This is a genomic window from Bradyrhizobium sp. GCM10028915 (assembly GCF_042666195.1).
GTDB lineage: Bacteria > Pseudomonadota > Alphaproteobacteria > Rhizobiales > Xanthobacteraceae > Bradyrhizobium > Bradyrhizobium canariense_D.
Genome location: NZ_JBHTFN010000040.1, coordinates 113,701 through 165,913, shown reverse-complemented (window position 1 = coordinate 165,913; position 52,213 = coordinate 113,701). Strand labels below are relative to the sequence as shown.

Below are 52,213 nucleotides of genomic sequence, written 5' to 3'. Positions count from 1 at the left end.
GACTCGCCCTCCTTGTTTGAGGCTCTACCCGGTCCATCCGGGCAACCCTCGTCGCAACATCGAGGGTGAGTCGCCTCATTTTGTGGGGGGACATACAGTCTAGCATCACTCCTTAGCTTGCCTGGATTGTCGCGTTTGGCGCATGTCGACAGCTGCAAACATTCTCACCATGGTCTCGGCTAAGACGCTGTCATTCCTCCCCAGGTACGCGCATCGCTCATATGCATGCGCATACGCCCCTTTGCAGGAAGGACCGCTAGCTCGCTCCGGAGCTGCACAGTGACCTCCTCAGTATCAGATCAACCAGGGCTTTAGCGAAACAGAGAAGTTCTAGACATGATCTCCCGCAATGTGCTGGCAAATCGTTCCTCGAATGCTCCCAGCGTGTACCTTTGCAGATAACGATGCCGCGCCACCTGGCCCAGTTTAGTCCGGAGCGATTTGTCCTCGATCAGCCGCTCTAAATGCGCCGTCAACTGCGAGATATCGCGCGGAGCGCAGATGAGGCCTGCTCCATCCTCAAGCAACTCTGGAATCGCTCCTTCCGAAGAAGCAACGATCGCCAATCCATGTCCCATGGCCTCCATCACCACGAGCGGCTGCGCCTCAAAATGATAGTAGCTTGGAAAAGCAAAGATATCACAATCGGCGAATACCAAATCTTTCGCACTTCCGTATTGGGGCCCTAAAAGGATGACCCGTTCACCATTGACGCGCTGAGCTTCAGTAAGCGCCACTAAGACTTTTTCGTCAGAAGGCGCGCCGGCAAAAACGATCTTGTGTCTTGCACCTTTCTTGGCGAGTCGATTGCTTGCCTCTAGTAGATCGAGCGGTCCCTTTTCCTCCAACAAATTCGAAAAGAACAAAATGGTCGGAATTCGCTCCCTGTGCAGCGAACCTACGCTATCGATCGCTCTACTTTCCCCGACATTGACCCCATTTGGCACGGGATAGAAGCGTACCGGCGCAACTGCGCAAGCCACGTCGTCGTAGAAGACCTGAGACAGATGGATTACGTCCGAGTTGCTAAAGAGCCATCGGTAAGCGAGCCTGTAACGGAATGATCTATTGAAATTGATCTTCACGCCTTTTGTGTGCAGATGCAAAATTAGCCTAGAGCCCATCATTTTGCAGGTGCACGCAATAATTAGGTCCCGCCACAACGAGAAGCCGCTAATGCCGGCCGTCAAATAGATCGCCTTGGGCTTCAGCTTTCTTGTCCGCGAGAAGACCTCGTACCAGAGCTTTAGGGACCGCAAGATTTTGAAGAACCCAAACTTGCGCAAATCGTCCAGCTTTTTTGTCATCTGTATTGGCACGACAGATATTTCAAAGCATTCGGCAATCAACTTAGATCCCGCAACGGCGCTCCCCATGACTGCCGCTCCGTGGAATGGTGGCGGAAGATGACATACGACGAGTAACTTAGGTTTCATGCCGTTGATCATGGGACTCCGATGAACACAAGCTCTTAGCCTGACGAAAGCGCTCAGTTCTTTTCAAAACGGTACAGTGCCTGCTTATTGTGCTTGCGAGCACGCCCTCCGGGTTGCCGCCGCACTCTTATTGCTTAGCCGTTGTGGCACGTATCAACTTCGTGCCGAAGAGCGTTTTTGCAGAGCTGCAAGAATGCCGTGGCCGAATCGCCATATCATTCGCTCCATAGAGTAATTCTCCTTTGAAGCGCGGCAACCCTGCCGAAGAGTGGCCAACTTGACGGGGTCATTAAGCGCTTGGACGATCGCATCAGAAAATGCAATGGTATCGTCCGCTGACGACACCATGATGCCATTCACACCGTCGACCAAGTAGTCGATCTCTGGACTGTGCAAGGGGAAGGCCGTGGTGACGATCGGAACTTCCGCCGCAAAACCATCAATGATCGCAAGCCCCACCAATCCGGGCATCAGAAGTAACTTTGATGTCTTGAGAGCCAGGGCCTTGTCGCGATCGAAAGCTGGTCCAAACGCTACCGCCCAGCTGTTCCTCTTGGCAAACTCGTCCACAATTGCCCTATCCTCTCCTCCACCGAGAAAAAGAATCTCAAAGTCTTCAACTTGACTACGAACAGCCTCGCAACATTCAAGCAAGAATGGCAGCCGCTTCTCCTTATACATTCCACCAATGAACACGCACGTATTCCGCCCTCGAATGCCCAGCTTGCGCCGATACTGATCGAGCGCTTCGGCATCAATGGAAGCCAAGTCGTCCTCCAAGTTCCTCGCCTCGATCGTGTTCATTACGCTCGTAGTACGCTCATTTGAGAATCCCCTAGCCTTCACGATTGCTGCGCTCAACTCATTGTATGCGAACCACCAGTGGACACGAGTTAAGAGAACGCTCTTGATCACGCGCGATATGGCGCCGTCAGTTGCCTGAAAATTCTTTCCGTGCCCCCAGTATGCCAATCGCACTAAGCCAAACGCGTTTAGTAACAAAAGTATTGGGTTTAGGAGCAGCTTATTAGCTTGTTCAACGATCACAAGGTCGCTGGAAAGGGCTAACCACAACCCGGGCTGGTAAACAAGAAATCGCCCGCCGAGCTTCACGTAGTGGTTCGGCTTGTACTTGGCCCAACTTACCTCAGCCGCATCCGATTTTGCGCGAGCACTGGGAGGAGGATCGCCATAGAGCAGATCCAGCTGAATGCCCTGTTCACCTAGAAACGACCTCAGTCCATCAAAGAATGGCTTTCGGTAATGAGGAACATAAGTCTGGATGATGAGAGCGCGTCGTGCTCTGCTCTGCGTTCCGTTGATTTGCATGGCTCGGTCCTTAAGGGCATGTCTCATCTATTCTCTTCTGGTCCTCAGAATTCGATGAGTGGAGTTTTACTTCGCTCGTCGAAACGACGTAACGCGAGAATGAATTGCCATACGCTAAACCATAAATTAGTTACGGCACCGCCGATCGCTTGGCTCGCCGCGGCGCCAGCAAGGCCATATCTCGGAACGAGAATCACTAAAAGGCACACCGTAACGAGAGCTGTGAGCGCGACCATTTTATGAAAAGGATTTCGGCCCGTAGCGATAACCATTTGGGTCAACGACCCGGAAACGCACATCGCTATAAGATCCAGCCCAATGATGACGAACGGTACGTGAGTGACATCACGCGACCCCATCGCCAATCGGAATAGATGGGGCAGGCCACTGCTGACAAAGATACCAGCGACAATCGCGCCCAGCGTAACTTTGATTCCAACTCCAACCATTATCTTGCGGGCGTCATTGAATTTGCCTGCGCCGATCGCTCTTGATAACTTCGCTCTTTCAGAAACCGCCAATATAGCGACCGCTTGATCTATCGTCGCTGAAATGCGCGACACAAAGAGGTAGCTACCCAAATACTTCAACTCGACAAAGTGCGCGACGACCGGATACTGCAAATACTTTGTAACGACTGCGCCGGCCTGGAGCACACCGATGCTAAAAGAACTCTTCAAAGCTAAAACTAAATTACGAAAACGGGGCACTCCTCGGAATTTTAGCTTCGGGAAGCTACGATTCGCAGCGATTCCTTTAGCCACGAGAGCCAGCGTGAACGCCGAGTACCATGCCATGAAAACAAAGTTCGGCTCCCTAGCGAAATATGCCGCGATAGAGATAAACGCTAATGAGCCCAGCGCGGCGGCCGCCGAGACGTAGCGTTCGATGTAGTACAGCCCGCCGCCTTCCAGAACAGATTGATAGAGATAGCCGAGCAGAGCAATCGCACCGGCCACCATTGCCAAGAGGAGGCTTACTATGTTGGCGCTTCCGCTAATTGCCGGAATGCAAGCGAATGCTACGAGGAAAATTCCCCAAGCACAAAATAACCCCAATAGAATAAATGCCCTGGCATCGCGATAGATCGCAAAGGTTGTCAAAAACGTTTGATGGTTGGGCTGCTCAACGCCAACGGCATCGTCCCTTCCATGCGCAAACGCTAACTCGCGAGTAGCCGTTAGTAAGAGACCGCAATCAAACAGCATTATGAATGCGACTTGCGCCTGACAAAGCAGAAAGAAGCCTGCATCTTCCGGTGAAAGGAACGTGAGAACTGCCAGTGAAGAGCCGAAACCGGATACTCCGGCCACCCCGAGATAAACAATTCCCGAAAGCCAATTATTTTTAAGTGAGATGCGCATCTTTTTCGGACAGACAGCGAACCAAAACGCTTTCCACAGTCATCCTAAATGCCTCGACTCCGTGGTTCGCAACCAGTACCGCCCGGTAAGCGGCTGCGCGACTTTGTCTCGTCGTGGCGATCATTCGGAGGGTCTCAACCAAGTTGTTGAAATTAGTGGTCACGAACTCCAGCAGGTTCTCTTCAAAATACTTAACGGCGATGCATTCCGCCGGACCGTGAACCAGTATACATCTGGCTTGGGCGACATAATCGATTAGTTTCGAAGGAAACGAAGTCAAGGCTAATTCAGGCAGATCGGGCGAGATGGGGCACACCGCCGCCAAGCTGTCGGCAATTTCCTTGAGATACTCGTTTCGGTTGTCAATCCGGCCACAGACGACCCATTTCGGCACATGGCCGAGCACACGTTCAACATCGGCCCGGGGTACGGTGGCGCGCAGCACCACTTCGTGGCCGCTGCGACGCACGAGTCCGAGCGCGTCGACGACTTCGCGAAAGCCTGCGGAATAGAGGTAATTTAGGTTGCCGACGTAAATGATCTGATTCTTAGTCTGCGCATGCGCAAGAGGCGTTTCGCAGTAGGGAAGTGGGAGTTCACTACAGTCACACCCCAGTCGCGCTCTAAAGCGTTCCGCAAGAGGTGGCGTGATTGCAAAGCAGCCCTCTGCCGCTTGAAACGTATAAGTTAGGTCCGAACGCACCTGAGCATCAGCCGCGCCGACAATCCCTGATGGGCTTTCCCATTGGAACGGATCGTCGACAGCGTAGACGAAATGAGCGAGCCCCGCTGATTTGGCGAGTCGGCCGGCCCTTATATAGGAGGCCGGATCACCACCTAAGACCGAAAGCAGAGCCTCACATTTTTCTCCCCGAAGGTGTGCCTCTAGGTATGCGTCCGCAATCGAGTGCCTTCGCTTGTGGCCGAAGACTCGGTCCTCTAGCCTTTCGATGAGCCGCAGTTGAGGCGGAGCAAAATGGGCAAAGGGGCGAACGGTCGGATGCAACTCGCCGAGCGAGGATCGAAAGCGGCGTGGCGCCAGGAACAATCTTGGCTCCAAAGGCGCCAGCGCTGCGACAATAGGTATTAGTGCTCGATCAAGACCTGTCGAGGCCTTTCGCTCGTGCGGAGGCCAATTTTCTGCGTAGATCGCAAGCGATCTTCTCGGGAAACGTGGTTTCAGCATTAATTGACTATTCCGTGGCGAAGCAACACAGGGTCACAAAAGTGGCGCACCTACTACTTCGTGCCCTCGAAGAAGATCGAGCCGGGCCGATTATCCAAGACTTTCACATCCGGGCATGAACCTATCTGATAGCTCAACGCCTCGGCCTTCGAAAAACCGGCGACTTTAAACATCTTGACAAGGGAAGCCTTGGTGAACCCGCAATGGTGCGAGTTTTTTACCGCCTCACGCTTTGAGACTTCGTATATATCCTGGATGAACTGATCCGGGCTGTCCGCGTCGAACGCTGCCACGATCTTCTCCAAATCCGGGACGACAACGCGGCACACCCCGCTCGGTGCGAGAACGCGTTGGATCTCATTCACGAGCCTGTAGACCTCATCGATGAAAAGGTGCTCGAACACGTGGCTGCTAAAGACGGCCGCGACCGATGCGTCTTTGAAGGGCAGCGGCTTGGTAATATCCAAATATCTCAACCGACGAAAGATGCCTTGCTCGTGCTCCGATAGCCGCTCCTTAGTCATCTTTCCAGCGCTGTACAACAGTCTGGCTGCAAACGGAATTTTTGAGATCATAATATGAGGTGTGATATCCGTGTTTAACCACCCATCAACCGGGCAGTTGAAGGCACCAATATGAAGCTTAATCAAACTATTCGATTCCGGCTGCGACATTGCGTCCCTCTTCCTATTGAAGCTCGGCCTGGGCTTCGACGCAGGCATTGAGCCGAGATTGATAACTGTCATGACTTATGCCCGGTCACCAAGCTCGATACCGGAACAACTTCTTTGCGCTCGTTGGGTTTTACGGCTGCTCGCTGCTGGCGTCAGCAGCCCGATTGGGCGCCTTGACCGTACTCTTGGGCGTTCGATTCGGGGCGGTCGCGGCCCAGCCGCGGTGTTCGCGCTTTCGCCTCTGTACGGCGGAGGCGTGCCCAATACACAAAGCATAGACTGCGGGCAACAGCAGCAGCTGCTGACTAAAAAGAATCATAAAAAACGCGAGTGCGCTCATTGTCCCCGCGAACCTTCCACCCGATAGCGCAAATAAGCTTAGCGAAAAGTAAGCGTATATGGCCAGCACAACCGGGATACCAAATTTGACGAAGGTCCCGGTGAGCCCATTGCCGAAGCCAATATTGCCCTCTCCGACATACTGAGACTGTATCCGCGTGTCCCACAAGATCGGCCGCCCAGTCTCCGCAAATCCATATCCGACGAGAGGTCTAGCCATGACGGCGATGTAATCGACATAAGCATTGCCAAATCGGCTTTGGTACCAAGTATTACTGCGCATCTCTGTCGCTTGAAGCTGACGATCGATTTTTTCAATAGGATTGGAATCGCTCAGGACGAAGAAAACTGAGATGACTACGGCGGCACCAACGAGCAGGTATGTGATTGTGGCGGCACTAGGCAGCCGACCAAGTATGATGGCCCCCACTGGGACCATAGCCAGCAAGCCCATCGTTGAGCCTGTCGTGACTAACGCCGCCCCAAAAACTAGGAAGCGGGTCGTCCGCTCTGAGCGACTGTAGTCTGCTCTGCGCGCAAGCAGAAGAACCATGCTGATCACGAGATTTGCTGCAAAAATACCGGGTTCCCGAAACGGCCCGCTGTTGCGGTATGTATCTTCCGCCGTATGAAAGTTGAAAATGATGATGCTCCGTTCGCTTGTTTCTCCTGTCAACGAGTACATGGGCGTGAAATAGTCCGCGAGATCCATGCCAGCCAGCAAGAGAAGGTGACGCAGAGCAAAGATGAGTAGAGCGACCTTGCATATGATCAGCATCGACTCAACCAGCGCCTCAATCGGCTTGGGCGCGGCGGCGAAAAGCACGGCAACCATTCCAATCTTCAGCAGCTGTCCAAGCAGGCCGACGATCTGATCGGACATCCCGCCCACCACTGACAATGCAAACCACACCACGTACAGCATGCAAATTACAAAAAACGGACGTAGGCGGTCGAAATATCTTAATCGCGGAAAGCAAATAACGAGCTCCACCAAAAACCCGATAATTTGAAATGCAACATAGTTGGCTGTGGACGTAAGCGTCGGATTCCCGGAGAACATCCAAACGAGGAGTGCGATTCCCACCAGCGGAACGCCGCTCTTCGAACGCATGCGGAGCGCCTGAGAGGAACCGACCGCGCGGATGCTTTGATGAACAGGTGCCATTACTCACTATTCCCAAGATATCAGCGCAGATCCGCTGGTTATCGGCTGCTCTTACTCAACACTCTCGAGTGCTGCGTCCGTTAGTCGCTCTTTATACCTGCGTGACTTCGTAAACGCTTGGCGATAGATCTCCAGGTAACGACTGGCTCCAACCTCGGGCGTAAACCGTCGGCGCATCGCGTGGGCTAGCTGCTGCCCGTCCGCCGATCGGCTCTCCCGGGGCCGCCGGGCCACCTGCCTTAGCGCTTCTGCGATCGACTGCGGCGAGGGGTCGACGAAAACCACGTTCTTCAAGCCTTCGAAGTCAACTGCACAGCCAACACGGGTGGTTATACAAACGGCCCCACTCGCCGCTGCTTCCATCAAGACAATCGGCCCTCCCTCGTAGAAGGACGGGCTAACAAACGCATCACAGGCGGCAAGGTAGAGGCCGATATCGTCAACCGTCCCCATGAGCGAGACGGCGCCTTTCGGTACCCGGTCGGCCGTCGCCTTTAGCTCCTCGCCATGGGCTCCGCAATGAAGAAGCCGGATTGACATATCATTGTTGCACAATTCGATGGCTTTAATCAGCGCCTCTAGATTCTTGGACGGACCTTCGTTCGCGATCGCAACCGCTACGAACGATTCCTCGTCCAAGCCTAGGCAATTACGGGCGAGCAACCGGCGCTCTTTTGTAGTTTCTTGGATCCTCGTGGGATCGTACCAATTCTCCGCTAAGAGGGTATCGCACCCAAACTGAGATTTCTCATTCCGAGCAACACGCGATGAAACCGCAACGTGAACGGTTCCAGAAAGCCGAGCCAATTGCCGCCAGATCAACCGCCGCAGACGCAGAATTCCTGCAAACTGGAATTCGTTGTGGATTGTGCGAACACAACCAATTCCAACTAGAGCGGCGACAACGGAATAGTACGGGGACGCCCGTTCGGTATGAACGTGAAGCACATCCGCCGATTCTTCGCGCAGCATTCTGAAAATACGAAGCCAGAATAGTGGCGACCGAGCGTAGGGGATATGAATGACCTTATATCCAGCGCGTTTCAGTCTCTCGGCATAGCTGCCAATCTCAGCCCCTGTCGAAACCACAATGGCTGGCGCCTTGCCCATTAGAAAGGTCGCGGCACTTGCGAGCATAGTCTCAGCGCCACTATGCCGAATTTCGTTCAGGACATGAACAACTTTCATTAACCGCAGTTCTTTCCTGTTCGACGGGTTCTCAAGAATTCAAGCAAGCTGTCGGGTTCTATTTCGGTGCTCGCAATCCGAGTGCCTTAAGATATTCTGACTTCATGAAATTTGTACTCTCGTCATAAGCATAGCTTGTTTTGCGAGGGAAGGTCCAAAAAGCAGATAAGAAACCGAAACGCTCAATTGCCGAATGAACATCGGTGAGCCAGCGAATTTCGCTGGCGCGCACCGCGGGCGAGCCAGCGCCCGTTCCAATGCCGATCGCCGCCGCATACTCACCCACAAAGACGCGCGACGGCTGTAACCGATGATCGCGAGCCCAATCGGCTACCTCCCTTAGGCGGTTTAGAATCCTAGTTTCCCCATAGTCGGAGTTGATATAGCTGCGAGCTGCCCTATCTATCTGCGCTGTACTTTCGAGCGATAGCGCTGCCGCAGCAATTCTTGCTCGTGCCTTCTGGATGGCATTTTCCCGGTCTGCTCGCTGCGGCGGGTACTCGATATTGTCGATCTTTGTGTCGCCCCAAACATACTGGTGCGTAAAAACGAAGGGCTCATAAAAGTGGAACGAAAAAATCAGTTTGTTGTCCAGGAAAAGATAAGGCTGCACCAAGTTCATCATCTGGTCCAACGCTCCGCTACAGCCGGTTACGACCAATGGCAGCATCGGCGCCACCTTTCGCAGTTGCATGATCAAATCTTCCTGGAGCCTAGGCCAGTCGTATTCAACTGCGTTGTTTAGTTTGCAGGGCGGCTCGTTGAAGGGCTCAAGAGCTACGCTATCCTGCGGTCTTCGCTTCAGTTCAATGGCGAGTTGGACCAATCCTGTCCGCAGTGCGCTGAACTGGACTGGATCACTAAGAACTGCGACTTGGTTTTGCCCTACGTTGGGAGACCAAAAGTGCACGTCGACAATGACCGCAATACCGTATGAAAGCAGCCTGTCCGCGCACTCCATGACATGGCCGATCGCGTCAGCGCGCTGATCCTCAGTGACGTTCATCAGCGGGAAGGGATTCGTAACGAGACGCACCATCTGGACGCCGGCGGATTGAAGATCCTGAGCTCGTTCCGGAGTACAAAAAATCTGTGCCGGAACGTAAACAACTCCAGTTCCGCTCGGCCCGGGCTCCCCCTTGGCTCCAACAAATTCCGTGAGCGATACACCCCTTTTGGCATCAAAAAGGCTACCCGAAGCCGTGCCGGCGATCACGGAGTCTCCTCCACCGAGGACGCGTCCCGCTGCGATCAATACCGCGGCGGCGGCAGAAACATATAGCCTCGTTCTTCCATTCATCTTCTGAACGCTGATTTGACGTCCGAAAGCGCAGCCCGAATCAAACCGAGATACGGCGCCGCGACCACGATCGGCGCCCATCCCTTGAAATGTCGGCTATAGGCTAGATTGGGCCGGAGTGGAAATCCAAGCGGATGCTCCATCCTCTTGAAGCGTTCTGATATTGATAGCCCAGGCGCAGTCCAGTCCTTTCGGCCTGACACGTTTAACTCGCAGACGCCGACAAATCCTGGAAGTATCCAATTCCTCGCACCATTGCGACGAGCCAGTATACCCAAGGCAAGGTCAGCATGCATTTGAATGTAGGCGGGATCAATATTGCCGATCTTGTGCGCGATTTCGGATGGAATAAGTACAAAATTTCCATTCAGCGTAAAACATTCCCTCGGACGGTCCGGGAGCGGAGGAAGCTTCCGCAGCTTCCACGGGAAGAGCCGTGATGGCTGCGAGTAGCCGCTGTAGGTGGGCCCCTGCCGCTCGCGGTCGCACATCGCCCCTACAATGACATGTTCGCCGCCGTGGACACTACGCAAATTCTCAAGAGTCGAAAGTGCGCGCACCATCGCATCCGAGAACAACTCCACATCATCATTTAGCCAAACATAGTAGTCGTGACCTTCCGCTAGAGCCGCCGCGTATGCGATACGCATCCCCCCTGCCCAGTAATGAGCGCCATCGCCGTGATGCAGCTGAACTTGCGGAAACGCTACAGCAACGGCGTCAGCGGTCCCATCGCTACTCGCGTCATCTAATAGGTGCACCCTTAAACTAGTGCCGCCGGGCAATTCCAAGCCGTAGATTCGCCTGAGACACGCAAGCGTCCGGCTTCTGCGATTGAAACTCGTTATGCAAATAGCAATCGACTGCATCTGACCTTGGTGCATTTGGTGGCGACCACCTGCTTAATCCACCCCTCGGCGCTCGCCGCAGCGCATCAATACCTCAACTTCTCACTAACTCCTAGCACGCGGATACTATGCGACGAATAAACCTTAATCTGACAACCCATCTCCGGTAGAAAGTGCAAACTCACGCTGAGCAGCCGGTTGTTCTACAGGTTCACGTTAATTGTTCAGCTGCTCATCCGGGTTGAATTCTGTACTTAAAAAAAGTGATACCTTTCATTGAGCCCAAGATGGTGTCGACCCTCTTGTAACCTCCTAGATCAACAGGGCTACACCGATCGGAGCTCTGGTAGCAGACCTTCAGTTTGAACGGTCTTGGGCAGGTATTCTTGATACTGACCACATGATCCAACATGTTAGAGTTCATCGCCTGAACTCGGGCTGCCGCTTCTACATTTAGACAACGCAGCACATCCTGAGCGATGGGTGAGGTGGCGAGCTCCGCTGGCCCCTGCATCGTTATCTTCGGGATTGAGGACGCTGCTTGAGCGCTGCTCTCGATCAGCGGGGGACAGCCGAAAAATAGCGCCGTCGCCGTTAGGGCATTGATCCGCCTGCTCGCGTTCATTCTCTATCTCCACGGCCTGTCGTGCTGAACGATGCCCGGAATTGGGACTTTGTATCCCTGACCTGAAAGAGCACGCGCGAAGCTTTGCCTGCTGGCTAAAGTGATCTGCTCTAGTTTTGGCAATAATCGCGCTCGATAGGCCCAACCGACAGTGGTCAGGTTCTTCGCTGCATCCGCCAAAAAGTCGGCATCGACCATTTCGGCAAACTCTGAAATGACCGCCTCTTGAGTAATGTTGGTAAGCGTCGGAAATATCGCAAGCGCTAGCCCATTGCGGCGAAGCATTAGCCAGCCTTCATAAGGACCACAGCGATAGGACTGATCGAGATAGCGAACATATTGCGGATCGACACCACCGCGGCTCGTCTCGACAGAATAGATCAACAGCCACAGCAAAGAGTCGGTTGGGGTCACGGCAAGCGCTGATCTCACTTTGGTCAATGCGGCTTCTACGGCGCGGTCCGCCTCTTCCGAATTTTTCCGCCGAATTGCCTCTTCTGCCGCGCGAAGGTGGATGAGCGCCTCAGCTTGCGCACGTGCAGGCTCTAGCATCCACAGCTCCGCAGATAAGGCCCCACCGCGTGCGAGCTCCGTAAACGTTCCAACTTTGAAGGTTTCGTCTGCAATAATTTGCGCTGACCAGTCACGTAGCGGCGCGGTCGCCAAGAATGATGGAAGAACATTCAACGACCAGAGTACGCCTGCGACACCTAACGGCAATAACCAAATCCGACTCGATGCCGCCGTAAGCAAGTGAGCCTCCAGATGCAAACAACTAATCCACATACCCGTAACGTGCGTAGTATTTCTGGTAGTAGTAGCGGCCGTGATAAGACTCGTAACGTGACAGCAGTTTTGTGTCTGCCTTATTGAGCACGACGCCGAGCAACTTGTCTTGGATCTCCGGCGCGTTGCGCAGATTGTGCCGCACGACGTCGATCTTCGTCTTGCCCCACTCGACGACGAATACGAACGAGTCTACGAAGGGGGAGGTCACTCGAACGTCGACAACCGGCGCCATCGGCGGCATGTCGATTACGACATAGTCATACTTCGAGCGGAGTAGCGCGACGAGATCTCGCATCGGCTTCGACGCCAGCACCTCGTTGGTATGCAGCAGCTTGGAGGTGGCACCGGTGGGGAGGATCGCAAGCATGGTCTGCGGATCGACGCTGACGACGTCCTCCAGCTGCGCCTTGTGAGCAATGACCTCGACAAGGCCGGCCTGAGCGTCCGGCCGCAAGGCGCGCGACAATGAAGGATTGCGCAGGTCGGCGTCGATCAGGATGACGCGTGCGCCGCCATGAGCGATGAGCTGCGCGAGGTTCGCTGAGAGCGTGCTTTTGCCCTCGTTAGGCAATGTCGAGGTCACCGCCAGCACGCGATTCTCACGCACGATGGAATTGAGATCGACCGCTACTTTCAGCGAGCGCACCGCCTCGGAGAAACGCGACAGAGGATTATCGACGACATAGCGCAAAAGGTCCTGCTGAGGGTTGCTCGCCTTCGGGCCGAACTTGCTAGCCAATCCCGTTGCGGACGCAGCTCCGCCGAGCGCCGGCAGGATCGCCACGCAATTTGTGCCCAGCTCTTCCTCGACTTGGCCGGTGGTACGGAACACTTTGTCGCTTAGCTCGCGCGCCATCGCGGCACCAAAACTCAGCATCAGGCCGCCTAGCAGCGCTGCAGCTAGAACGAGCAGGCTTTTCGGGGAACTCTTACCTAGGGGGGTAGTCGCGGCGCTGATCACACGAGCCTCGGTGATCGGAAACGATTGCTGCTGCACGCTTTCCATGTAGCGCTGCAAGAAATTGTCGTACATCGCCTGGTAGCTCTGCGCAGTGCTCTCGAGTTCGCGAAGCTGGATCTGCGCTTGATTGGTGAGCTGCGATTCCGAGACGACGTTGGCGAGGCTCGCTTTGATGCTCTCCTCGCGCGTCACTGCGATGTCATAGTCGCTCTTGTAGGATTCCTGGATCCGCTTGAGCTCGTCCTGGATGTTCTTCTTGATCTCCGCCATCTGCCGGCGAAGATTGACCGCCGCCAAATGATCCGAGCCGTATTTCATAGCCCAGATCGATTCCTTAGAGGCCATGTCGACGTATTGCCCGCGGAGCTTGACAATGGTGTCATTCTTCAGCGCATCCGCGACGTTAGCGTCCGGAATCTCTTGCTTGAGCATCTCGTTCATGCGGTCGAGTCGCGCCTTGGCCTCGGCGGTGGCCGCGTGCGCCATGATGAGCTGGCTGTTCACCTCGGCGAGCTGCTGTTCGTTCATTAATCGGCCGCCTGCATCGACGATGTTGTTGGCCTGCTTAAAATCGACCACCGCCCTCTGTGCCGCGGAGGCTTGGGTGCGCAGCTCCTTGATGCGGTCCTGAAGCCAAACGCTGGCGCGCCGCGTCGCTTGGTATTTCGCCTCCAGCTGGTCGACGATATAGGCGTCAGCGATGGCGTTTGCGATTCGAGCCGCCTTGGCGGGGTCCTTCGAGGTGTAGCCGATCTCCATCACATAGGTGAGACCGAGGCGCTTGATAGTGCGGTTCTTCGCAAACACTCCGAGCGCCTTCCGGGTCTGCTCGAATTCAGAGGACGCATGCTGATCGGAGAAGATCCCGCCGATAAAGCCAAGCAGCGCGCCGAGCACGCCACCGCCGCTGCCGGTAAATTCAGGGTCTTCGATCAGATGAAGGTCACGGACCACTGCGAGGCTGATATTCTCGGATTTCAGGATCTCGACCTGGGTCTCCACCGTGGCCGAATCGATGGCAATATCTCCGAGCACGGATTGCTGTTGGAACAGCTGTACCTTGCGCGTGTCGATCACCATTGAGGCGGTCGACGTGAACTGCGGCGCCGCGGTGAAGAGATAGAGCACCGCAACGATCACGCACGCCGAGACGATCGCGATGATGGTCGGGAATTGACGGCGGACGATCTCGAGGTAATAGGCCAGCGTCTGCGATGGAGAGCTGTCGACCTCCATGACTTCACGATTAATCTCCGAGGTCGACTTGTTCAGTTGCAGCATCGGGCAATTCCCAAAAGAAATCCGTTAGACTCTGAAGGATTGGAAGTCCGGCTAAGGGGCGCAGCGTTCACGAAGCGCTCGCACAAGGATGACACCACACGCCAGAATAGCACGACCTAATCGGGACCAGAACTGAATCGACGCAGCGCAATGCGCCAAGCCTACGTCAACTGATATGAAGCTTAACGGCCGAAATGCAAAACGGCGCGATGAAGCGCCGCTTTGACTGGATCGCGAATAAGGCAGCCTGGAGGCTTTTAGCCTCCGGGCAAATACGGTCAGCGCGAGCTGATGCGGTTGGCGGCGTTGGTGGTGCCGCTCACGCCGCCCGAGGCGCCGCCGCTGACCTGCGTCGCATAGTGCAGGCCGCCGAAGGTTGCGAGGGTCCCGCCCTGACCGCCGTTCGCAAAACCGCCCGCTCCCGTGGGGCCGCCCGCGCCGGAGCCGCCGCCGCCCGCGCCACCGCCGGCCGCCGCGATGGCGACGTCGCCCGTCGCGGCTTGGTAGGCTGCGATCACGTCGGGGTTGTTGGTGCCGGCGATCGCCGCCTGGATCTCGGTGGCGAAAGCCTGGTCGCTCGTCGCGGCCATGCGCGCAACTTGGGCCAGGCCGGCAGTGATCGCGCGGATCTGGTCCTTGGTGGTCGCGGGGTCCTTGAGCAGCGCGATCAGGGCCGGAAGCGTTGTCGGATCAGACGCGCCGAGGTCGCGCACGCGCGAGATCAGCTGCGCACCGGCCGGAAATTGCGTCAACAGCGTGGCTGGTGTCGCCTTGAACTCGGAAATGACCGTGGCCGGCAGCTGGCGCTGCGGCGGGTAAACGGCGGCGCTTGCGGCGCTCGAAATCGTCGCGGCCAGGGCCGCGGCCGCAACCGTGCGAAGCGCAATCTTGATAACGCTCATAATAAACCTCCAAAAAACGTCTGCCCACTTTACGTCTCGGCCCGGGCAAGTGGCTGTGTAGTGTCGGAACCTAGCGGAAGAGTAAATCGCTGTCCACTTATTCTAAAGACTTCGTAAACGGCGCAACTGCTTCAAAACTAGACAGTTTTGTGAAGCGCGCGGGCGCGGCGCTGGCCTCGCGCGGGCTGCGTCCGGCGCCCCTGCTGGTCCGGTGCGGCGATCGCCTCGCCTTGCGCCCGCGCCGCCTCGCGGATGCGGAACGATTGCGAAAGGCCGGCGCCGAAAAGCGCAAAGAACGGAATGGAATAGCCGGGGATCTGGAGCGTGAAGTCCAGGCAGGAATGCAGCAGCGACAGGCTCGCGGTCGCCGCCGCTGCCAGCGGGATGATGGCGTCGCGCCGCCGGGCGAACACGCCGCGGCCGAGGATGACGAACATGACCGCCCATGCAACCGCCACCAAAAGCGCCATCGGGATGCCGACGTCGGAGGCGAGCTCCAGCGGCGTGGAATGGGCGATATCCCAGATTCCGCGAATCGAGATGTTGGGGCTGCGGTAGGGCGGGAAGGCCCATTGGAAGGTGCCCATGCCGGTCCCGAACCAGGGATTGTCGGCGATGATCTTGAGCGTCGATTTCCAGGCCTCGATGCGGCCCTCGTCGACTAGGCCCTGGCTGTCGAACCGGCTGGAGACGCGGCCGCCGAGCAGCTGCATCAGGCCGAGCGCCACCACCACGCCGGAGCCGAGCGAGATCCAGATTCCGGTCCGCGGCGGCAGGTCGTTGCGCAGGAACACCGTGAAGGAGGCGATCATCGCGAGCAGCGACAGGCTGACGCCGGCGCGCGAGCCGGTCATGAACATCGCCATCAGGCAAATCAACAGCGCTCCGAGATGTGGCAGGATCTGGCGCGGCGGGATCTCGGCCACGTCGCGCGACACGCGCTTCCATTCGATGTGCCGCTCAGGCAAGCGCCGGCGGACATCCTCCAGGATCAAGAGCATCCAGATCACCGCGCAGGACCCGAAATAAGCGGCGGCCGTGTTGCGGTTGATGAAGGTGCCGGTGACGCTGCCCACATAGGCCGTCTTGTCTCGCCACAGGATCATGGTGGGCTCGATCAGGAACGAAGCGACGCCATAAAACGCGTAAAGGCCGCCGGAGACGGCGATGACCCAAAGCAGACGTCGGGCGCGCTCACGCTCGGCACCGACGGTGATGCCGAGGAGGATCGCCAGAATATTGCCGAGCGGCGCACCCAATGCGAAGAACGCCTCGTTCTTGACGATGGATGCCGACGGCGCAATCGGCACGCCCAGGAGTTCGGACGCCTGCTTCCAGATCGGATTGAACGGCGCGATCCAGGGATGATCGGACAGCTGCTCATGCAGCACGAAGGCGTATCCGGCCACGATCACCCCGATGCCCGCGATCATCCAGAAATGGGGGCGGCGCAAGTCGCGCGTCGGCGCCACGATCAAGGCGAGGCCCAGGCACAGGCACCAGAACGCGATCGAGAGGTCGTTGGTCGAGCCGAACGGGAACGGCGCCCCGGCGACGACGAAGAACAGGATGAAGGTCGCAGGCCAGCTCCACGACCAACGTATACGGGGAAGCGGAAAGCGCATCGTCGGTTGGCCGGCCTTGGCTCTAGCTCTAGAGGAAGCAATCGATCGGATAGATCTTCAGATCCACGTTCAAGCGGCTGATCCGGGTCTGCGCCCGGAAGCCGTAGAATAGCCCAAGATTATCACTCCCCGAGTCGAGTTTTATTCCGGGGGTTAATTCATCCGGCGGGACCAGCAGCCCGATATGGCGGTTGATGCCGGATATCTCGACTCGCCCGTCCCCCTCGCCGAAATGTCCCGCGAGCTGGGTCACCGTCACCTTCGGCAGCCCGCGGCGCTGATGGCAGACCTCCTCTTCCCATAGCTTGGTCTGCCGAACGAGAGGTTTGCCCGCGCCGTCGGGAACAACAATGTCTGAGAAGTTGGGGTGCAGCATTCCGAAGAAGCGACTCTCCTTGGCGTTTGCTGAAAGCCGGACGGTGAAGGAGAGCTCGCCCTTGGCCTCGCGCAAGTGCCGAAAAATTGGTGCATCAGGCTCAGCCGAGACCACCACGTCGATCCGGTGGCGGACACCGAGCTGTTGGGTTTCGCCGGCAGCCTTGCCCATCAGAGACGGCCCCGCGATGACGAGAGCCAATAAGCACCGAGCTGCTTGCCGTCCAAAGCACATGAAGACCTTGCAACCTGCGGGGTGACCGATCGGCGGTGAATCTTGCTCGGTGAAGCCTTGATCCACCCCGAACAGAACCGCTGTGATTGCTAAACGAAAATGGCACCGGGACAAAGCCCCGGTGCCATCGTTTCGCGGATCAGGTTGGCTCCGGCCTTACGGCGCCAGCTTGATGTTGTTGCGGAAGATCAGGGCGTCGTTGGAGAGGTTCACGGCATCGCTGCCGGTCGCCATGATCACACGCAGGAACTGCAGGAACTTGGCAGTTTCGACGTTGCGCGAGTTCGAGACATAGAGCACGTCGCCATTCTTCATCATGACCTTGGTGGCCAGGAAGAAGCCACCCGGATCGCGGAAGTTCACGTTGAAGATGACCGGGATCGTCTCAGAGGTGTACTTGCTGACGTCGACGCCAAGCTGGGCAGCAACCTCACGCGGCTCGCGGCGATAGAGATAAACGGCTGCCGGATCGGCCTGGCCATCCAGGAGACCACCGGCCTTGCCCACGGCTTCGCCAAGGTTGATGCGCCATGCGTCGAAGTTGAACTCGCCGCTCTGACCGCTGGCACCGAACGCCAGGAACTTCTGCTGTTCGCGGTAGACGTAGATGCTGTCCTCAGGCCGAACATAGACGTTGTTCTCAGGCGCCATGACGAGATTCTCGAAAGGCACGGTTGCCCTACGCCCGCCGCGCTCCAGCATGACCCAGGTCTCGAAACCCTGGCCCTTGATGCCGCCAGCGCGGGTGATCGCGTCGAGCACCTTGTCCTTGGCACCCGCCGCACTCGCCGGATAACGCGCCGGCGCGTTGACCTCACCGAGCACGCTGATGAGCTGTGTCCGCTGCGAGGACATCGCAACCACGACCTGAGGCTCAATGGCGCGGTTGGAGATCTTCTCAACGATAGAGCGCTGAATTTGTACCGCAGTGAGACCCGCCGCCTTGACCTGGCCGGCGTAGGGCACAGTGATGAAGCCGTCATTGTCGACCGACTGATCCGGGATGGTGACGAAGTTGCCCGGACGGACGCCGGCTTCTGCCGGGATGAACAAACCGCCTGCCGCGGCTTCGAAGATGGTGACGCTGACAACGTCGCCGATGCCGAACACGATGCTGGCGGGCGGACGGCGATCGGTGAACACTCCCGCGAGCCCCTTGGGCTCATGGGTGTGCAGGATCTTCACCGTGGCCGGGTTGAGCGGCACCAACTCGTACGCCGGTGCATTCTCGGTCTGGATCTTGTTGTTGACGTCGTCGGTTAACGGGCCGGAGCCAGGGTTGGTCGAACACGCCCCCAGCGCCAAAGCGACGGCCAGGAAAGCCGGCTTGAATAGATACGTTTTGGCAAAGGTATGCATGAATGGCCCCCGTAGTTCCAATTGCATCGATTGGTACGGCCTAGTGGGCAGTGCGACAAGGGTTCCCGGCCCTGAGCGAATGGTTAACGGCCCAATGAGTCCCCAACTGTTGCGTGCAAGCCACGGTTCGGAACCCCGCTAACCCTTTGTGACTGTTTGTTGACATCCTTTTGCCCGATGTACGGGCACCATGCCCAGGAAGAGACCTTCTCCAAAACCCCCGCCCTTCTGCTAGTAAAGCCGACAGCACCAATTTGATGGATTTCCGACGTGCCGATTCTGGCTTTGGCCCTTCTTGGATTGTTGTCGTCCTTATTTGGGGGACTTTCATCGCCTCCTGCTGCGGGCTCTGCCCCCTTGAGAGGTGATTGCGCCGTCGGGCCATCAGGATTGCACTCGGTCTGCACGTTTGCGGTGGCAAGCCCATCCTCGATCTGGAAATTCACCCGCACCCAAGGCCCCAAAGAGGGCGAGAGCTTCGCTTCCATTTCCAAGACAGCCGAGACGATGCAGTCTGACCCGGAGTTCGCCGGCCTGATCGTCCGCTGCGCTCCCAAGGGCAAGATCGACGTGTTGGTCGCCTTGATCCGGCCGTTCCCGCCACGGAGCCACCCGCGAGTGACGATCTCCTCAACTGGCGGCGGTACCCAGACGTTCGAGGCCAGCATGGCGGCGGCCGGCGCTGCCGTCCTATTACCCGACGAAGTTTCTGCGTTCGCGGCCGGTAAGTGGCAGACGACGCCCTCGCTTTCCGTGGTGGTGAAGGAAAGTGACACCGAAATCAAAGGCGTGGTGACCCTGAGCGGGCTTCGTGAAGCCTATAATTCTCTGGCGGCAAGTTGCGGCCAATAGACAAAATTTAGCCATACGACTTAAGGGTCTTTTTAGGGTGGGGAACCTAAGGTCCGGAGCACGGAGTGTTTCGGATGACCGAGCTTTTGATCTTCAGCTTTCTCGTGGGCGCCGTTCTGGGCCAACGCTTTCGCGTCCTGGTGCTCCTGCCGCTGACATTCGTCATGCTGCTCGCCGCGATCCCGGTCGGCTGGATGGCCAATCTGGGCTTCCTTGACGGCCTGAAGGGCGTGGCGTTCGCGGCTATCGCGCTCCAGGCCGGCTATCTCTTCGGCTCGGCCGCCCGCTTTGCTCTCGCCGCCGGTCGTGCCGCCCGCGTGTTTGCCCGTCCGCTCAAGACCGCCCGCTGACCTCTTTGGCGCATCAAGAGTCCGTCTGATCCCCCGCACGCGACGCTGCCTTAATGTGGGGTTGGGTTGGGGTTGGGAGCTGCGTTGGCTGCAGAGCTCTGTTTGAAAACTTGCCTCCGGCTTGTATGGTGGCCTGACCCTTTCAGGATTCCTTCCAGGCGCACGTTTGTCCTTCGCTTATTTTGCCCTCATCGTTTGCCTTGTTTCTGCATCCGCTCTCGACATTGCCGGCGCCAAATTCGGCGTACAGCTCGGGATGACGGCTACGGCCCTGGGGCTATTTGCAGCGGTCTTCAGCGCACGAAAGGCCGACTACGAGCACTATCTGCGTGCCACGGTCTGGGGCCGTAGGATCCTGATCGGCATTCCCCTTTGTATCGCGGCTCAGCTGGTGCCGCTGTGGCTGAGTTGGGCGCATCCGATCTGGGCGAGCAGCCACGATGCTCTGGCTGGCCTGTCGCTTGGGCCAGTGACGGCGGATCTCGGCCTCACCCTGAATGCGCTGTTTCAAGCCCTCGCAGCGATCTCGTTGCTCAGCGTGACCATCGTCGTGGTCCGTGACCGCAGCCGTGCCGAACTGGTGCTGTTCGTGCTGAGCGGGGTAACAGCGGTGTCGGCTCTGACCTTGGATTTGCGTCCGTTCTCATCCGCCCTTGCAACCGCCGTTCCTTCCGACCTGGCGACAACGATGGCCGGTCTTGGCGTCATGCTTAATATAGCCGTCATGCAGCTGGCCGCCGAGCGGGCCGAAACGCGCCACTCGGTCGTTCGATCGGTCGCCATCGGCCTTTGCGGCCTTGTGGGCGCTCTGGCCAGCGCGGTCGCGGTTTTTGGCTTGTCGGGGACGAACAGCGCGATCGCCGCGGCCTTTGGCCTCGTGTTGATGTTGCTGATCCTTGTCATTCGAAGGATCGACCTATCCCCGTTGGCCGCAGGCGCGCTGTCCTTAGCCGCGCTGGTCGGAGCGATCATTGTCCTGAGCTTCTTGTTCGAAAAGAATGCAGGGCCGATTCTTTTGCGGCTCGTCGCGGAGGTGGGGGCCGAAACCAGAGCCGCGCTGGAGCGAATGTTGGCCGACACCAGGTGGTTCGGTGCGGGGGCAGGCACCTTTTCTGCCGTTGGCAGGATCTACCAAAGCGATTCCGGCGCGGCTTTGATGGCGCCCTCGACGGCTTTTGCCATCTTCGCGGATACCGGATGGATCGGTTTTTCCGCCGCGCTGCTGGCGGGCATGTTGGCTTTGGGCCGCTTGTTTTTGGGGGCTTTGCAGCGCGGCCGCGACTCGTTCTTCCCTGCGGCGGCCGCGGCCTGCCTTGTCTTCGCGCTGGTTGAGGGCTTCGCTGGTTCAGGACTGCTGCATCCGGCAGCAATCCTTTGCCTGTCAACGATCATGGGACTCGGCTTGTCCCAAAGCATCACCCAGTCCCCACGCGGCACGGGTCATTAGTCGTTCGTCGTTAGACGTCGCGATCAGCCAGTGACGCCCAGTAGGTCGGGTTCTTGGGCATTTGGATGCGGACCCACCGATAGGACTTTTTCGACCAGGGCAGGATGTGCCCGGTGAGGTTATCCAGCACGAGATCGCCGGCGAACGTGCGCACCACGACCACAAGATGATGCTCACCCCAGGTCGTCACGACCTCGCTGAGCAACACCGATCGCGCCGGGAAGCCCTTGGCAATCAGATCGTGGCGTTTTGTCACGGCGTAGTCGTTGCAGTCGCCGCTGGTGGGATGCAGCAGCCACTTCTCGCCGCGCAGCCCCTCCAAATTAGGCTCGGGTCGGATCGCGCTGTTGACCCGCCGATTGACCTCCTGAAGCTGGGCCATGCGCTCGGCCGTGAGCTTGAGACGTCCGCCCCTGAACACGATTTGCTGCGGTCGCGGCTTACACTCGCCCTCGTACTTCAGGCAAAAGAGCGTGAAAGCCATCGGCGCCAGGGTCGGCTGGTCGAACTTGATGTACTGGATGGCGCCGCGCAACGCCGACGGCGCACCGACAAAGGCGGCCTCGGCCTTGTGTTGAGCCGCCCCAGCCAACAGAGCGGCGGCAATCGCCAGGAACTTTAAAGTCTTGCGCATGTCGCGCTCCCCATTTCTTGTTGGGGAAACGCTACGGGACACGTCTTGAAATCCGGCTCAAAAGCCGAGCGATCCTTTAATCAAAACCGCTGCGACTCCGTCAGAAACAATTAAGAATACCGATGCGTAACTTGTTCTGCTATGAGCGACCATGCCCTCCATTCATGACGCCAGACCCGATTCGACCAGCTGATGGGCCTTTCCAAGCGTTTTCGTAAGAACGTCAAGCCGCGGCTCCCCGACGGCGTGAGGATCTATGCCATCGGCGATGTGCATGGACGCGCCGACCTGCTTCAGTCGCTCTTAACTGTCATCGACGCCGACCTTGCCCGCTCCGCTCCCGAACGAGCGATTCAGGTCTTTCTTGGCGACTACGTCGACAGGGGCCCGGACTCGCGCGCTGTGATTGATCTCCTGATCGAGCGCTCGAAGTCGCATGAGACAGTGTGCCTCAAGGGCAATCACGAGGTGTTCCTGCTCGAGGTCCTCAAGGACCCGGCGCGCCTGGAGGAATGGCGTCGCTACGGAGGCCTGCTGACCCTTGTTTCATACGGCATCAACCCGACGATGAATCCGACGCCGGAGCAGCAGATTGAATTGATCGAAGGGTTGAGGCAGGCGCTTCCGCGGGAGCATCTTTCGTTTCTTCAGCAGCTCCGCCCGTCCTTCGCGTGTGGCGACTTCTTCTTTGTGCACGCCGGCGTCAAGCCGGGCGTAGCCCTGGAACGTCAGAAGGAGGAGGATCTGCTCTGGATCCGCGAGGAATTCCTCGAGTCCGAAAGACGCTTCGGCAAATATATCGTCCACGGCCATACCCCGGTCAGCGTCCCGGATATCCGCTCAAACCGGATCAATATCGACACCGGCGCTTACGCGACCGGCAACTTGACCTTGCTCACGATCCAGGGCGATAGTCTGCTCGCAATTTAGGACTTTTGCAGAGTTGCTGGCCAACTCCTGCGCCCTTCCACACGGGCATCGAAATTCATCATGAGCCGCATGACCTTGCTTCGCATCATTGGCGCCTGCATCGCAGTGATGTTGCTGCTTTACGCAGCATTGGGGTTTTACGGCGATCTCACGCGGTCGAACTTTCGGGCGAGCGATTTGTTCTTGGGCGAGTTTCCGCCCGAGAAGGTCAACGTAGCCGCTTCGGGCGTTCTGGCGCCCCTTTCATTCGACGGCGACTTGCTGGCGAATTATGCGGCGGCCAAAGCCGCGGATTTTCTTCACCGTCCTGCAGCCGATGTGAACAGCAGGGCCGCCGAGAACAAGGCTGCCCAGGATGCCGTTGTTGCGGCTCTGAAAGTATCGCCCATCCGGCCCGCGCTTTGGCTGACGCTCGGCACGCTGAAGACGCAGGCGGGTGAGCTGGCGACGCCTGCAGTGAAAATGTCTTACCTGGCCGGCGCGGTGCCGATCGCCGTCGCCTTCGCACGGCTCCAAACCGTCACATCGAACGCGGCAGCAGCCGACGAAGAGATCAAGCTGCTGGCGCAATCGGACGTCCGCGCGGCGCTTGCCAACCGCTCTCGCTACGAGCAGCTCCTGATCGCTGCCTACCTGCAGGCCACGCCGCAAGGCAAGTCGCTGCTTCTGGAGACCACGCAGGGGACCGATCCCAAGTTCAATCAGATTTTGCGGCGGTACTGAAGTTCGAGCGCGAGTTAGCCTGCTGGCTTGCAGTCAATTTTTCAGCGCGTCGCTTTTGGTGCGATCGGCACGAAATCCCGCTCACGGCGCGGTTGATCCGGTCGCCCCTGGTAGACGAACATGCCCTTCTTGGTCGAGACGATGTCGCCGCGCTGCAGGCTGTCGTCGTTGAGGAGGCGTTCGGTCGCGACAAGGTCCGGATCCTCCGGGACCGGTTTATAGAGCTCTGGATGGTCCCGCCGCTCGCGCGAGAGCTCCTTGGCTCGTCGCCGCGCATCTTCGATACGCTGACGCCACTCGTCACGGCTGACTTCCGGCTCGCTTGGTGGAAGATAGTCGCTGACCGAGGGCTCCGGTTCGGTCTGCGCAAAACACGAGGGCGGATTGGCGAGACCGAAGTCGATTGCACCGGCAACGGTCAGGACCACTCCGGCCAGCTGCCCAAGCCGCCTGGCATGAGCTAGAAAGGTGTGAGGTCGCGCGGTTGGCACGCTGTAACTCCAGGGCAGAGCGAGAAGAACGAGCAAGGGCCGGAAACTTCTCGTCCATTCCCTTCAATCTATACGTTTGCCGATTGCACGAAAGCCAAATCGCGGGCAAGCTTCGTGCTTTAGCTCGCGAGGATATTGACCAGTGGTCCGCAACGTTACTTTCCTGGTTCTGGTGATCTTTTTAGGCACTCACTTTGCGACAGCAGGCCAGATCGAATACCCGCAAGTGATCCATACGCAATACGAAGCCGTCGATCAGAAGACCGGGGGTCACTTCGTGCTGTGGTCGGAGCGGGAAAAGATCTTCTATGGCCTGGACCAGAAGCTTTTCCCGGGAGCTCGGTTTGTCGACATCACCCAGGTAACCCCAAGCGTGGGTTCGATCACACTGACCTATGTCGAGGTGCGGACCGTCAGCAGCACGACGTCGGACTATCTGTATCTGGCAGGAAATGTCCGCTTTCGCGTCAGTGGGATGGCGCTCAAATCCAGCAACTTCCCCGCCGGCGGCGGAATGACACCCAACGTACAGTAGCCAGACTAACGCCTGCTCGACCCACTAGTCCGCGTTCTGTTGCCGTAATAGGGGCGCGCGCGCCCTCCACTGACCAGAGGCGGCTGAATCTGGCTCGGAATATTCCGCGTAGCCGTGCTCGGCGCGGGCTGCGAGGGATTGACGATAATTACATTTCGATCGGGGGTCGATGGATCATTGACCCCCTGGGCCCGAGCGCTGAGGGCCCACGTGCTTGCCGTCACAAGAAGCGTAAACGCGGTCAGGACTAATCGTTTCATAAGATGTCTCCCAAGCGAGAACATCGGGAGGCGATCACCGTTCCTTCACGGTTGCTTGGGTCGTCATTGCCGAGGCACGGCGATCAACTTGCCGTCTCTCCAGACCCCCTGAGCCGCCATCCCGCTCGGCAGCTTGCCCGGCGCCAGGTTTCGGGTGGCTGTGGGTCGTGAGGCGCTCTGGGCCGTTTGGGTTTTCTTCGTAGGGGTGGTCACGATGCTGGTGCTCGTCAAATTGGCTTTGTCCTTGGTCCCTTGTGCAAAAGAAGGTTGCACCAGGAGAGCCACAAACGTGAGTGCTATGAAACCGTCGCGCATGATCAAAATACCGGAAAGAGGAGCTCGTCGAACTGTCACAGCTTTCTGCCCAAAAGCAAGCCCCCGAAGCTGTTCGACCATGGGCTCTTGCAAGGCTGGCGATCAGAGCGGCTTTCGCCGAGATAGGATTTTGACGCGGAAAAGCCTAGCGAAACAGCCTGTTCCGGGTTACTTGATCGGCCTTGATGACCGACCCCAGCGACACCGCCGCCGGCGCGCCAAATACGCACGCGATCAAGGCCGGGTTTGTGCGTCTCCTGTCCGGGCGGATTCGCGACATATCCAGCGACCCCCGGCAGATCCGCGAAATCGTTTACGAGCTGGCTCGCATCAAGCTTCTGGAACAATTAACGCATGGCGACGCACGGGAGTCCCGCGAGCTCCAGCAAGTGCTTGAGCGCGCCATCCGGGAGGTTGAGCTTTCATTTGACCGTAGCGAGCGCGACGCGCTGTCCAAAGCGCCGGAGTTGGCGCTAGACGTCGCTTCGCATCAGTCGCCACCCGGTCCCCCGGCTCCTCAGCCCGTTCCGCATCTGGCGCCCGTTCCGCCCTCGCCGCCCGTCGCGAAGCCTGCGGAAACAGGGCGCGGTTCTGTCGCACCGCCAAGCCCGCCCGACCAATCTCGGCGAAGCGGCATCCTCAACTCCCTCATCCGATTAGCCGCCATCCTGGTCGTCATTGCCGGTGCCAGCGCGGCGGTTACTTATTGGCCGCGGTTGAGGACACAATCCCTCGCATTGTGGCAGTCCGCGACGCTGTCCAAGCGCACCTCCACAAGCCCCGAGCCTCACCCCACCGGGGCTGTGACTCCATCGAGCGGTGAGAGCGTCGAACGGACACCGGATCAACCGAAGGAGCCGGTGACGCCTGCGCAACCCTCGATGCCGTTGCCAACGACCTTCGGCGTCTACGCCCTGAGCCAGGGCCAGCTCCAGGAGCTCAAGCCGGTCCCCGGGAAGATTCCGGATCGTCGTGTCGCGATCTCAGCAGCAATCACCACACCGAGCGCGACGACCCTGACAAGCGGAGATGTCAGCTTCATTGTTTTCAGGCCCGACGGTGGTGTCGATGCAACCGGGACCGAGGTTCGAGTAGTCGCAAAAGTCTCCCGAGCGATGGGCGTCGATGCAACCGGGAAAGCGGCCATGGTCTCTGCCGGCGACACCTGGGTCATCCGCAGCATGTCCTTCCCTTACAAAGTAGGTCCGGTCGAGGATCAGCCGAGAATGCTATCGCTGCAGCCGGAGCAGGACGGCTTTACGCTTTCGCCGGGTCGCTACGTCGTGGTCGTCAAAGGTATGGGCTATGACTTCACGGTGGCCGGGACGCCGACTGATCCCAACCAATGCGTCGAACGCATCAATGCAACGAACGGCGCATTCTACTCCCCCTGCCCGCCGCGACGCTAAAGTGGCGCGACGCGTTCCGTTTATTTCTTGGCCTTGGCGTCTTTAGGCGCATCCGCGGGCGCATCATCGACCTTGCCGTTGTTCGTGACGCATTTGCTGAAATAATCGCGCCGCTCCTTGGCTGTCCCTGCGCTGCCGGCAGCGGGATTGCCGATTTGCTTTGGAGGAAAGGCCTTGGCCAAAGCTGCGTCGCATGCACGCGCTACTTCTACAGTGACGGCCGACGCCGTTACTGGCGCGCCAATAGCCAAAACAAATGCCAATCCCATAGACCTTTGCAAATTTCTGGAGATCACCTGGCTCGCTCCTTCAATCCGTCCGAGAACGCTGGACGGGACCATATCAAAACCGGCAGAAGAGCCAAACGGCAAAGCGGCGCCCGAATTGTCCCGTGGCAAAGCTGTTCAGCGAGAGATTATGCTTTTCGGACCGAGATATCCATCGTGCCCAAACCTGCTGCGTTTAGCAGACGGAAGGGTGCCGAGCCAAACCCTCGATCCTAGCTATTGAGCTGCGGCGGCTTCAGGTTCGGAAAGCGCGTGAGCATCGCGGTCCTGATAAACCTCAGATGAGCGATGGTGTTTGCCAATTCCTTGAGCCGCCGCTGGCCGTTGGAGATGTCGGCGGCAAAGAGATCTTGATGATGACTGTCGATCGGCTCCCGTTCGAGATATTCATCGGTGCCGTTTCCGAAAGTGACGGATGCACGCGCGAGTGCGTCATCAACACGTCGTCCGAGGCCGACCTGCTCCCTCTCCGCATCGCGCAATGCCGTATCGATCGCGACCATGACGGCATCGATTCGAACGCGGTCCGTCTCCGCATCGCGCTCGATGGTACGGGCCTTGAAGCCTTTGTCCTCACGGCGGGAGCTGAGAAAATTGTGTGCGCGCGCTCTCAGGAACAGCTGAAACATTTGGGCCATCCCACGTTCGAGATTTGGACCGCTAACATCGGTCAGACATAGTTAACAAAGCTTGAATCTTGTGGCTGCTCCGCCTGGCTTTGTACAATCCACGCCCGCCAGGCTCCTTCGTGTTTCGAATAAAGCTCAAGCCATCGAGCTTCGTGCGCCGCGGCGGCTCCATCGCCCGGACCGATTTGAACCGTCTCTCCCGACGTGATGTCCAGCGCTTCGAACTCCGCCGTTTCCGGAAGCGACAGCCCTATCAGCACCCGCTTCCCTTGCGCATCAACGAAATACCTGCGGGGCGCGTTGTGCCTTTCAGTCATTCGAACGAGCCTCGTCCATGATCCAAGGACCTGGAAGATCTTTCAGGTGTCGATCATAGGCGCGAACGAAACCCATCAAAATAACGATGCAAATAATCGCGCCCAGCAATGCAATCAGATACGTCATTTACGCCTACCCTAACGCGGGCCCCGGAAAAATCGGGGCGGCTAAACTTCCGCCGTGAATCGAGATGTTCTAGGTGGGATTGGCTAGGCTCTCAAGAATTGCGACAAGTTAACCTAACCGCACATGGTTATTTCGATAATGCTACAGAGATCGCTCGGCAAACAGGCCAGGCGCGAAATACCATCATTGGGAGGGCGACCGACTTCGTCCCGCCCCTGTTGCGGGAGTATAGGGCGCATAGAGACGATATCTTGCCGATCGCTTGCGTGAGCGCCACGCCCTCGCACCATAGCCGCAAGCAAAACCGCCCGCGAAGATCGAACCCAAAATCACAATTGCCAACATTTGAACGTCCCATTTTTTCGGCGCGTTCCTCCCATTGCATTTCATCTTGTCGTTGTGACGACTTCAAGATCGGCACCGCTGAAAGTTTTGCCAGGCGATGACGAAATTTGTGCAAGGAGCTGATTGAAGTTTGGTCGTTGCCGGACAGCCGCGGGCCGGGGAATGACAAAACGTCTCACTGATTGAAGTTGGATCCGGCCGGAGGTTAATCGGGGTTCACGCAGTCCATGCAGCCTTCAGAACCGGCGCCCGACAATTCGGCTTCCAGCCATTCAAAGCGCGGTAACGGCCGCCGCTGATCAGCATTGACACCTCCGTGATAGTACGGAGCGACAAAGCCGGATTAGACGCGTTAAGGTTGAGCGGTTAGCTTAATCCGCGTTGTTTGTTGCGAATTCTCACTAATCACTTATCCCATCGTCTCACCGGGCTCCCCCAAGCTCGGCCCCACCCAAGCAAAGCCGTCGAGCGACATGGGTCCGCTTGGCGGCTTTGTCCTTGTCGCGACGAGAGGATGATTTCGGTTATGGCGCGCAAGCCCTGGTCGTTCAAGGAAGACCGCCGGCTGATGGAGTTGGCTAAGTCTTCGGCTTCATTGGAGGAGGCGGCGAAACAGCTCGGACGATCGCCCGATGCGATCAAGCGCATGGCCCTGCGCCTTGGTCTTTCGTTGAAAACGAAGGCGAGAAAAAAGGCCTAAGCGAGCGTGCGGCGGCGTTCCGCCAACGACGTCATGATGGCCGCGGGCGCGCGATCGCCGGTTCTGACGAAGAACGAATGCGTCGTGTTGCTGATCGGAGTAGAGCAAGGACCTCAAGGCAAGGTGAGGTCGCCGTCCGCCCCGAAGGCTCGACTCCGGCTACATGAAATAGATGCGCTCTAGCCCGGTTCGCCAGGGAACCGAACCAGCGCGCTCGCGTTGACTCCAACTTCATCGCGAGGTCTGGCCGTGGCCCATCTTGCCATTTCCGTCATTCTGGTCTGGTTGGCTATCAATATCGCCTTCGTGGTCTTGCGCTTGCGAGCCACCCGGCCACAGCATGGTGGCAGCCCTCGGCAGGCTTCCATCGCGCCCTACAATCCCGCACCCGCTTCCCTCCGCCATCGAATGGGCCGCCAGAACTTGGGAGCGGAAGGTTAAGTAGCATTTTCGATAGGGTCCCCCGGTCCGGGGGCAGACGGGTCCCTCGCCTGCCCACCCCCAAAGGCCGGTTCCACATGCCTCGCCCGCGCATTAAACCCTATCTTAGCGCGTCCTGATTAGGATCGGCCGACGCTTCCCTCTGTTCCGCCGGGCCGAATGAGATTGCAGCGACCGACTTTCGTATTTGCGGCGTTCGTGCTCGCGAGCACGGCCGCGTTCGGCGTGGCTGGCCACTTTGCGGCAACTTCGTTCATTCGGTACCAGCAGGCCCACCAGCTCGACGAATTGACCGAGGTGGTTCTGCGTCGCGCCGAATTTGCGGTCGACTTTGCCGGCGCGAGCCTGGGCGAACTCGCGCGGCGCGATCTTGCCGATTGTGGGCCCGCGACGCTGCAGGCGATCCGGCTCCACGTCTACCAACGTTCCGCAATCAAGGATGTGCGCCTCGTCAACCCGGATGGCTCGGTGATCTGTTCGGCCTATTCCGAAACGCTGGAATTCGACAAGGGATGGATCGACCGCCGCGATATGCTTCCCTCGCACGACAAGAACCTTTCGCTCTTCCGTGTCGAGCAATTCGGCGGGGATGCTCTGGGCGTGCTCAAAGACATCAACGGCAATGCCGCATTGGTCGCCATTCTTGGCGTCAACGCCAGCCTGTTCGACATCATGCCCGCCGAGTTGCGCGCCCACAGCGAAGTGATCCTCGCGTTGAGCAACGGCGAGAAACTTGGCGAATTCCTGCTCGATGCCGACAAAGCCTTGCAGGCCCCGATCGATCTCGACAAAAATTCAGCTCGATTCCCACTCCATGCGACCATTCGCCTCGAACGCGGCATCCTCTCGACGTGGAACAACGAGGCTTACTGGCCGACGCTGGCCGTAGCATTTGCAATCGGCGCCCTTTTCGGCGGGCTTTTCGCGCGGAGCCGCCGCATGGAAGGGCCCGTCGCCGATCTCGACCGCGGGCTGGCCGCGAACGAATTCAAGCCGTACTACCAGCCCATCTTCGAGCTCAAGACCGGTCGGATCAAAGGCTGCGAGGTGTTGGCTCGGTGGCTCCTCAAAGACGGATCGGTCGTGCCTCCGATGAACTTCATCCCGCTCGCGGAATCCAGCGGCCGCATCCAGGTCATGACCTGGCAGATCCTGCGATCAGCGCTGTCGGATCTGCAGCCGCTGTTGAAAGCGAACAAGGATTTTAAGCTCTCCCTCAACGTCGTACCAAAGCATCTCTTGAGTGCGGGCTTCATTGAAACGCTCCGCCGCACGGTCATGGCGGCGCAAGTCTCCGCGCGCCAGATCGTCATCGAGGTGACCGAGCGCGACGAGCTCGACGACCTCGCACGCGCCGCAGCCGTGGTCAGCGAATTGCGGGACTGCGGGTTTCGCGTCGCCATCGATGACGTCGGCGTCGGTCATAGCGGGCTATCCCGGCTCAAGGGCCTGGGCGCCAATACAATCAAGATCGACAAATTTTTCGTCGACACGATCACCGTGGACGCATCGACTGCCACGATCGTGGAGATGCTGGTCGCACTTGCGAAGGACCTCCAAATGACGGTGGTCGCGGAAGGCATCGAGACGGAGGAGCAGGTCCGGGCGCTTATTTCATCCGGCGTAGAGGAGGGGCAGGGCTATCTGGTCTCCGCCCCACTGCCCTTCCCTCGATTCAACGAGTTGGTCGAGTCACGCTGCTTGGCGCAGAGCGCTAAATTGCCGACCGACGCGGCGTTGGTGGCCTGAAAGGATTGAGCCGTTAACCCGGGACGGCAAACGCGCCGCGCCCCTTGCTCAATCAGCCTTAACGATACTCTCATCTTTCAACGCGGCCTGGCTCCGGTCCGGCTATGGTCGTCCAATGCGTCGCAACCACCTTATCGCAGCCGCAGGCGTCTGCTTCGCGCTCATCGTCTATGCCACGCTTGCGAGACTGGCGGGGAGACCCGTGCTTATTGGCCATCACGAGGCTTATTGGGTCGTCGTGATCGAGCGCTTCAGCGTCTACGGGTTGCTGGGATTTCTCTTGTCCTTCCTGTTGCCCGGTCGGCTCACCCTCGCATGCTCGCTTGTCGTGGCGGTCGCAATGGGGCTGGAAATCCTGCAAGCAATGACGCCCGATCGTGATCCGGGTTTCCTGGACGTGCTGCAAAAGGCAGCAGGCGGGACCGTCGGGGTCCTCCTCGCTCAAACAATCCTGGCCTTCTTACCGAGGCCGCCCTCCTGAGCAGATGCATGGCCTGCACGTCTGCATCGGGAAGTGACCGTCCTTATTTTATCATTTGTCCGCGTAGTTCACCGCCCGGGTTCGCGGCCGTATGAATGTTGGCATACCATTTCCCAGCCAGCAGGTCCGCAGCCTGAGCTTCGGTGAGCGTTGCGCTCCCCTGAATCGGGCTTTGGACCGTCTTGAACGGCAGCACGATGCCGGCGTTCTTGCCGGGCTCCACCGGGCCGTGGAAATGTGCCCCCATGGCTGGCCCGGTCAAGCCGGCGAAGCTGACTGTGTAGGTCAGGGTTTTCGCCTCCGTATCGTAAGTCGCCTGGGCCTTGCCTGTTCCAGGCGAGTTGTTCGGAGGCACTTCATTGCTGCCTTTTAAATCGGCCTGCAACTTCACGAGCTCTGCATTTGCCGTTGCGGCTGTCATGATGATCAGCGCACCCAGCATCGCCGCTCCCAACAGTGTCGCGTAGCCTCGATCGCTGTCGTTCCTCATGGCATCCTCCTGCAGGCTCTACGGCCCGCTGCGGTTAAACCCCGGCCAGCAATGAAAATTCCGGATGGAGATTTATGCCTGATTCGGAACAACTATCGCGAGAATCTCGGCTCCCACACCCGGAGCCTGACCGATTGCGCGCGGGAGCTAAGCCAAGCGGCGCTGGCCCAGGAACTGGTTCGGCGTCAGGAGTTCTGCCATCTGCCGATGGGTGGCCTGGAGCGCCTCGATGGCGCCGTCCAGATCAAAATCGGCGTCCCGGACAGAGGCGAAATATTTGGCCGTCAGCGCCAGATCGAGCTTGACGCGGGTTGCGCCGTCGCGGCTTTTGCGGCGGTCAAGTGACAAATGGATGGCCCGCATTCGTGCCTCGGCAGACGTGCAGCCGCTAAGCTCGGCGAGTTCGTCATAGGTCATCCAGATCTGTGCCATGTTTCAGTCACTCCTTTACTCGGCATCAGCTTAATTTTGGTGCTTAAAGCTTCGGTTGCCGCGATGCGCGCGCCCACCGTTTCGCAGCGATAGGGTCAATGCGAGCTAAACGAAGAAGGACGATCGTGCCGAGCCGCCGGTGGGTTGCATACAGCGAAGATCAATCTATGCTCACCAGATCGATCAACTATTGAGCTGAGGCAATCGCATTGGGACAGGTCACTTCGGAAGCCCTCTCCTTGATTGATGTCGTGTCCCGTGGCGCCACGCGGCATGTCCTCGCCTTCCGCAAACGTCCCGCATGGCTGACGCTTGCGGTGCTCGTGCCGGGTGCCGATTTGGTGCTGGCCGCGGACGCATGGATGATCGTTGATTTCACCTCGAGGTAAGCAGACATGACCGACCGACCGACTGTCCTCGTTACGGGAGGCGCGGGCTATATCGGCTCGCATGCCTGTCGCGCCCTGACCGCCGCCGGCTATCAGCCCGTTGTTTATGACAATCTGTCGACAGGTCATCACGGCTTCGTCGCCGGCCCGCTGGTAACAGGCGATCTGCTCGACGGCGCCACGCTGGCGCGCGCCTTCGCCGAGCACAAAATCACGGCGGTCATGCATTTCGCGGCGGCGAGTCTCGTCGGCGAGTCCATGACCGACCCGCAAAAGTACTACATCAACAATGTGCAGGGCACGCTGTCGCTATTGCAGGCGATGCGCAATGCGGGCTGCCATCGTATCGTGTTCTCCTCGACCGGCGCCGTCTACGGCAATGCCGATTCCAAGGAACTGCCGGAAGACTTCCCCTGCGCGCCGATCAACCCCTATGGCGCATCGAAGTGGATGATCGAGCGCATGCTCGCCGATTACCGCGCCGCTTACGGCTTCGGCGCGTTCTGCCTGCGCTATTTCAATGCCAGCGGCGCCGATCCTGCCGGCGGCATCGGCGAATTGCGTGACAATGAAACCCATCTCATTCCGCGCGCCATGATGGCATTACAGGGCCATGTCGATTTTGCCGTGTTCGGTCAGGACTACGACACGCCCGATGGCACCGCGATCCGCGACTACATCCATGTCACCGACCTCGCCGCAGCGCATGTCGCGGCGCTGAAGCTGCTGGAACAAGGGCATGCCGGCGGCAGCTTCAATCTAGGCACCGGCTCCGGCTTTTCGGTACGGGAGATCCTGACCGCCATCAGGCAGGAGACCGGGCGCGAGGTGCCCCACACCGTCAAACCGCGCCGCGCCGGCGATCCCACCTATCTGGTCGCCGATCCCTCCGCAGCGCGAAAAGTGCTGAATTTCGTGCCGCGATATTCGGATCTGCCGACTGTAATCCGCACCGCCTGGGCCTGGCACCAGAGGGCTCATCCGCTTAAGCAGCCCTGACAACATCCTCGAAGTTGATCAGGCGGGATAAGACGTGGCCTTATGGTCTATTCCGTTCTGAGCCGAGCGATCCCGGCGCAAACGGATGGCGCGATCGAGAACGGCCGTCGAGCCCCTTGGGCAGCTTGTCGGCGTTGAGCTTCACGACCGCACCTCGGGCGTCAACGGCCGGCACCTCGTCCTGGCTGTAGATGAGCGTCGCCTCGAAGGTCACATCGGGGGCCTGCTCGGCCGTTCCGGAACAGGTCGCCATCGCACCGCTGCACACGCCCGCGAGCTTGACCTCGACCTCGTCGAGCCCGAACACGGTCGGCGGCCCCTCGGCATGACGCCGCGTGGTCAGAACCGCCGTGAAGCGCTGCTCGTCAATTCGGTAAGAGCCTCCATAAGTGAAGAAGCTGTCGCTGCCGGAGATTCGTCCCTCCGCCAGATGCACGACGCCCGTGCCCTGACCGCGCGGGGTCCTGAACCAGGCCGCATATTTGCCGTCTCTCAGCATGAAAACATCCACCGTAAAACTCCAACGTATTTGCAACCAACTCTGGGGCGCGACAATGACCCGCGCGGGGAGCATTCCGCCACGGTTAACGCCCTGCAAAATCAACCCGTCAATTTGACGCCGAGGCGCAGCGACGCGGGCGCACGCTTCCCGTGCGGCGGGCAAGAAAGCTGGAGCTGGACCTCGTTGCATACCGCGCTAAAAACGATCGGCGTGCCGACCTCGTTTGGCAGCACGCATATAACCGCTATCAACTCCAGCCAGCTCGTGACAGCTAGCCTGTCACGCTGGGAGGAAGTGGTCGAGATCGCCGCCGGTCAGCAGGCGACGCCGTATCAGAAAACCGAGGCTACGCTCGCGCCCATCATAGATATGGAGAGTGCAGCGGAGAGCCACCCGGTTGAGGCCGTCCCAGCCGAATGAAATTATCCATCCAGCTTGCCGGCGCACTGTCTTCTCGAGTCGCCGGCTTGAACCTCTTCCTGATAGAGTGCACCAATATCAAAGAGTGATTCCGGTCACACTTGCCTGGGCGTTTCGCTGCTAAGCATCGGGCCTGGATGGGGACCGGCAAATATTGGTCGAACTGGATGAGAATTGCCATGAAAAGCCTGATCGGCGCTGTTGTCGGCACATGCTGTCTTGCTGCTCCGGCTTTGGCGGAGAGCCCGACCGCCATCGTCGAGGACGTGCAAGGCAAGGTCGACGGTGTCGCGTTCATGGATTATGTGGTGCCGGGCAAGATCATAAAGCTGGGGCCCAAGGCAACCATTACGCTCAGCTATCTCAAATCGTGCCAGCGCGAGACCATCAGCGAAGGCGTCGTCATGGTCGGCACCGAGCAGAGCACCGTGCAACTCGGCGAGGTCCAGCGGGAAAAGGTCCCCTGCGATACCAACGCGGCAAAACTGTCGGAGCGCGAGGCGAACCAGAGTGCCGCGACGACCTTCCGCACCATGCGGTCGGACGCCAAGGGCAGCGCTCCGGCCAAGCTGCCGACGCTCTACGGTGTCGCGCCGTTGGTGCAGGCCAAGAGCGGCAGCACCCTGGTGATCGAGCGCACCGATGGCAAGGAGCCCACGATCAGCGTGCCGCTCACGAGCGAGACCATGGTCGGAGGCAAGTTCTATGACTTCGCCAACGCCGGGAAGTCGCTGACGCCGGGCGGCAGCTATCTCGCCATCCTCGGCACCAAGCGTTACGCCTTCCAGGTCGATCCCAGCGCCACGTCGTCGCCGACGCCGATCGTGGGACGCCTGCTGCGGCTCGAATAGGCAGCTAGCGACGGGGCGATGCGGCGGATCGGCAGACGGGACATCGTTGCAGCGATCCTGATTGCGCTTCTTGCAGGCGCCGTCGTCACGTCTCCGCCGTTCCAGACGCTGCAGGGCCTGTCGCTCGACGTCCTCACGGCACTGCGCGGCAAGCTCGTCGGCGACCACCGCGATCCCGCGACATCACCGGTCGTCGTCGTGGCCATCGACGGCGAGACCTACGACACTCCGCCGTTCCAGGGGTCGCCGACGCTGACCTGGACGCGCGAGATCGGCCGGGTGCTCGGCAGCATTGCCGACGGCGGCGCCAAGGTGATCGGTTTCGATGTCATCTTTCCGAGCTCGATCGAGCGGTCGGAGATTCCCTTTGGCGATGCGCCGCTTGGCGCGCGACTGAAGGGATTCGACCGAGACTATCTCATCGCCTTGCGGAAACTCTCTAGTGACGGCAAGCTGGTGCTGGGCGAGGTCCTCAGCAGCGATCATCCGGACCGCGCACAGCAATTGGCTGTGGGGAATAACGTCCGCGGCCTCAACGTCTATACCGACACCGACCATGTAATCCGGCGAATGCCGCTGAGTTTTCCTGTCGGCGACATGCCAGCTTCCGCAATGGCCGTCGAACTCGCCACCCGCGCGCTCGGCGCAAAACCGCAGACCGCGCCTTCTGGCGTGACTGCTTTGTCCGGCTATACGATCCCGAGCGCGGTGCCGAACACGCTAACGCTCAATTTCCGAGGGCTCGGCCGCGACGTGCCGACATATTCGTTCGCAGACCTGCACGCCTGCGTCGAGAAGAACGACCGCGACTTCTTCCGCCGCGCCTTCGGTGGCAAGATTGTGGTGCTCGGCACGATCCTCAATGTCGATGACCGCAAGATCACCTCGATGCGTCTTTCCGGCGGCTATGACGGAACGCCGGCCGCAAGATGCGCCCTGCCTGCACCGGCAACCACCGAACAAAAAGCCCGCAGCGACATCGCCGGTGTCTTCGTGCATGCCAACGCGGTGCGAAATCTGATCGAACGCGATGCGGTGACCGAGCTCGGCTTTCCACTGCGGAGCATTCTCACCATCGTGTTCGCAGCGATCGTGGCCTGCGCGGCCTGCGTGCTCGCACCGGGTGGCGCACTGATCGCATGGTTCGGCCTCACCGCTGTATACGCCGCTGTGGCTGTCGGTGCATTCGTCCATGCCTTGGCGCTGCCGCTGACGGAGCCGGCACTCGCAAGCCTTGCCGCGCTCGCGATGATGATCGGCTACCGTTTCGTGCTGGCCGATCGCGACGAGCGTTTCCTGCGCAGGAGCTTTGCGTTCTATCTCGCCCCCGAAGTGATCGACACCATGGTTGCCTCCGGCAAGATGCCGGCGCTCGGCGGCGAAATGCGCAACGTCACCATGTTCTTCTCCGACCTGAGTGGCTTCTCCTCCATCGCCGAGACGATGACGCCGGGCGAACTGGTGACGCTGATGAACGAATATCTGTCGGCCATGACCGACATCATCGAGAGCCATGGCGGCTATGTCGACAAATATATCGGCGATTCCATTGTCGCCATGTTCGGCGCGCCCGCCGACGATCCCGCGCATGCGCGCCACGCCGTCCATGCCGCGCTGAAATGTCACGCAAAGCTGGCGGAGCTCAACGCCGGCAGCGCCGCTTTCGCCCGCCGCGGCCTGTCGCACCGCATCGGGCTCAACAGCGGCGAGGCTGTCGTCGGCAATATCGGCTCCCGCCGCCGCTTCAACTACACCGTGATGAGCGACACCGTGAACGTCGCCTCGCGGCTCGAAGGCGCCAACAAATATTATGGCACCGCAATCATGGCTTCAGAAACGACTGTCGCGCAGACAGGCAATACTTTCACCTGGCGCGAGCTCGACGCCATCAAAGTGATAGGACGCGGCGAGGCGATCAAGGTGTTCGAGCCCCTCGCGGAGAAGGGCACGGAGAGTGCCGGGCAGACGAAGGTTGCCGCCGCGTATGCGGAAGGGCTGGCGTGCTGGCGGGCAAGGGAGTTTGCGAAGGCGGCTGATGCGTTCGGGCGAATGGCGGAAATGGATCCGGCGTCAGCGCTTTTTGGCAAGCGCGCGACTGCGCTCGCTACAAATCCACCGGGGTCGGATTGGACGCCGGTGAACATCCTAGAAGGAAAGTAGCGCAGCGTCCCACCGCTTTTCGGGTCCACTCCCCGCTAGAACGGCAACCCCACGTAATTCTCCGCCAGCAGACGCTGCGCCGTCTCGGACGACAGCAGATACTCCAGCTCCGTCTGCTGAAGCCTCTCTTCATACTCGGAACGGTCGGGGAAGCGATGCAGCAGCATCGTCATCCACCACGAAAAGCGTTGCGCCTTCCAGATCCGCGCCAGCGCCTTGGCGGAATAGCCCTGGAGCCCGGAATCATCGCCGTTCTGATAATGCGCGAGCATGGCGTGGTAGAGATAATAGATGTCGGAGCCGGCGCTGTTCAGCCCGCGCGCGCCGGTCGGCGGCACGATGTGGGCGGCATCGCCGGCGAGAAACAGGCGACCGTAGCTCATCGGCTCGGCGACGAAGCTGCGCAACGGCGCGATGCTCTTCTCGATGGACGACCCCGTGATCAGGCGGTCGCCGACCTCGTGCGGCAAACGGCGCTTCAGCTCGGTCCAGAACGCATCGTCGCTCCAGTCCTCCACCTTGTCGGTGAGCGGCACCTGGACGTAGTAGCGGCTCAGCACTTGCGACCGCAAGGAACACAGCGCGAAGCCGCGCTCGTGCTTCACATAGATCAGCTCCGGCGACACCGGTTTCGTGCGCGACAGCACGCCGAGCCAACCGAACGGATAGATCTTCTCGTATTCCCGCAGCACGTCCTTCGGGATCGACTTCCTGCTGACGCCGTGAAAGCCGTCAGCGCCGACGATATAGTCGCAATCGACTCGGACGGTTTCGGCATTCGAACGATAGGTCACGTACGGCTGGTCCGAGGTCAGGTCATGCGGCGTCACGTCCTCGGCATTGTGCACGACGTTGCCGCCAAAGCGATCGCGCGCCTCGTAGAGGTCGCGCGTCAGCTCGGTCTGGCCGTAGACCAGCACCGAATTGCCGCCGGAATGCTTGTGGAGGTCGATCTGGGAGAGCACCCCGTCATGGGCGATCTCGAATCCCTTGTGGATCTCGCCCTCGCGGTCCATCCGCTCGCCGCACTGTGCCTCGCGCATCAGCCTGGCGAAGCCGTGCTCGAGCACGCCGGCGCGGATCCGGGCAAGCACGTGGTCGCGGCTGTACTTTTCCAGCACGACCGTGTCGATGCCCTTGAGGTGCAGGAGCTGGGACAACAGCAGCCCGGACGGCCCGCCGCCGATGATACAGACCTGGACTTTCATTTTTGCGTCCTCCTGGGCACTTTCTTGCAGATTCAGCGCCGCTGACGGATGGAGGCTTTCGTCTTTGTCTTGTACTATTCGAACATGAGAAACCCAGCCCCCGCCCCGGCAATCCGGGTCTACAATTTGTTCGGCGAATCCGGTGATCTGCCCGATGTCGTGCATTGCGAGACGATAGCGTCGCGCTCGGTGCTGCACGATTGGACGCTCGCCGTGCACCGCCATGCCCGGCTGCACCAGGTGCTGCTGATCGAGCGCGGCGGCGGCGAAGCGACGCTCGACGGGCGCGTGGTGCAGCTGAAGCCGATGCAAATCGTCAACGTGCCCGTCGGCCACGTCCACGGCTTCCGTTTCGTGCCTGATACCCAGGGCTGGGTGCTGACCATCGCCGCGGAAATATTGGACGAAGCGCTGCTCGCCTCCGAAGGGCTGCGAGGTGCCTTGTCGCGCTCGGCCGTGATACGCGGCACGCCGCAGATTCGGACCACCATGAAGCAGATCTTTGCCGAACACGCCGCGCGCGATTTCGGCCGAGCGCATGTGCTGCGTGCACTTTCGGCGGCCATGATCGGGCTGGTGGCCCGCGCGCTCACCGGCGAGAGCGGTGGCAACGGCACGGCTGAAAGCGGACTATTCCGCCACTTCGAGGCGCTGCTGGAACAGCATCATCTGGAACGCTGGAGCGTTGCGGACTATGCGGGCGCGCTGTCGATCACGCCGACCCATCTCAACCGTGTGACCCGGGCAGCAACCGGCGACACCGCCTCGCACCTGATCCTCAACCGGCTGATCCGCGAGGCGCGGCGCAACCTCGTCTACACCAATTTACCGGTCTCGACGATCGCCTATGCGCTTGGCTTCGAGGACCCCGCCTATTTCAGCCGGGTCTACGCCGCCGCCACGGGCGTGTCACCGCGGGCCTTTCGTGCCCAGCTTCATGGCGATGAAGGCTGACACACCGGCCGATCGATCAGCCGCGCCTGTGGTCGAAGGCCACGCTGGGAACCGCAATGGCCTTTGTGCCAGCGCTGCCACTTAACCTTCGTATATGGGGCCCTATCCTTTGGATAGGCGCCCTTTACCTCAGTACAATTGAGTAGGGAATGCGCGCGCCTTAGCCTGGCTGCATTCGGCGCCCTGGCGCCGGTGGCATTGTATCCTCCCTAACCTGGGCGCAAGACGGCCGCCCCTGTCCGGTCGTCTGCGCTGCTTTTTCGGCAAGCCATCGGTGCCTTCAATGTTTTTCCGGCCGACACACCGCCCCCGGCGGTTGGACCGGCCACCTTTCGCGTACAACTGGAGATTTGTGCATAATGTCTTCGATTGAGAAGATCGCACTCTTTATCGATGGCTCCAATCTCCATGCCACCTCCAAGGCGCTCGGCTTCGACATCGACTACAGGCGACTGCTCGGCGAATTCCAAAGCCGAGGTGCGCTGTTGCGGGCCTTCTACTACACGACCGTCGTCGAGGATCAGGAGTATTCGTCAATCCGTCCGTTGATCGATTGGCTCGACTATAACGGATACACCGTCGTCACGAAACTCACGAAGGAATTCGTCGACGCCATCACCGGCCGCCGCAAGGTGAAGGGCAGCATGGATGTCGACCTCGCCGTAAATGCGATGGAGCTCGCCGAGCACGTCGATCAGATCGTTTTGTTCTCGGGCGATGGGAATTTTCGTTCGCTGGTGGAAGCCCTGCAACGCCTCGGTGTCCGCGTGACGGTCGTCTCCACACTCTCCACTCAGCCGGCCATGGTCGCTGACGAGCTGCGCCGACAGGCGGACATATTCATCGATTTGGCAGAACTGAAACCAAAAGTGGGGCGCGATCCGGCCAATAGGCCGGGATCGCGCGAGATGCGTCAGTCACCGCAATTCCACGCGCGCGTAGCGATCGATCGCAGTGACCAGGTGGAGTGAACCTTCGGGCGGCGGCTCTCAGACGTCGAAGAACATCGTCTCCTCCGGCCCCTGCAAATTGATCGTGAAAGCATACACGATCTTGGCGCCACGCTCGCTGCGCTTTGCGATCAACGTCGAACGTCGCACCGGCTGCTCGATCAGGCTGAGCACGGGGTTGGCGGCGTTCGCAGTCTCTTCATCGGAGAAATACAGCCGGGTGTTGAGCCCGATATTGATGCCACGCGCGACGATCCAGATGTTGACGTAAGGCGCGCATTTGCGGCCCGCCTTGTCGGTGATGGCCCCGGGCTTGATGGTCTCGAACGTCACCAGCCCGCTCTCGAAGTCGGAGCCGGCGCGGCCCCAGCCACGAAATTCCTCGTCGAGCGCGCCGGTCGACCGATCGGCCGGATGGTTGTAGCGGCCGGCCGCGTTCGCCTGCCAGATCTCCAACAGCACGTCACGCAGCGGCGTGCCGCTGCCGTCGAACACCTTGCCCTCCAGCGTGATGCGTTCGCCTTGCGTGTTCGGCGTCACCAGCACGTTGGAAAAGTTCTTCTCGAAGATGTCGAAGCCGGCCATCGCCGGGATCAGGCCGATATGGACGTAGGGCCCGGCGGTCTGCGAGGCGGTTTCCTTGAGGTAGTTGAGCGGCTGCGGCATGGACCTAGTTCCCTGCGGTGCGATTTTCAAAGTAAGTGGAGCGCTGGCCGCGCAAGACGATGTCGAAGCGGTAGGCGAGCGAGTCGAACGGGGTCGATGCGTTGAGGTCGAGCGGCGCGATGAGGCGCTCCAGCGCATCCTTGTCCGGGATCGTCGTCAGGATTGGGCAGACCGGGATCAGGGGATCGCCCTCAAAGTACATCTGGGTGATCAGACGCTGTGCAAAGCCCGAGCCGAACACCGAGAAGTGGATGTGAGCGGGACGCCAGCTGTTGACGTAGTTGCGCCAGGGATAGGGTCCCGGCTTCACGGTGCGGAAATAATAGTAGCCGCTGTCGTCGGTCAGCGCGCGGCCGCAACCGCCGAAATTCGGATCGATCGGCGCCAGATACGTGTCCCTCTTGTGCCGGTAGCGGCCGCCGGCATTGGCTTGCCAGAACTCGACCAGCGTGTTCGGCACGCCGCGGCCGGTCTCATCCAGCACGCGGCCGTGGACGATGATGCGTTCGCCGACGGGATCGCCGTCCTTGGCGTAGTTGCGGATCAAATCATTGTCGAGCGGGCCGAGATCGTTGTGCCCGAACACCGGCCCCGTGATCTCCGAGACCGAGTTCTCAAGCGACAGCAACGCCTGGCGCGGCGAGCGCAGCACCGAGGATTTGTAGCCCGGCGCGTGCGCCGGCGGATGCATGGAACGGTCGCGCTGGAAGAAGCCGCCGTCACCGAGCGGCGGCGTGAACGGCTCGGGACGGTTGGGGCGGGCTTCCCGCAAGGCTGGCGCCTGGGCATGCATCGGCGTTGTCTCTCCCTCTGGCGCTCCCGTTGGGGCGCACGGCTTATCGGGAGATGATGGCGCCGGCTATTCTCAAGATAAATAGATCGATTATAATGCATTCCATGAATAAAATCGATCATTTGGCGCTCGATGGCCACGCGCTTGAGCTGTTCCTGGCCGTGTTAGAAGAAGGTTCGGTGACGGCGGCCGCAACGCGGCTCGGCCTGACGCAATCCGCGGTCAGCCACGCCCTGAACAAGCTGCGGCGGATCGTCGGCGATCCGCTGTTTGCCAAATCCGGCCGCGGCATTGTCGCTACGGCGCACGCCCAGGCGCTCGCGGCAAAGGCGCGAGCGCTGATCGACGAGATGCGCAGCTTTGCCGGCGGCGTCACGTTCGAGCCGGCGAGCGCGCAGCTTTCGCTGACAATCGCCGCCAATGACTTCCAGCGCGACCTGCTGCTGCCGCGGTTCTTCGATCATGTCGCAGCGCAAGTGACGAGCCTGAACCTGCGCGTGATCCCCTCGCAGTCGCCCTCGCCGGCGATGCTGCGCGAAAACCGCTGCGATCTGCTGATCACGCCGCTGCCGCCATCCGGCGTGGACATCGTGCAGAAGCGCCTGCTGCAAGACCATTACGTTTGTTACTACGACCCCAAAGCGCGCGCGACGCCGGCTACGCGCGGCGCCTATCTCGCGGCGCGTCACGTCACGGTGGTCTACACTGACAATGAGCGGCTCGACTTCGATCGCCGGCTTGCAGCCAACGGCTTCCACCGCGACATCGCGATCTCCGTGCCGAGCTTCTCCGGCGTGCCGTCCTTCCTGCGTGGCTCGCAAATGCTGGCGAGCATGCCGAGCCTGCTGGCGACCGGCGTGATGCATGGCTTCGCCCAGGTGCGGATTCCGCTGGCCTCGCGCACGCGAACCCTGGCTGAGTTGCCGATGTTCATGGTCTGGCACCAGCGCTATCAGAAGGACCCCGCGCATCGCTGGATCAGAAGCCAACTCGAGACCGTGGCGGCGACGGCCTCGCACCCCGCCCCCGCGAAAACCTGATCCCCGTCAAACCCACTGGTTGCGCCGCGGCCGCCACGCTAGAATTCCCCCATGACAGTGACCGACATTGCGAGCCGGACCTACAATCACAGCTGGCGGCTGGATCCCATCATCCGCAGCCTGCTTGATACCGACTTCTACAAGCTATTGATGTTGCAAATGATTCGGGAAGCTTACCCGAATCAGCAGGTGACATTCTCGGTCATCAACCGATCGCGCCATGTCCGGCTCGCCGAAATCATCGACGAGGGCGAGCTGCGCGCCCAGCTCGACCACGCCCGCACCATCCGCTTCACCAAGAAAGAGCTGATCTGGCTTGCCGGTAACACTTTCTACGGCAAGACCCACATGTTCTCGGCGGACTTCATCCGCTGGCTCGCCGAATTCCGGCTGCCCGAATACGAGCTGCGCAAGGTCGAAGGCCAGTACGAGCTGCACTTCCACGGGCCGTGGAGCCATACCACGATGTGGGAAATTCCTGCGCTCGCCATCCTCAACGAATTGCGCTCGCGGGCGGCGATGAAGGGCCGCGGCCGCTTCGAGCTCGACGTGCTCTATGCCCGCGCCAAGGCCAAGCTGTGGACCAAGGTGGAACGCCTGCGCAAGCTGGATGGCTTGCGGCTCTCCGACTTCGGCACTCGTCGCCGCCATGGCTTCCTCTGGCAGCGCTGGTGCGTGGAGGCCGTGAAGGAAGGCCTGGGCCCGTCCTTCATCGGCACCTCCAACGTGCTACTCGCGATGGACAATGATCTCGAAGCCATCGGCACCAACGCCCATGAACTGCCGATGGTCGCGGCTGCGCTGGCCAAGGACGACGAGGAATTGCGCTGGGCGCCCTATCGCATCCTCGACCAGTGGCGCCAGACCTATGGCGGCAACCTCCTGATTGCGCTGCCCGACGCTTTTGGCACCAAGGCTTTCCTGCGCGATGCGCCGGAATGGGTTGCCGACTGGACCGGCTTCCGCCCCGACAGCGCGCCGCCGATCCAGGCCGGCGAGGAGATCATGAAATGGTGGGAGCAGAAGGGCCGCAATCCCAGGGACAAGCTGCTGGTGTTCTCCGACGCTATGGATGTGGGCTCGATCGAGGAGACCTACCACCACTTCGCCGGCCGGGTGCGGCTCTCCTTCGGCTGGGGCACCAATCTCACCAATGATTTCGTCGGCTGCACGCCGGACGGCTCGTTCAACCTCGATCCGATCTCGCTGGTCTGCAAGGTGTCGTCGGTCGACGGACGTCCGGCCGTCAAGCTTTCCGACAATCCCGAGAAGGCGACCGGCATGCCTTCGGAGATCGAGCGCTATTTGCGCGTCTTCGGCGACGCCGGCCGCGTGCGCAAGCCGGTGCTGGTCTAGCGCCAGAGCAATCTCTCTCCATCAAGTAAACCATCTGGGGCAAATGCGCGACATCGGCTCGCCGATGCCGCGTCAGTTCCGGTTCGACGGCATTTGCGACGATCTGCAAGCATCCACTTCACAACGCCTTCACCCTGCGACGCAGTCTCCTGGCATTTTCAAGTCGAGTTAAGCACCTTTCGCGCGTAATCCGCGTTATGAGCGGATCGCTCCGCTGGGGTCGTTGAGCGACTTGGGGAACGCAAAGTGTTTCGCAGAACAGCGCCGTCAACGAAGGGACGAAGCTTCCTTCATGTCATCAAGCTCGTTTCGCCTTTCGTCACGGTCGTTCTGCTGCAGGCGGCGATCGCCGGATTCAGCCTGGAGGTGATGTCCTCGGTCCGCGCCTATGTCGCGGGCGAAGCGTTGTGGTCGCGCTCGCAGAAGAACGCCGTCTATTTCCTCAATCTCTATCTGCATTCGGGCGACGCCAGCCAGTTTGCGCAATATCAGACCTCGCTGGCCGTTCCCATCGGCGACGAGTTCGCGCGCTGGGCGCTCGAGCGCGATCCGGTCGACGTCGAGGCCGCCCGCATCGGCTTCCTGCAAGGCGGCAACCATCCCGATGACGTGCCGGGACTGATCTGGCTGTTTCGCTACTTCAAACAGGTCAGCTTTCTCAAGAAAGCGATCAGCGAGTGGGCTGCCACCGACCCCATGCTGCTGGAGCTGAGCGTTTTCGGCGAGGTCATCCGGTCAGAGTTGAAGAGCGGACCGGTTCAGGACGGCAACCGCCTGCAATTATTGTCGTCGCGGCTTTCGGAGCTCAACACTCAGTTCACGGTGCACGCCAAGCGGTTCTCCACCGTTCTCGGCGAAGGCTCGCGCGCCATCAAGATGACGCTGACTGGCGTCAATATCGTCACAGCCATGACGCTGATCCTGCTCCTGATCTGGCACACGCGGCGATTGGTGCTGCAACGACAGGCGTTTGAGGATGCCCTGCACGCCGAGAAGGAGCGCCTAGTCTGGCAGGCGTCGCACGACTGGCTGACCGGCTTGTCCAACCGGCGCGCGTTCGAGGCCCGCCTGCAAAGCGAGTTGGACGACACCGCGGCGGGTTCGCTGGGCCTGGTCCTGCTCGATCTCGACCAATTCAAGGACGTCAACGACAGCTGCGGTCATCTCGCCGGCGACCGCCTGCTCTGCCAGATCTCGCGTCTCCTGCAACAGGAACGACGGCCGCATGACCTGTTGGCCCGGCTTGGCGGTGACGAATTCGGCCTAATCCTTCCACAAAGCACGCCGTACGACGCCGTGGATATCGCCGAACGGCTGCGCCGGTCGCTCGAGCTATCCGTCTTCGCGTGGGACGATCGTTGCTTTGCAGTGACCGCCAGCATCGGCGTTGCCTGCATCACCGACGGCAACACCACGCTCGAGGACGCGATGCGGCGCGCGGATGCCGCCTGCTATCGCGCCAAGGAGAACGGACGCAACCGTGTTCAGGTCGACAACGGGACGACGGACGTCGTCGTCGTCACCTCGCGGCACCGCAAGGCCGCCAGCGCGTAGCAGCGCTCCACACTTTATCGTACTGGCACAATCCCGAGCCCTGCGAGATGCGCATCCAGAAACTGATCGAGCTGCTGGCGCAGCATCTGCGGCGGCACGGCTACCATGCGTTCTTCGAGGCCGAGCGAGATGATCCCGTGCACGGCGGAAAACAGGGTGCGTGACAGCAGCGCGATCTGCACGTCGTCTGCATTCGGAAGCAGCCGCACCAGGGGTGGATGCATCAGCGCGAAGGCGTCCATCACCATCTGAAGGATGTCATCGGGGTAAGGGCGGTCGTCCTCCATCCGATGTTCGAACAGCGAGCGCAGCAGATTGGCGTGCTCCGCAAAAAATTCGAGGTAGGTCGCGGCCAGCCCGTAGAGCTGGCGAACGGGATCCTCGGCGGGAACCTGGCCCAGCCGCACCGTCAGCTCCTTAACGGTCTCCCGATTCACGGTCAGGATCACCCCGTCGAAGTCGCCGAACTCGTTGTAGACGCTCCCAACCGAGCAGCCTGCGGCGTCCGCAACATCCCGGACTTTCAACGATTTCAGCCCCTTAGTCGCGATAATGCTGCGAGCGATCTCCACGATCTGCTGCCGCCGGCGAGATTTTTTTCGGTCTCGCAACGATTCGTCTTGAACATTGTTCATTTTCAAGGTACTCATTTGAACAATGTTCAAATTAACCTGGAGATCTGCAAAATGCAAACCCTCGCTGTTGATATCGCCTCCACCTTCGTCGATGACGCCACAGCTCTCGTGACCGGATCTGGCCGCGCCCTCCTGCGGTTCGCGACGGGGCCGATCGATCGCATTGCAAATGCCTGCGACATCGCCGGCGTCCTGACCGAGCGGCGGGCGACCTTCCGGATGTGGCGGGCCAACCGCGACCGCGCCCGTCATGAGGGCCGCCGCATTAGCCTGCTCGGCCGCCTCTCGCCCTTTCGCCGCCTTGCCCACCTTACCTGAGGCGCGCACGCCTCCTTGCCGGGGCGTGATAGAGCCGCGACCAGCCATTTGCGAACCAAACGTCGCCACGCGGAGACCAACAGGATCGGAAGGTAAAGGCGCAGAGCAGGCCGGGGCGATCGTTCGTCAACCCGCAAATGCCCGTCGCATCTCCTCGGGTCCCGACGCCCATCCGACAATGAAACAACCTCAGACAGCGTTTCCAAAACAGGACTAGTCATGATCAGGGATTTGATGTCGTCACGCCGCTTCGCGCCGCTGTTCTGGGCGCAATTCTTCTCGGCGCTGAACGACAACGTGCTCAAGAACGCACTCGTCATCATCCTGCTTTACAGTGCCGCGACCGGCCACGGTGATGCGCTGGTGACGGTCGCGGGCGCGGTGTTCATCTTCCCCTATTTCATCCTGTCCGGGCTCGGCGGCCAGCTCGCCGACAAATACGTCAAATCCGTCGTCGCAAGGCGGCTCAAATTCGCCGAGATCTTTGCCGCGGGCTTTGCCGCGGCCGGCTTCTTCCTGCACTCGGTGCCGCTGCTGTTCGCAGCGCTCGCACTGTTCGGCGTCATCGCCGCGCTGTTCGGACCCGTGAAATACGCGATGCTGCCGGACCAGCTCGAGCTCGGCGAGCTCGCGACCGGCAACGCGCTGGTCGAAGGCGCGACCTTCATGGCCATCCTGCTCGGCACCGTTGCCGGTGGCCAGTTCGTGGCCGGCTCCGCGCATATGGGCTGGGTCGCATCGGCCGTGGTCGTGCTGGCCCTGCTGTCCTGGACCTTCGCCTCCCGCATTCCCGCGACGACGCCGTCTGCACCCGATCTGCCGGTCAACGCCAATCCCTGGACCTCGACGCTCGGCCTGTTGAAGACGCTGCACGCCGACCACCGGCTGTGGGACGGCACCGTGATCGTCTCCTGGTTCTGGCTGGTGGGCGCCATCGTGCTCTCGCTGCTGCCGGCGCTGGTCAAGGAGGTCATCGGCGGCACCGAGGGCGTGGTGACGTTGTGTCTCGCGATCTTCGCAATCGGCATCGCCATCGGCTCGCTGTTCGCCGCGAATCTGAGCCACGTTCGCCCAAACCTCGCGCTGGTGCCGATCGGCGCCGTCATGATGGGGTTTGCCGGCATCGACCTCGCTTGGGCGATCGGCGTGACCGCCAAGGGCCAGGACATCACTGCTGCCGACTTCGCAACTTCGTTCGCGGGCCTGCGCATGCTGCTCGACTTCGTCGCCTTCGCATTCGGCGGCGGGCTGTTCGTCGTTCCGTCCTTCGCCGCCGTCCAGGCCTGGTCCGCCCCATCCGAGCGCGCCCGCATTATCGCCGCCGGCAACGTGCTGCAGGCCGCCTTCATGGTGGCCGGCTCGCTGTTCGTCGCGCTGTTGCAGGCCGGCGGATTGCACATCGGCTGGATCTTCTTTGGCCTCGGCGTCATCAGCTTCGGCGCAGTCTGGTTCGTGCTGACCAAGTGGGGCAAGGAAGGCGTGCGCGACTTTGGCGGGCTGCTGTTCCGCGCGCTGTTCCGCACCGAGGTCCGCGGGCTGGAGAACCTGCCGCCTGCTGGCACGCGCATGCTGATCGCGCCCAATCATGTCAGCCTGATCGACGGCCCGCTCCTGCACGCCGTGCTCCCGATCGACGCGAGCTTCGCGGTTGATACCGGCATCGCCAAGGCCTGGTGGGCCAAGCCGTTCCTGCGGGTGGTCAAGCACTACACCATGGACCCCACCAAGCCGCTGGCGGCGCGCGACCTCATCAAGCTCGTCGCCGCCGGAGAGCCGGTGGTGATTTTCCCGGAAGGACGCATCACTGTTTCCGGCTCGCTGATGAAGGTCTATGACGGCACCGCGATGATCGCGGACAAGGCCGACGCAGTCGTCGTCCCGGTCCGCATCGAAGGCGCCCAGCGCTCGCATCTCAGCTATCTCAACGGCAGCCAGATCAAGCGCTCGTGGTTTCCGCGGGTGACCGTCACCATCCTGCCGCCAGTCAAGCTTCCGGTCGATCCGTCGCTCAAGGGCAAGGCGCGCCGCAACGCCGCGGGCGCAGCACTTCAGGACGTGATGATCGACGCCATGGTGAAGAACGCCATGCTCGATCACACCCTGTTCGAGGCGCTCGGACACGCCTATCGCGACCGCGACACCGGCAAGGTCATCGTCGAGGACGCGCTCGGTACCAAGCTGACCTATCGCAAGCTGATCCTGGGCGCGCAGGTCTTGAGCCGGAAGCTGGAGAACGGCACCGCTATCGGTGAGAATGTCGGTGTGCTGCTGCCGAATTCCGCTGGCGTCGCCGTCGTCTTCATGGCGCTGCAAAACATCGGCCGGGTGCCGGCAATGCTCAACTTCTCGGCGGGCCCGGTCAACGTGCTTGCCGCCATGAAAGCCGCGCAGGTCAAAACCGTGCTGACGTCGAAAGCTTTCATCGAGAAGGGCAAGCTCGACAAGCTGATGGCGGCGATCTCCGCGGAAGTTCGCGTGGTCTACCTCGAGGACGTCCGTGCTTCGATCGGCACGGCCGACAAGATCAAGGGCCTGCTCGCCGGCACCGCGCCCCGCGTCGCCCGCCAGGCGAGCGATCCGGCGGTCGTGCTGTTCACGTCGGGCTCGGAAGGCACGCCCAAGGGCGTTGTGCTGTCCCACCGCAATATCCTTGCGAACGCCGCACAGGCGCTGGCGCGGGTCGATGCCAACGCCAATGATAAGGTGTTCAACGTGCTGCCGGTGTTCCACTCCTTCGGGCTGACCGGTGGAATGATGATGCCGCTGCTCGCGGGCATTCCGATCTACATGTACCCCTCGCCGCTGCACTACCGGATCGTGCCCGAGCTGATCTACCAGACCGGAGTCACGATCCTGTTCGGCACCGACACATTCCTCACGGGCTATGCACGCTCGGCCCATGCCTACGACTTCCGCACCTTGCGCCTGGTGATCGCCGGCGCGGAGGCGGTCAAGGATCGCACCCGGCAGGTCTTCATGGAGCGTTACGGCATCCGCATCCTCGAAGGCTATGGCGTCACCGAGACGGCACCGGTGCTGGCGATGAACACGCCGATGGCCAATCGTCCAGGCACGGTCGGCCGCCTGTCGCCGCTGATGGAAAGCCGCCTCGACCCGGTCCCCGGCATCGAGGAAGGCGGACGCCTGTCGGTGCGCGGACCCAACGTAATGCTCGGATACTTGCGGGCCGAAAATCCCGGCGTGCTCGAACCGCTCGCCGACGGCTGGCACGACACCGGCGACATCGTGGCGATCGACCCGGCCGGCTTCATCACCATCAAGGGTCGCGCCAAGCGCTTTGCCAAGATCGCCGGCGAAATGGTCTCGCTGTCGGCGGTCGAGAACATCGCGACAACGCTGTGGCCGCAGGCCGCATCGGTCGCGGTTTCGATCCCGGATCCGCGCAAGGGCGAGCGTATCGTGCTGCTGACGACGGAAAAGGGTGCCGAGCGCAGTGCCATGCAGGGCCAAGCCAAGGCGATCGGCGCATCCGAGCTGACCGTTCCCGCGGCGATCATGGTGGTGGACAAGGTGCCGCTGCTCGGCACCGGCAAGACCGACTACGTCACCGCAACGACGATGGCTCGCGAGCAGGCGTCTGGACCAGAGCGCGAGGTGGCATAAGAGAGATGCACGAGGCGCCTCAATCAGGCGAGGCGCGGTGCCCCGATCGGCCGCTTCCGCGCCGCCTGAATCTCAAGAACCGGCTTCTCCGCGTCGCTCCTGCGCATAACGCACCAGCGCCGCGAAGCGATAGATGCCGTGCACGAACTTGCCGTAGGGCATGGTGATGAACAGCGCGAACACTGCACCTAAATGGAGTGCCAGCAGCGGTCCCATGGCGGCAGTCTCCCGCAGAATCAGAAGCAGCATGCCGGTGAACCCGGTCAGGAACAGCATGGCGATGAAGCCGACATCCATGCCGTAGCGCTGCTCGTCGAGCAGCGCCGGATCGCGCCGCATCTTGGCGACGAACAGGCCGATCGGCCCGATGATCAGGCCGATGCCGCCGAGCGTGCCGAGAACCACCGGCAGATCCCACCACGGATACGGCGCCTCGCGGCCGAGCAGATAGTGATACAGCGTTGCGACCGAGGTCGCGGCGAAGCAGAGCAGGAAGCCGTAGAAGGTCAGGTGATGGAAAAGCTTGCGCCGGTCGGTCGGCTTGTCATCCTCATTGTAGCAGCCGACGCCGCCACCATGGAGGTAGCGCAGCTCACCAGCGTCGCGCATCGCCTGAAAGATCGAGCCGCCGTCCGCACGGCCGCCGATCGGCGGGCCGATATCTCGCCAGAAGGCACGCACGCTCATCACCAGCGCGAAAATCGCATAAAGGAAGGCGGCGCTGAACAACGCTGCCATCGCGTTGTGCGGCATCAACTTGTAGAACGCGCCGGGGCTAGTGTGCACGCCAAACAGCACGCTGCGGTCGTTTAGGGCAGCGAAGCCGAGTATGAAGGCGGCCATGCTGAGCGCGGCGACGATGCTGA

The 52,213-nt window shown here is 60.2% G+C and carries 51 protein-coding genes (1 of these 51 cut by a window edge); 21 read left to right on the top strand and 30 right to left on the bottom strand.

What is annotated here, in order from left to right; genetic code table 11:
* Nucleotides 1-311: 311 nt before the first annotated feature.
* The 15 genes from ACFQX9_RS18280 to ACFQX9_RS18210 all read right to left on the bottom strand — a co-directional run bounded on the left by ACFQX9_RS18280 (nucleotide 312) and on the right by ACFQX9_RS18210 (nucleotide 18,984).
* Nucleotides 312-1,448 carry a glycosyltransferase family 4 protein gene (locus ACFQX9_RS18280; RefSeq protein ID WP_377789947.1) on the bottom strand — a complete coding sequence of 379 codons (1,137 nt, stop codon included), beginning with the start codon at nucleotides 1,446-1,448 and terminating at the stop codon, nucleotides 312-314.
* Between the two features lie 141 nt (nucleotides 1,449-1,589).
* A complete protein-coding gene (locus tag ACFQX9_RS18275) occupies nucleotides 1,590-2,765 on the bottom strand; it encodes a glycosyltransferase family 4 protein (protein ID WP_377789945.1) in 1,176 nt (391 codons plus the stop codon).
* 44 nt (nucleotides 2,766-2,809) lie between these two features.
* Nucleotides 2,810-4,129, bottom strand: a complete 1,320-nt coding sequence (locus ACFQX9_RS18270; RefSeq protein WP_377789943.1) for a lipopolysaccharide biosynthesis protein — start codon at nucleotides 4,127-4,129, stop codon at nucleotides 2,810-2,812.
* Nucleotides 4,113-5,177 (bottom strand): hypothetical protein, encoded by a 1,065-nt coding sequence (locus tag ACFQX9_RS18265; RefSeq protein WP_377789941.1) that lies wholly within the window; start codon nucleotides 5,175-5,177, stop codon nucleotides 4,113-4,115. The genes ACFQX9_RS18270 and ACFQX9_RS18265 overlap by 17 nt, the downstream gene beginning before the upstream one ends.
* Before the next feature lie 191 nt (nucleotides 5,178-5,368).
* Complete coding sequence (locus tag ACFQX9_RS18260; RefSeq protein ID WP_377789939.1) at nucleotides 5,369-5,989, bottom strand: class I SAM-dependent methyltransferase; 621 nt, start codon at nucleotides 5,987-5,989, stop codon at nucleotides 5,369-5,371.
* A gap of 130 nt (nucleotides 5,990-6,119) precedes the next feature.
* Complete coding sequence (locus tag ACFQX9_RS18255) at nucleotides 6,120-7,496, bottom strand: hypothetical protein (protein WP_377789937.1); 1,377 nt, start codon at nucleotides 7,494-7,496, stop codon at nucleotides 6,120-6,122.
* A gap of 51 nt (nucleotides 7,497-7,547) precedes the next feature.
* On the bottom strand, nucleotides 7,548-8,684 hold the full coding sequence (locus tag ACFQX9_RS18250) for a glycosyltransferase (protein WP_377789935.1): 1,137 nt from the start codon (nucleotides 8,682-8,684) through the stop codon (nucleotides 7,548-7,550).
* 58 nt (nucleotides 8,685-8,742) lie between these two features.
* On the bottom strand, nucleotides 8,743-9,900 hold the full coding sequence (locus ACFQX9_RS18245; protein ID WP_377789933.1) for a glycoside hydrolase family 5 protein: 1,158 nt from the start codon (nucleotides 9,898-9,900) through the stop codon (nucleotides 8,743-8,745).
* Nucleotides 9,901-9,980: 80 nt separating this feature from the next.
* On the bottom strand, nucleotides 9,981-10,853 hold the full coding sequence (locus tag ACFQX9_RS18240; protein WP_377789932.1) for a glycosyltransferase family 2 protein: 873 nt from the start codon (nucleotides 10,851-10,853) through the stop codon (nucleotides 9,981-9,983).
* A 607-nt stretch (nucleotides 10,854-11,460) separates the two neighbouring features.
* Nucleotides 11,461-12,210: a hypothetical protein gene (locus tag ACFQX9_RS18235; RefSeq protein WP_377789930.1), complete on the bottom strand. Its 750-nt coding sequence runs from the start codon at nucleotides 12,208-12,210 to the stop codon at nucleotides 11,461-11,463.
* A gap of 22 nt (nucleotides 12,211-12,232) precedes the next feature.
* On the bottom strand, nucleotides 12,233-14,488 hold the full coding sequence (locus tag ACFQX9_RS18230; protein WP_377789928.1) for a polysaccharide biosynthesis tyrosine autokinase: 2,256 nt from the start codon (nucleotides 14,486-14,488) through the stop codon (nucleotides 12,233-12,235).
* A 278-nt stretch (nucleotides 14,489-14,766) separates the two neighbouring features.
* Nucleotides 14,767-15,390, bottom strand: a complete 624-nt coding sequence (locus tag ACFQX9_RS18225) for a hypothetical protein (RefSeq protein WP_377789926.1) — start codon at nucleotides 15,388-15,390, stop codon at nucleotides 14,767-14,769.
* A 137-nt stretch (nucleotides 15,391-15,527) separates the two neighbouring features.
* Entirely contained in the window at nucleotides 15,528-17,015 is a 1,488-nt protein-coding gene (locus ACFQX9_RS18220; RefSeq protein WP_377789924.1) for an O-antigen ligase family protein, read from the bottom strand.
* Nucleotides 17,016-17,043: 28 nt separating this feature from the next.
* Nucleotides 17,044-17,562, bottom strand: coding sequence for a hypothetical protein (locus ACFQX9_RS18215; RefSeq protein WP_231188845.1), 519 nt, complete (start codon nucleotides 17,560-17,562; stop codon nucleotides 17,044-17,046).
* 219 nt (nucleotides 17,563-17,781) lie between these two features.
* Nucleotides 17,782-18,984 carry a polysaccharide biosynthesis/export family protein gene (locus tag ACFQX9_RS18210; RefSeq protein WP_085359815.1) on the bottom strand — a complete coding sequence of 401 codons (1,203 nt, stop codon included), beginning with the start codon at nucleotides 18,982-18,984 and terminating at the stop codon, nucleotides 17,782-17,784.
* A gap of 414 nt (nucleotides 18,985-19,398) precedes the next feature.
* Here ACFQX9_RS18210 and ACFQX9_RS18205 point away from each other — a divergent pair, with 414 nt between their 5' ends.
* The 3 genes from ACFQX9_RS18205 (at nucleotide 19,399) to ACFQX9_RS18195 (ending at nucleotide 21,633) form a co-directional block, all read left to right on the top strand.
* Entirely contained in the window at nucleotides 19,399-19,836 is a 438-nt protein-coding gene (locus ACFQX9_RS18205) for a hypothetical protein (RefSeq protein WP_231188848.1), read from the top strand.
* A gap of 74 nt (nucleotides 19,837-19,910) precedes the next feature.
* On the top strand, nucleotides 19,911-20,186 hold the full coding sequence (locus ACFQX9_RS18200; protein WP_085359811.1) for a hypothetical protein: 276 nt from the start codon (nucleotides 19,911-19,913) through the stop codon (nucleotides 20,184-20,186).
* 166 nt (nucleotides 20,187-20,352) lie between these two features.
* Nucleotides 20,353-21,633, top strand: a complete 1,281-nt coding sequence (locus ACFQX9_RS18195; protein WP_377789921.1) for a hypothetical protein — start codon at nucleotides 20,353-20,355, stop codon at nucleotides 21,631-21,633.
* A gap of 10 nt (nucleotides 21,634-21,643) precedes the next feature.
* On the opposite strand, the gene ACFQX9_RS18190 is transcribed toward ACFQX9_RS18195, so the two are convergent.
* Nucleotides 21,644-22,267: a transglutaminase-like cysteine peptidase gene (locus ACFQX9_RS18190; protein WP_085359807.1), complete on the bottom strand. Its 624-nt coding sequence runs from the start codon at nucleotides 22,265-22,267 to the stop codon at nucleotides 21,644-21,646.
* A gap of 192 nt (nucleotides 22,268-22,459) precedes the next feature.
* On the opposite strand from ACFQX9_RS18190, the gene ACFQX9_RS18185 reads away from it, so the two are divergent.
* Nucleotides 22,460-23,197: a metallophosphoesterase family protein gene (locus ACFQX9_RS18185; RefSeq protein WP_085359805.1), complete on the top strand. Its 738-nt coding sequence runs from the start codon at nucleotides 22,460-22,462 to the stop codon at nucleotides 23,195-23,197.
* A 183-nt stretch (nucleotides 23,198-23,380) separates the two neighbouring features.
* Nucleotides 23,381-23,920 (top strand): hypothetical protein, encoded by a 540-nt coding sequence (locus ACFQX9_RS18180; protein WP_231188850.1) that lies wholly within the window; start codon nucleotides 23,381-23,383, stop codon nucleotides 23,918-23,920.
* A gap of 41 nt (nucleotides 23,921-23,961) precedes the next feature.
* On the opposite strand, the gene ACFQX9_RS18175 is transcribed toward ACFQX9_RS18180, so the two are convergent.
* Nucleotides 23,962-24,348 carry a hypothetical protein gene (locus ACFQX9_RS18175; protein ID WP_231188851.1) on the bottom strand — a complete coding sequence of 129 codons (387 nt, stop codon included), beginning with the start codon at nucleotides 24,346-24,348 and terminating at the stop codon, nucleotides 23,962-23,964.
* Between the two features lie 205 nt (nucleotides 24,349-24,553).
* Between ACFQX9_RS18175 and ACFQX9_RS18170 the strand changes: the two genes are divergently transcribed.
* A complete protein-coding gene (locus ACFQX9_RS18170) occupies nucleotides 24,554-24,946 on the top strand; it encodes a hypothetical protein (RefSeq protein WP_204513756.1) in 393 nt (130 codons plus the stop codon).
* Nucleotides 24,947-25,269: 323 nt separating this feature from the next.
* On the opposite strand, the gene ACFQX9_RS18165 is transcribed toward ACFQX9_RS18170, so the two are convergent.
* A complete protein-coding gene (locus tag ACFQX9_RS18165; protein WP_231188852.1) occupies nucleotides 25,270-25,602 on the bottom strand; it encodes a hypothetical protein in 333 nt (110 codons plus the stop codon).
* 104 nt (nucleotides 25,603-25,706) lie between these two features.
* Here ACFQX9_RS18165 and ACFQX9_RS18160 point away from each other — a divergent pair, with 104 nt between their 5' ends.
* The gene (locus tag ACFQX9_RS18160) at nucleotides 25,707-26,930 is read left to right on the top strand and encodes a hypothetical protein (RefSeq protein WP_377789919.1); all 1,224 of its coding nucleotides are present in this window, start codon (nucleotides 25,707-25,709) and stop codon (nucleotides 26,928-26,930) included.
* Between the two features lie 20 nt (nucleotides 26,931-26,950).
* On the opposite strand, the gene ACFQX9_RS18155 is transcribed toward ACFQX9_RS18160, so the two are convergent.
* From ACFQX9_RS18155 to ACFQX9_RS18140, 4 genes are all read right to left on the bottom strand, one after another.
* Complete coding sequence (locus tag ACFQX9_RS18155) at nucleotides 26,951-27,226, bottom strand: hypothetical protein (protein WP_083926416.1); 276 nt, start codon at nucleotides 27,224-27,226, stop codon at nucleotides 26,951-26,953.
* 203 nt (nucleotides 27,227-27,429) lie between these two features.
* Nucleotides 27,430-27,846: a hypothetical protein gene (locus ACFQX9_RS18150; RefSeq protein ID WP_018456120.1), complete on the bottom strand. Its 417-nt coding sequence runs from the start codon at nucleotides 27,844-27,846 to the stop codon at nucleotides 27,430-27,432.
* A gap of 41 nt (nucleotides 27,847-27,887) precedes the next feature.
* Nucleotides 27,888-28,163: a hypothetical protein gene (locus tag ACFQX9_RS18145; RefSeq protein WP_018456121.1), complete on the bottom strand. Its 276-nt coding sequence runs from the start codon at nucleotides 28,161-28,163 to the stop codon at nucleotides 27,888-27,890.
* The gene (locus tag ACFQX9_RS18140) at nucleotides 28,156-28,290 is read right to left on the bottom strand and encodes a hypothetical protein (RefSeq protein ID WP_256464949.1); all 135 of its coding nucleotides are present in this window, start codon (nucleotides 28,288-28,290) and stop codon (nucleotides 28,156-28,158) included. Before ACFQX9_RS18140 ends, ACFQX9_RS18145 begins: the two co-directional genes overlap by 8 nt.
* Before the next feature lie 871 nt (nucleotides 28,291-29,161).
* Between ACFQX9_RS18140 and ACFQX9_RS18135 the strand changes: the two genes are divergently transcribed.
* The 3 genes from ACFQX9_RS18135 to ACFQX9_RS18125 all read left to right on the top strand — a co-directional run bounded on the left by ACFQX9_RS18135 (nucleotide 29,162) and on the right by ACFQX9_RS18125 (nucleotide 32,006).
* Nucleotides 29,162-29,335, top strand: coding sequence for a hypothetical protein (locus tag ACFQX9_RS18135; RefSeq protein ID WP_162847250.1), 174 nt, complete (start codon nucleotides 29,162-29,164; stop codon nucleotides 29,333-29,335).
* Nucleotides 29,336-29,935: 600 nt separating this feature from the next.
* Nucleotides 29,936-31,525 carry an EAL domain-containing protein gene (locus ACFQX9_RS18130; protein WP_085359797.1) on the top strand — a complete coding sequence of 530 codons (1,590 nt, stop codon included), beginning with the start codon at nucleotides 29,936-29,938 and terminating at the stop codon, nucleotides 31,523-31,525.
* Nucleotides 31,526-31,640: 115 nt separating this feature from the next.
* The gene (locus tag ACFQX9_RS18125) at nucleotides 31,641-32,006 is read left to right on the top strand and encodes an antibiotic resistance protein VanZ (RefSeq protein WP_018456125.1); all 366 of its coding nucleotides are present in this window, start codon (nucleotides 31,641-31,643) and stop codon (nucleotides 32,004-32,006) included.
* Nucleotides 32,007-32,049: 43 nt separating this feature from the next.
* Here ACFQX9_RS18125 and ACFQX9_RS18120 read toward each other — a convergent pair whose 3' ends face one another.
* The gene (locus ACFQX9_RS18120) at nucleotides 32,050-32,496 is read right to left on the bottom strand and encodes a CHRD domain-containing protein (protein ID WP_377789915.1); all 447 of its coding nucleotides are present in this window, start codon (nucleotides 32,494-32,496) and stop codon (nucleotides 32,050-32,052) included.
* Between the two features lie 147 nt (nucleotides 32,497-32,643).
* Entirely contained in the window at nucleotides 32,644-32,928 is a 285-nt protein-coding gene (locus ACFQX9_RS18115) for a hypothetical protein (RefSeq protein ID WP_085359793.1), read from the bottom strand.
* A gap of 239 nt (nucleotides 32,929-33,167) precedes the next feature.
* On the opposite strand from ACFQX9_RS18115, the gene ACFQX9_RS18110 reads away from it, so the two are divergent.
* Together ACFQX9_RS18110 and galE are read left to right on the top strand one after the other, a co-directional pair.
* Nucleotides 33,168-33,317, top strand: a complete 150-nt coding sequence (locus tag ACFQX9_RS18110; RefSeq protein WP_240543981.1) for a hypothetical protein — start codon at nucleotides 33,168-33,170, stop codon at nucleotides 33,315-33,317.
* 6 nt (nucleotides 33,318-33,323) lie between these two features.
* The gene (galE, locus tag ACFQX9_RS18105; RefSeq protein ID WP_377789913.1) at nucleotides 33,324-34,316 is read left to right on the top strand and encodes a UDP-glucose 4-epimerase GalE; all 993 of its coding nucleotides are present in this window, start codon (nucleotides 33,324-33,326) and stop codon (nucleotides 34,314-34,316) included.
* A 40-nt stretch (nucleotides 34,317-34,356) separates the two neighbouring features.
* Here galE and ACFQX9_RS18100 read toward each other — a convergent pair whose 3' ends face one another.
* On the bottom strand, nucleotides 34,357-34,815 hold the full coding sequence (locus ACFQX9_RS18100; protein WP_018456130.1) for a hypothetical protein: 459 nt from the start codon (nucleotides 34,813-34,815) through the stop codon (nucleotides 34,357-34,359).
* A 186-nt stretch (nucleotides 34,816-35,001) separates the two neighbouring features.
* Here ACFQX9_RS18100 and ACFQX9_RS18095 point away from each other — a divergent pair, with 186 nt between their 5' ends.
* From ACFQX9_RS18095 to ACFQX9_RS18085, 3 genes are all read left to right on the top strand, one after another.
* On the top strand, nucleotides 35,002-35,238 hold the full coding sequence (locus tag ACFQX9_RS18095) for a hypothetical protein (RefSeq protein WP_247489603.1): 237 nt from the start codon (nucleotides 35,002-35,004) through the stop codon (nucleotides 35,236-35,238).
* 179 nt (nucleotides 35,239-35,417) lie between these two features.
* The gene (locus ACFQX9_RS18090) at nucleotides 35,418-36,089 is read left to right on the top strand and encodes a hypothetical protein (protein WP_377789911.1); all 672 of its coding nucleotides are present in this window, start codon (nucleotides 35,418-35,420) and stop codon (nucleotides 36,087-36,089) included.
* An 18-nt stretch (nucleotides 36,090-36,107) separates the two neighbouring features.
* Nucleotides 36,108-38,249 carry an adenylate/guanylate cyclase domain-containing protein gene (locus ACFQX9_RS18085; protein ID WP_247363723.1) on the top strand — a complete coding sequence of 714 codons (2,142 nt, stop codon included), beginning with the start codon at nucleotides 36,108-36,110 and terminating at the stop codon, nucleotides 38,247-38,249.
* 35 nt (nucleotides 38,250-38,284) lie between these two features.
* On the opposite strand, the gene pobA is transcribed toward ACFQX9_RS18085, so the two are convergent.
* Nucleotides 38,285-39,457 (bottom strand): 4-hydroxybenzoate 3-monooxygenase, encoded by a 1,173-nt coding sequence (gene pobA / locus ACFQX9_RS18080; RefSeq protein WP_018456134.1) that lies wholly within the window; start codon nucleotides 39,455-39,457, stop codon nucleotides 38,285-38,287.
* Nucleotides 39,458-39,505: 48 nt separating this feature from the next.
* Between pobA and ACFQX9_RS18075 the strand changes: the two genes are divergently transcribed.
* Both ACFQX9_RS18075 and ACFQX9_RS18070 read left to right on the top strand, forming a co-directional pair.
* A complete protein-coding gene (locus ACFQX9_RS18075) occupies nucleotides 39,506-40,411 on the top strand; it encodes a helix-turn-helix domain-containing protein (RefSeq protein ID WP_377789908.1) in 906 nt (301 codons plus the stop codon).
* A gap of 359 nt (nucleotides 40,412-40,770) precedes the next feature.
* Complete coding sequence (locus ACFQX9_RS18070) at nucleotides 40,771-41,382, top strand: NYN domain-containing protein (RefSeq protein ID WP_018456136.1); 612 nt, start codon at nucleotides 40,771-40,773, stop codon at nucleotides 41,380-41,382.
* Between the two features lie 18 nt (nucleotides 41,383-41,400).
* Here the strand turns inward: ACFQX9_RS18070 and pcaG are convergent, their stop codons facing one another.
* Nucleotides 41,401-42,027 (bottom strand): protocatechuate 3,4-dioxygenase subunit alpha, encoded by a 627-nt coding sequence (gene pcaG / locus ACFQX9_RS18065; RefSeq protein ID WP_377789906.1) that lies wholly within the window; start codon nucleotides 42,025-42,027, stop codon nucleotides 41,401-41,403.
* A gap of 4 nt (nucleotides 42,028-42,031) precedes the next feature.
* Nucleotides 42,032-42,820: a protocatechuate 3,4-dioxygenase subunit beta gene (gene pcaH, locus ACFQX9_RS18060; RefSeq protein ID WP_085350039.1), complete on the bottom strand. Its 789-nt coding sequence runs from the start codon at nucleotides 42,818-42,820 to the stop codon at nucleotides 42,032-42,034.
* Between the two features lie 95 nt (nucleotides 42,821-42,915).
* Here pcaH and ACFQX9_RS18055 point away from each other — a divergent pair, with 95 nt between their 5' ends.
* The 3 genes from ACFQX9_RS18055 to ACFQX9_RS18045 all read left to right on the top strand — a co-directional run bounded on the left by ACFQX9_RS18055 (nucleotide 42,916) and on the right by ACFQX9_RS18045 (nucleotide 46,770).
* Nucleotides 42,916-43,860: a LysR family transcriptional regulator gene (locus ACFQX9_RS18055; protein WP_162496296.1), complete on the top strand. Its 945-nt coding sequence runs from the start codon at nucleotides 42,916-42,918 to the stop codon at nucleotides 43,858-43,860.
* Between the two features lie 51 nt (nucleotides 43,861-43,911).
* Entirely contained in the window at nucleotides 43,912-45,216 is a 1,305-nt protein-coding gene (gene pncB, locus ACFQX9_RS18050) for a nicotinate phosphoribosyltransferase (protein ID WP_377789903.1), read from the top strand.
* A 246-nt stretch (nucleotides 45,217-45,462) separates the two neighbouring features.
* Nucleotides 45,463-46,770, top strand: a complete 1,308-nt coding sequence (locus ACFQX9_RS18045; protein ID WP_085350042.1) for a GGDEF domain-containing protein — start codon at nucleotides 45,463-45,465, stop codon at nucleotides 46,768-46,770.
* Nucleotides 46,771-46,784: 14 nt separating this feature from the next.
* On the opposite strand, the gene ACFQX9_RS18040 is transcribed toward ACFQX9_RS18045, so the two are convergent.
* Nucleotides 46,785-47,405: a TetR/AcrR family transcriptional regulator gene (locus tag ACFQX9_RS18040; protein WP_085384372.1), complete on the bottom strand. Its 621-nt coding sequence runs from the start codon at nucleotides 47,403-47,405 to the stop codon at nucleotides 46,785-46,787.
* Nucleotides 47,406-47,942: 537 nt separating this feature from the next.
* On the opposite strand from ACFQX9_RS18040, the gene ACFQX9_RS18035 reads away from it, so the two are divergent.
* A complete protein-coding gene (locus ACFQX9_RS18035) occupies nucleotides 47,943-51,347 on the top strand; it encodes an acyl-[ACP]--phospholipid O-acyltransferase (RefSeq protein WP_377789901.1) in 3,405 nt (1,134 codons plus the stop codon).
* A 72-nt stretch (nucleotides 51,348-51,419) separates the two neighbouring features.
* On the opposite strand, the gene tcuB is transcribed toward ACFQX9_RS18035, so the two are convergent.
* Nucleotides 51,420-52,213, bottom strand: partial view of a tricarballylate utilization 4Fe-4S protein TcuB gene (gene tcuB / locus ACFQX9_RS18030; protein WP_204513748.1) — the 3' portion only. The gene runs 313 nt beyond the window's last position; the window shows 794 of its 1,107 coding nt (coding positions 314-1,107); the start codon falls outside the window, past its right edge — the gene reads right to left on this strand; its stop codon occupies nucleotides 51,420-51,422.

Excerpts from the sequence above, each read along its gene's own strand:
- ACFQX9_RS18280 (WP_377789947.1), bottom strand. The coding sequence starts at position 1,448 with ATGATCAACGGCATGAAACCTAAGTTACTCGTCGTATGTCATCTTCCG.
- ACFQX9_RS18275 (WP_377789945.1), bottom strand. The coding sequence starts at position 2,765 with ATGCAAATCAACGGAACGCAGAGCAGAGCACGACGCGCTCTCATCATC.
- ACFQX9_RS18270 (WP_377789943.1), bottom strand. The coding sequence starts at position 4,129 with ATGCGCATCTCACTTAAAAATAATTGGCTTTCGGGAATTGTTTATCTC.
- ACFQX9_RS18260 (WP_377789939.1), bottom strand. The coding sequence starts at position 5,989 with ATGTCGCAGCCGGAATCGAATAGTTTGATTAAGCTTCATATTGGTGCC.
- ACFQX9_RS18255 (WP_377789937.1), bottom strand. The coding sequence starts at position 7,496 with ATGGCACCTGTTCATCAAAGCATCCGCGCGGTCGGTTCCTCTCAGGCG.
- ACFQX9_RS18250 (WP_377789935.1), bottom strand. The coding sequence starts at position 8,684 with ATGAAAGTTGTTCATGTCCTGAACGAAATTCGGCATAGTGGCGCTGAG.
- ACFQX9_RS18240 (WP_377789932.1), bottom strand. The coding sequence starts at position 10,853 with ATGCAGTCGATTGCTATTTGCATAACGAGTTTCAATCGCAGAAGCCGG.
- ACFQX9_RS18230 (WP_377789928.1), bottom strand. The coding sequence starts at position 14,488 with ATGCTGCAACTGAACAAGTCGACCTCGGAGATTAATCGTGAAGTCATG.
- ACFQX9_RS18225 (WP_377789926.1), bottom strand. The coding sequence starts at position 15,390 with ATGAGCGTTATCAAGATTGCGCTTCGCACGGTTGCGGCCGCGGCCCTG.
- ACFQX9_RS18220 (WP_377789924.1), bottom strand. The coding sequence starts at position 17,015 with ATGCGCTTTCCGCTTCCCCGTATACGTTGGTCGTGGAGCTGGCCTGCG.
- ACFQX9_RS18215 (WP_231188845.1), bottom strand. The coding sequence starts at position 17,562 with ATGGGCAAGGCTGCCGGCGAAACCCAACAGCTCGGTGTCCGCCACCGG.
- ACFQX9_RS18210 (WP_085359815.1), bottom strand. The coding sequence starts at position 18,984 with ATGCATACCTTTGCCAAAACGTATCTATTCAAGCCGGCTTTCCTGGCC.
- ACFQX9_RS18200 (WP_085359811.1), top strand. The coding sequence starts at position 19,911 with ATGACCGAGCTTTTGATCTTCAGCTTTCTCGTGGGCGCCGTTCTGGGC.
- ACFQX9_RS18190 (WP_085359807.1), bottom strand. The coding sequence starts at position 22,267 with ATGCGCAAGACTTTAAAGTTCCTGGCGATTGCCGCCGCTCTGTTGGCT.
- ACFQX9_RS18185 (WP_085359805.1), top strand. The coding sequence starts at position 22,460 with ATGGGCCTTTCCAAGCGTTTTCGTAAGAACGTCAAGCCGCGGCTCCCC.
- ACFQX9_RS18165 (WP_231188852.1), bottom strand. The coding sequence starts at position 25,602 with ATGGTCGAACAGCTTCGGGGGCTTGCTTTTGGGCAGAAAGCTGTGACA.
- ACFQX9_RS18160 (WP_377789919.1), top strand. The coding sequence starts at position 25,707 with ATGACCGACCCCAGCGACACCGCCGCCGGCGCGCCAAATACGCACGCG.
- ACFQX9_RS18150 (WP_018456120.1), bottom strand. The coding sequence starts at position 27,846 with ATGTTTCAGCTGTTCCTGAGAGCGCGCGCACACAATTTTCTCAGCTCC.
- ACFQX9_RS18145 (WP_018456121.1), bottom strand. The coding sequence starts at position 28,163 with ATGACTGAAAGGCACAACGCGCCCCGCAGGTATTTCGTTGATGCGCAA.
- ACFQX9_RS18140 (WP_256464949.1), bottom strand. The coding sequence starts at position 28,290 with ATGACGTATCTGATTGCATTGCTGGGCGCGATTATTTGCATCGTTATT.
- ACFQX9_RS18135 (WP_162847250.1), top strand. The coding sequence starts at position 29,162 with ATGGCGCGCAAGCCCTGGTCGTTCAAGGAAGACCGCCGGCTGATGGAG.
- ACFQX9_RS18130 (WP_085359797.1), top strand. The coding sequence starts at position 29,936 with ATGAGATTGCAGCGACCGACTTTCGTATTTGCGGCGTTCGTGCTCGCG.
- ACFQX9_RS18125 (WP_018456125.1), top strand. The coding sequence starts at position 31,641 with ATGCGTCGCAACCACCTTATCGCAGCCGCAGGCGTCTGCTTCGCGCTC.
- ACFQX9_RS18120 (WP_377789915.1), bottom strand. The coding sequence starts at position 32,496 with ATGAGGAACGACAGCGATCGAGGCTACGCGACACTGTTGGGAGCGGCG.
- ACFQX9_RS18115 (WP_085359793.1), bottom strand. The coding sequence starts at position 32,928 with ATGGCACAGATCTGGATGACCTATGACGAACTCGCCGAGCTTAGCGGC.
- galE (WP_377789913.1), top strand. The coding sequence starts at position 33,324 with ATGACCGACCGACCGACTGTCCTCGTTACGGGAGGCGCGGGCTATATC.
- ACFQX9_RS18100 (WP_018456130.1), bottom strand. The coding sequence starts at position 34,815 with ATGCTGAGAGACGGCAAATATGCGGCCTGGTTCAGGACCCCGCGCGGT.
- ACFQX9_RS18090 (WP_377789911.1), top strand. The coding sequence starts at position 35,418 with ATGAAAAGCCTGATCGGCGCTGTTGTCGGCACATGCTGTCTTGCTGCT.
- ACFQX9_RS18085 (WP_247363723.1), top strand. The coding sequence starts at position 36,108 with ATGCGGCGGATCGGCAGACGGGACATCGTTGCAGCGATCCTGATTGCG.
- pobA (WP_018456134.1), bottom strand. The coding sequence starts at position 39,457 with ATGAAAGTCCAGGTCTGTATCATCGGCGGCGGGCCGTCCGGGCTGCTG.
- ACFQX9_RS18075 (WP_377789908.1), top strand. The coding sequence starts at position 39,506 with ATGGAGGCTTTCGTCTTTGTCTTGTACTATTCGAACATGAGAAACCCA.
- ACFQX9_RS18070 (WP_018456136.1), top strand. The coding sequence starts at position 40,771 with ATGTCTTCGATTGAGAAGATCGCACTCTTTATCGATGGCTCCAATCTC.
- pcaG (WP_377789906.1), bottom strand. The coding sequence starts at position 42,027 with ATGCCGCAGCCGCTCAACTACCTCAAGGAAACCGCCTCGCAGACCGCC.
- pcaH (WP_085350039.1), bottom strand. The coding sequence starts at position 42,820 with ATGCATGCCCAGGCGCCAGCCTTGCGGGAAGCCCGCCCCAACCGTCCC.
- ACFQX9_RS18055 (WP_162496296.1), top strand. The coding sequence starts at position 42,916 with ATGCATTCCATGAATAAAATCGATCATTTGGCGCTCGATGGCCACGCG.
- pncB (WP_377789903.1), top strand. The coding sequence starts at position 43,912 with ATGACAGTGACCGACATTGCGAGCCGGACCTACAATCACAGCTGGCGG.
- ACFQX9_RS18040 (WP_085384372.1), bottom strand. The coding sequence starts at position 47,405 with ATGAACAATGTTCAAGACGAATCGTTGCGAGACCGAAAAAAATCTCGC.
- ACFQX9_RS18035 (WP_377789901.1), top strand. The coding sequence starts at position 47,943 with ATGATCAGGGATTTGATGTCGTCACGCCGCTTCGCGCCGCTGTTCTGG.